Raw genomic sequence first — 57,671 nt, 5'->3', positions numbered from 1 at the left:
GCTATGCAGCTTCCCTCCAACAGCAACCATAATGTTCTGATAACCGATCAAAACCTCGCGCATCGTAGATAAGCTTCTATTCCGAGTGTCTATGTCGTCGACGGCCCCGCTACCAATCTGCTTTGTGACAACGAATTCCGCAACATCGGTCATAGATTTTTCTTCATTTTCATTCAGATTTTTCGCCCATAATTCAGACATCACCAATATCACGGGCTTTCTTTTTCGGTCTCCAGCGTGCAATCTAGCCTGGCGTAAAATGATAGGAGTGAATGTTGGATGGCAGCCATGAACTATTCGCCCTCCATATTTGAAGACGAGACCACTTAAAAGAGCTACGAACTCCAAAATCCCTCTATCCATGGCAGCCTCTGTCCATTCTTTGCGATCGGGAATTGCGCCACTGATGCCAATAACGTATTGCTCCAACGAGACGTTAAGTCGATGTAAGCTCATGTAATCCCCACAGTGGTGAAGCCAGAAGATATGAGCGTCGACAGCTCTTGGTGATGCAAAACAATCATATCTGCATCATAGAATTCATCAAGCTGACGCGCGGACAAAAGTTCGCCGTCATATATGAACAACGAGTAGTTTTTTCGTCCAGTTACGTTGAGAAAATTAATGAATCTTTTTAGTGCGGGAGTGTATATCTGGTCAAAAATCGAACAGTGACTAAGTACAGTAGTGGTGATACGACGCTCCCCTTGTCTGGCTGACGAGAACATCATCAACTCCTGATCGAGGACGTTCCACTTAAAGCCATTTGTTTCAAATTCATTCTTGACGAGAAAAGGGACTCGACATTTTCGTCGGAATATTTCGCAAAGATAGATTTCAATCTGAATAGCGATCTCATTGAGCTCACCATCGCTCAGAGGATCTTTAACAGGAGGCTCGACAAAGGGCAGCCGAATATCTCGTTGTAGCTCGACTAAGGACCGGAAACGCGACCCTTTCTTTGTTTCCGCAGCACGCCGAAAACACACTGGCAATATTGGAATTAACATGGAATCGGCTGTGTCGACCTCGTGTTGAATCCACTCTGAGTCAGGTGCAGAAGGAGTGTCGATAAGCAAAACCAAACTCGCATTGCGCAAATTGACATCGATTTCTTTTTGAACGGGAGTGCCGGGAAGAATGGCCGTGTCCCCATCTACATCCTTCGCCTCATCTAGCCATGGGCGGTAACCTCGCGCTGTTAAATAGGCGTCTAGCTGATTAGCGATATATGTACCATCTGTCGCGCGATAAGAGATGAATATCTTGCTATCGCGTCCTTGTAAGCGCAGCCCCAACATTGCGCCGACTCGATGGACAAGCTTTCCATCGGCCCCTGGCGCATCGACATCGTAGGGTAATGCCTTAATAGCTGCTGCAGCTTCAGGTGGCTTTCGAAAAGCAATATTGGCAGCAACCGGAAGCAATAAGCTCGTATCCGGCCTCTTTTGAATATAGTCTTGAATGAACTTATTTCCGGCGTCAGGAAACGCAGGGCTGTCATATAGAACGACCAAAATGTCATCCCACTCAACATCGCCCGGCCACGCAGTAGCAGTCACTGCTGAGACTAAGACAGTTTGTACATGACCTTGAAACGCCGCCATGAAATCAGTTTCGGCGGCTTGCGCAATTGCTTTGCAATTTTCATCGTACAGGATAACTATCATTTTTTTATATCCGTTTAGTAGTGATGGCGATTTAAGAAAACCGCATCTCGTTACGGCACACACTAACCGCTGCCGAGAATATTGATGCCCTCAGTTACAGTGAATGATTTGAGGCAGATCGAGATACCTCTACATCTATCCCAATTTATGGAATTTGCTTAGTAATGCTGTATGAATCGATGTCATCGCGAATGGCCAGCGCAAGATCAATGTATTTATTCGGATCCGCCGTAAAGTCACTCCATTTAACAGAGTGAATGTATGACGAATTACCGGAATAAACTTTCGAACCACCGGCGTGATTGTTGCAGTCGACATAGTTCGGTGCTTTAACGTTGAACATATTTAAAGCCAGAATCTTAAATAAGAAATTTGTATCCAGACTACGACATTTACAGGCCTTGCAAGACTCATCTTCTATGAAGAAGTCATAATCACCGTGCTCGTCGGGTAAGGTAACAACGAGAATCCCATTCGGCTTAGCCGTTCTACCATCACGCGTTTTTTCTCTAAGGGAATACGATATTTCCCACGGCATCCATTGATCTGCCTCGCTGTCGAAGATGCTCTTCATCCCTCTCGAGACAAGCACAATTGTCAGGCTGCTGTCGTAAATCTTTTCGCGTAAGCTAGACTCAATAGTCGAGTCCTTAAAGGCGCTCAGGTCTGTCCCGTCTTGTTCACCTTTGTTAATGTGGTCTTCTTCGTCCAGAATTTCTTGAAGCTTGTCTACATAGTGACGTGCCGTCGTCGTTCCAACATATCTCAACGATTCAACACGTTCATCTCCATATTTATAAGAGATGAAGATCTTTCTCCCCATTTCACACTCCCATGCACTTCTATCTTGTATTTCTTATTTGAGTAAGCCGCTCTTCATTTTTATTACATTATTTTTGACTTCGAATCCGGCTTACACATTAGCCGAAATCTACAAATCGCGTATCGACTTTAAGTCTTCAAATTTAAAAATAATGGCCGCACTACATTCGTCACGGTAGGATGAATTGGGTGACCATTTTCCTGGAGTAAAGTGGGTTTATTAAGGAATAAAACTTTGCCTTCGAAGACTGTCTAGCATGTCGATAAGCGTCGCTTCCGTGTTCATCGGTTCAGTAAAACCCGCACGCCTAATTTTCCCCATATCCGATAGCAAGTCTTGATCAATATTAAAGACGAAGTCGCCGAAACCAAATCCCTCCACTTACCATTAATGTCGAAGGTTTAAAACGCCACGCGCCTCTCGCTCTCTTCATTCCAGATCCAAGCTTGTCAGAAGAAGATAGAAAACTAAGAATCTGGCTGCTGCACACAATAACAACTGCTGCAAGACACTATACTGAGGCCAGGAAGCTTGTTGGATTGCAGAACTCCACCGATCAATTACGGGATGGTGGGATTGTTCTTCATATTTTAGATGTGTATGAGCAAATAGAAGGATCCGTGATGGCAATTCATCGTGCGTGTATGGCGATACGCCGCCTGCGCGAGAGACAGTTAGAAGCAGCGGAATTTATTGCGGTTCATGAGGCATCATTAGGAAGTCTCATCGCCATACGCAACCAGTACGAACATATGCATACACAAATAGTTGCCAGTCAAACGGGCACTGGACCTATATCCATGACATTTGGCGATTCTGGAAAGAGAATAAAAAATTCCGAAATCTGTCGCTGGATACGGCCTCATTGCATGGACTTATCGAAGGAGCATATAGGTTTATTGAAAAGATGTATCTGAAGTTCAGCCCCAACTCAACTCCCGAAGCTGTCGGCCCGGCAAAACTGTCGGCCACTGCGGTATCCACTGTTATTAATGGGGTTCCGCCCCAAGAAAAATAGAAAAACAATGGTGCTTAAATTTCCGCTCAAACTGCTCGGAAAAGCTTCCGCGTATAGGATCCATCTGTTGCTAGTCCCGGCAACAGACCATGCATACGGAGCCGAAGTGTGACTGCAAATCTCATTCCCCGCCATGAAGCATGGAGGCAAGCCTACCGTGCTAGCAGATATTGCCAACATCTTAATCAGCAAGAATTAAATCAACGCGTTAGAGATGTGTTTCTTAATATGCTTCGCCTCACGCCGGAGGCAAAGATCGGACTTCCTCCTATAACTCCAGCGGATGTTATTTGGATAGAGCTGTGGACCCACGTGCTCGAAGAAATGAAACTTCGGCATGGCCCTTATCCTAATGGCTTCACCCGAGAGATCTTGCATTCTGAGCCTTTTCCCGATTTTGTTGGTGAATTGGGAAGAAAGTCTGCCAGTGTGTTGGCAAAACGAAATCTAAGATCCGGAGATGTTCTAATAAAATTTGGAAAAGCGGAACACATGCGGGCGCTCTACGAGCGGGGCGCCATGAGAGTTCAGCCGGCAAGCTACTACGCTGCCCCCAGCCATAATGGCGCAGTCCGCGACGATGAACAGACGCTGCCATTGTCGCTCTACCTGACCCGTGCAGAGCTCATGAAAGTGGTGCGTAATCCGCAAGACGTACCTGACGATGTCGGGGGACAACGGTTAGACATCGTGCACAAGTCTCAGACAGACTATTGGCTCTATTGCGTTACTACTGCAGTCGAGCCCCGCCTTTTTGTTGATTTTCATGCTGACGCATGCGTGATCATTAAAGACCGAGCGAAATTCGAACAGCTCATCACATCACATAGCGCTAGAAATTTCCCGGCAACTACTTGTTTTCACGGTGATGTGACGTACGTTGATCCACTATCTCCAACATCCGTAATCATTGACGTCCCTATGAGCAAACATTTTCGTTATGGGTACCAAAAAGAGTACCGTTTCATTTGGCGCCCAGCTGGCCCTGCCAATAACTTATCGTATATCGATCTTGAGGTTGGCAGTTTGGAAGGAATCGCAGAGATTGTCGTTGTATAGTGCGATGGTCAGCAGCCAGCTACAGTGTATGAGCGCAACTGTTTTTCAGACGAAAAGGAAACGAACATGTCCGATGGAAGCGTCCCCACAATTCCTGGAAATATGCCCACTCCGCCGATTGAGATACGCAATCTTGGCGAGCCATTGCGTTTTTCCAATGTGGAAGATCTCTGTGGCTTTTCTGGGGGCCCGTCGCGGCCCGATGGAAAGGGCGGGCAAATCGTTGATGTCATTGAGCGAGCCGATTTTTTGTCCAATCAACGATCTTTTCATATCCTGGCAGAAAATTTCGCTGCTGTTGTTAGTCACATGGCTCGACAGGCCGGCGTCGCGGTTGACATAAGGCACGCACACACTGTTTTAATGGTTTTGAAGCCCGATATGAGTGCTGAGCTTTGGGTGGATACTGCCGCTGTTGTTATTGAATGTGAAACCAAGCGTTCCTTGGTTGCTGGATCCGCGGTTTTTGCAAAGGATATTGCAGACATAACCAAGATGGCCTTTCCTTGCGTTTCAATAAATGATGACGATAAAGTTTTATGCATTTTCCGAGAAGCATGGCAATTCGGGCTTGCTTTCGATCTAAATCGCGATAAGAAAAAATTGGATCTCAGTGGGTTCTACACCACACTAGGGTATCTTTATAGATCTATGCGTTATTGGCATCTCTATGAAGCTGTTGGTGACCCTGTACGTTTTAACAGACTAATCGACGCGGGTTGGTTCCCTTTCGTTGAAATCATCAACTCTGAGTTCAAGGACATTTTGAACCACGCGGACTCCGGCCGCGATATGGGGGAAATTGAAGCAAAGGTTATCGCCAATTTCGATGAAGCGCGATTAATACACATGTTTGAGCGCTGGATAAAAAAAACTCATCTCGCAGCAAAATCCGATCTCCTTCGCGAAGCCATCGATTCCTTCGTCAAGGGAAAGCCTATTTCTGTGATCAAAATTCTTCTCACAGAAATTGAAGGCATCATTAATGATGCCTATAGGGCCCAGCACGGAGGCAATGGCGCAAAGCTCAAAGTACTACTAGCATTTGTCGAGGCATCAGCAACACAACGGGCTGGAAGCTCCGATACGCTCTGGTTGACCGCGGAGTTCGGACGCTATCTCACCAAGCAGACGTTTGCCAACTTTGATCCGGCGACCCAAACCGGGAACGCTGGCTCTAGACACGCTGTTGGGCACGGAGCTGCGACACAAAAAAGTTACACCATGACCAAGGCACTGCAAGCACTTTTAACACTAGACCAGCTTGCATTTTTTACGTAACTAACTAAGTGTTGAAATAGGCATTGTTATCTAAGCGATGAGGCTCTTAGTGCGCAGTTTCTTCAAAGAGAAGCGTCTCCTGGACTTTGTACAATCGGCTCCGCACAACGAAGGTTTTGTTCAAAACAGAAATATCCAAACTTCATCGCAGTACGCTCCATTCAAGCGTCGTTTCTGAGTCGATTGATAAATTTTATGGTTCGATCAGCTATATCCTTCGCGCTACCGGCTTTGGACAGCGCCATGAAATCTGTTTTGTAATTTTTGTCGTAGTAGCGCGAAAAATCCGCAGCAATCATATCGTGCAATGTTTTAGCTGCTCCGCCAGTACACCCAATCGGGACAACAAACATTTTATTCTCAATGGCGAGATTAAACTCCTCCAGAACGCCGTCCGCATCGATCAGTTGACCATGATCATCGTACTTATTTCCAAAGACAAAAATCGCTACTCCTGCATTCTTCAAAATATCTTGACGATAAGCTCGCCATCTTTTCTTTCGCTGCACAGGATCTGAAATGGAAATTGGAAATGGCCGTAGTACTAATCGCTCGTCCAGCTCGCGAGTTACCTCTCGCTCTAACTGCTCGAGAACACCGTTTACAACATAAGGTCCGACGCCAACGCCGAAGCCTGAAACAACAGTGAATCCGTTTTTGGCCAGCCCTCCCGAAATATTTTGCACAACTTCCTGGGATTTGTTTTCGGTCCACGGTGCATAAGAAGCTGCGCTGCCAGATATAAACACGCGCCCCATGTTGTATTTTTCTGAAATACGCTTGAGGACACTAGCGTATTCATCATAACTGTCGACCAAGACTCCAATTATTCCATAGCGCTTCAAATCTCTTACTTGCAACTCTTGGCGCGCAACAGCGTAGTGATAATCTTTAATTGTCTTAAAGTCTTTTTTATTTACACGCCGCATCAGGCTATAGTGTTCACGGCGATTCTCGTTCAGCAACACTCGAATTCGACCAAGGATGTACGCCAAATTGGGATCATTAAAACTGAAACCGATGAAAAGAAGTGTCTTCGATACGAGATCACCCTGTAAGGCGAGGGAAAATAAATGACGATCTGACTCATAGGTTTCGTAGTCATTTTTCGTCAACACGGCTTCATCAGGTAAAGATACGTCACCATGCATTTTATAAACTACTGCTGACGCACCTGGTTCTGATACTGCAAGTCCCTTAGCCGTGATTTTTACATCAGGTCGCTTTCCCGCCTCCAGAAGTGCGTTTTCGATCAGCTTGTCGTAGTTTGTAGTCCAGTAAGTACGAATTGGGAGATTTGCGAGGATCCTGTGGTTTTCGGTTCCTTTTGCTTGCTTATTGAACTCTGTAATAAGCGCTTGGTTTATTTTATGTCGCCCACCTCGCTCATTCTCATGAAATTGGGCCAGAGTAATCAGGTCACTTTCCTTCTCGACCTCTAATCCTATATCTTTGGCAATGGGTTTTAGCAGTCCCTTCCAGTCCACCATTCCTGCGGCAATCGAAAATCCTGCACCCGCGAAAACACCTGCATTGTTGTCTCGCAAAGCTTGAACATACGTTTCGACAAATGAGTCAATTTGATTATTTTTTTTCATAGTCATTAAAAAAGATCCTCTTGAAAGGACCCCAAGCCTTGTTCTTATCCAACCCAGTTTGAGAACTGATTAAATCCGTCACCATTTACCCAATCGTAGATGGAATACCATGAGCTTAAATTGAAACCTTTATTGCGGTATTGAGCAGGGACATCAACCGGATAATTTGCGGTCCCGTCGATCTTATCAAACCGAACCCACGTACCGTTATTTTTTTCCCACAAAGTGGCTGTTTTTCCATCCTGCGAATAAGTGACGCCAACATACTCGAGAGGATTTTGGCCTAGTAATTTCGTTTGAGAGTCTTTCCCTTTGATCCCGTTTATATGGACCGCAAACATGTGGTTTCCCTTGCGAAAACTCTTCAATATTTCGTAACGCACCCACGGGCGTTGATAAGTCTCTGTGCCGACCAAAATACATGTGGCAGATGTATTTTCCAAGCCACCATTTATTAAGCGTTTTAAGGCAATGTCGCCCTGCTTTTTAGCGCTTTCCCAAATAGACGCATCATAAAATCCAGCCGCATCGCGATCTGGTTTAGTCATCCAATGATTGCGTACGACATTTGCTCTAAAATCTATGACATCTTGATAGTGAAAGCTAAAAAATACTCTTCGTGCCATGTTCATCCCCCCAATTAATTTTGAATAAATTGCGCATCCGGTTCAAGACATTCAACCACCTATCTGGCACCTCGCAATATGCCACATCTGACTGTTGAATATAGAAATCAAAGCTTTCCCCATCGTCTATCAATAAAAATATTATGTCGAGACGCGTATTTTTTAGCTTCCATTATCAGCAAGATATATGGCGAGTGAGCCAAGTCAGAAACTCAGGCGTTACTCAACGTCAAGTTACGGGGAAAAAATTTCTTGACCACGCGGATTGGGAGAGAGTCCAGCGCCAAGGGGCATCTTCAATCAAACAATGGATCAACACGCAGCTGAAAGGCTCTTCTGTGACTGTCGTTCTCATTGGAAGCGAAACCGCAAGTCGTGAATGGGTTACATACGAAATTGAACAAAGCCAAATTCTCGGCAAAGGACTACTAGGAATTCGAATTCATCAAATAAAAGGGAAAGATGGAAAGACTAGCCGCCGAGGAGAAAATCCCTTTTCGCGCGTGAAGGTAATAAACGAACCAAAATCATTTCTATCTTTTCTTTTCCCCACATATCTTAGCGCTCAAGTTCCTATATACGATTGGGTTGACGATGATGGCTATTCAAATTTTGGCGCATGGGTTGACACCGCGGCCAAAAAGGCCGGCTATTAAGAGTTTTCGTTTGAGAGGCACCATCTGTCCGACTTTAGGCGGACATCGGAGGGAGGCGACACACACGCTTGCGAGACACAAGGTATAGCATTTCCCATTGGCAATGAGGTGAAAATGGACAACGAAAAGATCTACGTGAATCTCCCTGGGGAATCGACACCGTATCAACTAAAAAACCTGTTGCATAAGCACCAGTCCGCGTTGGAAAAGGCTCATGGTAAGCAGCCAAAACTTCGCGCGCATTGTGACTGTCGAAAATTTGGAAATAAGGCGGAGTTAGTAATTCGCTTGCGTGACCAACGTTATCATGTCGCACGGATGCCTAATTCGGGCCATATGCATCATCAAGATTGCACTGCGTTTTCGGAAGATCCATCTCTGAGTGGAGGTGGCGAATATCTTCCAGCAATCAGCATTAAGGATGACGTTACGATCATCAAAGTGAATTTCTCGTTGTCGAAAGCTGAGAATGTTGAGCCTATAGAAAATAATAGTCCGCCCAATCCGCTAACAGGAAGCGTGTCACGTCACGCGATGGGGCTAAATGCTTTGCTCTGCCATATGTGGAATGAAAGCGGTCTCAATATTTGGATCGACGGCTCTATACGCCTACGTTCTCTCGTCTATAGCAAGCTGTCTGAGGTTATTGAAGGCACGAAGCTTGGGAGACGCAGTCTCGCAAAATTGATTCATGTAGAGCCGTCATGGGAGAAAACTTCTTGGCTACCGGTAGCGCCTAAAAGTGGCGCCACATCTAACGACTATTTCCTGGCACTTTTTAAAATTAAGTCAGTAACCACACACGACAAATATTCATATATCAAATCCGACAGCGGTGAGATTTTCCGTGTCAGTCCTGAAGTGCTGGAATCGATCCAGACTAGTTTTAAGTCGGCATGGTCCTATGTCACGAGACCGAGGGGATCTGATCAAGTCCCCGATCAGGATAAGGACGAAAAACCCAAGCTGGCTCAGGTGTTTTGTTTGGCACTATGTGGCTGGGTAGAAGGGGCCGACGGGATGCGTATTGAAATAGGTAAGGCAGCTTTAATATTGACCAATTGGCGATACATTCCGGTTGATTCTTCTTATGAACTAATTGTGGCGGATAAGCTTCTTGTCGAAAAACGCAGCTTCGTAAAACCTTTACGCTATGATGCTGCTGACGATGTAGTTTTCCCCGATTTTAAGCTACTCGATGCTGGGCCAAATCCCGTACCGATGGAAATCTACGGCGTAAAGAACAATCCTAAGTACGACGAAAGAAAAAGAGCGAAGGTTGCTCACTATAAGCAATCGGGAGAGCCCTTCTGGGATTGGACGCCTCCGGAACCAATGCGGCCGTTTAACGAAAAGAAATAAAAACGGTGATCAAAGCCGTTGGTGTCTAGCTTCCGATAAAGATGCAGTAGAGATAAGATCACGATTCTCCATCAAAGCGGCGATGCGTCAGGTGCCACGCATCTACTCGCCGCGCACGCTCTCAGTTTCCTACTGCATCGAGCACCTTATTGATGGCCGTAACAAAGCCTGCTCTGAAGATGGAGTAGCCTGCTTTCGATACTCGTCCTGTCTTTGCATCTACAGTCCAACCCATGGTTTTCAGCAGTTCATCCGAAATCGCATGTTGCAAAGCTTCGACTTCCATGGGGATGAGTGTGCTCAGCGGCAGTACTACCTGCATCCCCGTTGAAGATTGGGACGCTGGAAGTATGGAAGCGGGACGTCGATCAACCACCACATTGGCCTGTATTTTGAGAAGGTTATTCTCTGACTTAAGCTTGCGATTTTCGGCCAAGAAGCTGCCGACTATGGCGCGAACTGCTGCATCGGGAATCATTTCCAGTACATCATCCGCCACCCCGGGCTTCGCGCGAACAGAAGGCTTGCGGGTAGCCCCATCAGCATAGCTTGCCCATGCACTGAGCAAGGTACGATAGTGCATTCCCGTCACATTGCGTATGGCTTGCGGCGACGGTCCACCTCGTCCAGAAGATTTCTTGCCAATGGTGGCTACCGAGAAGTCTTTGTTACCACTTGCGTGTTGTTCGCTGCAGATAGCATGGATGAGCGTCAGGGACTGTCGCGTTCGCGTAGTAGCCTCTTGCTGAAGTGCGGCTAGGACACTCTCGGGCGACGGGCTATTTGGCGTCATAGGGTGTATCTTGTATTGACGCTTTTGTAGGCGAAGACAAATGATGTCGCCCATCCAAGGTTTCGGCCTGCCAAGGTACAGAGCGTATCTGGGCTACTTCACCAGCGGCCATTTCCCGTGCTAGCGCTTCCAAGTCTAAGTCAAATCCCAATTCCTCGAGACGGCGAGACCCTTCGAAGAAGGGCAGCGTATTCTTGATACTCCCAGCTTCGGTGGCGAGGAGTCGGGTCATGTGCGCAACAACCGTCGGCAATTCCTCCTCCGATAGCCGAAAAAAAACTGGCTCTTTGCCATTTCGCGCAAGCATCATGTCGTACGCTTTTCCCGCTTGCAACACTGCCTTGCTCACATCGTGCTCCGGATACACCTTCGACCCTGCAACTGAATTCAGCACCTGCTGGAGTTTGGTGCATTCGTTGATGGCGATATGCACGTCAGGTAACGCGCCAACGGAAACCAACTGGACGCCATTATTACTCTCGTTGTTCTTCGCCAATGTCATGCAGCGGGCTATCAGCCGGTACGTGGCACTGGAGTCTTCTGCATGTCGATTATTCTTTTCAACTTCCGCCTGATAGATTTTGCGCAACGTGTTGAGTTGATCCCGCCCCATGAAAGGGGCGTCGGCTTCCTGACACTCAAACTGCTGGTCTTCCAGAGCAATAATTTGTCCTTCCAATTTAGCGACTCGCTCGCCGACATCTCCCATCTGTAGCTGGATGTGATTCCAATGATTATTCAAACCATCAATAAATGCGGGGCCAGTCAAGAACCAGCGGCAGCGCGGACAGTTTTTTTGAGGATAACCTGGCACCTCACCGTACGAGACCTTGCCTGTGTCATCATTGACATAAACACCTCCCGAATCGCACGCCCATCCGCCTTTTGGGCAGAATCCTTTATCGTCCTTGACAAGGCTAGCCCCGTTTCTCATGACATGCATAACCGCCTGTATAGCCGCAGGATCGTTGTAAGCAACACCGGATTCTATCTGCTGGTAGGTCTTATCTTTGAGCCACCGTCCGTAATTTTCCTGCTCATTCACCATCAGGCGCTTAGTGGCTGCATCCATGGTCTCTGTGCAATAGGTAATGCCGGCCTTCGTGTAATAGAGCGTCATAATGAGCCGAGCATGACCAGCAATGCATTTGGAAAGAATCGCCATCGGCACCCCCCCTTCCAGCGCATAGGCTGTAATCAGGGACACCCGCAAGGAATGCAACGGGTAATAAGTAGTGAACGCGGCCGCATTGGGGTGAAGTTTTGGTACGACGAAGGCCAGCGGGTTGCCAGCTAGATCAAAAACCTGATTCTCGGCACATTGGTTTTCTAGCGTCTTTAGCAACTTGTGCCAGAATCCACGAAGACCGCTCGATGCGCAAATTGGTTTGAACCGATCGTCGCCTTGGGCGGCCGCATCACGAAACAAGAAGCAGGTCGAACCCATCGCCTTGAGACTAGGTTCAGCCTTAAGTTTTCCCATATGTTTCAATTCAAGCTCGGTCCAGGCAATGGGCGCGACAATGGGATTGTATTTAGACTGCCAGTCTCTTAGTTTTTCCAGCCACTTCAACACCTCTGTGTGTTCCCAAGGGATGGTGTAACCCTTGCTCCACTCTTCTTTATCTTGGTCTGCTGTCTTATTCGTGTTGATGTAGAGCCCCGTCATGAAGACATTCTTGATGTCGTCCATCATCCTGCGAAAGACGCCGCGGTGGAATGGATTTTTCTCCGTGCCTTTTGCCAGAGGCCCTGTGTTTTTTCCCCACGTTCCCAGCGCGTATCGATCAGTATCCGCCTCGCCGCTATCGAGCATGCGCACCTGATAGGTTCGCAATGGCAATTGGAGCTTCACGTAGATAGCAACTGCGATTACCGGGCTCCACAGTTCATACACGATCTCACCATAGCCATATTTTTTACGCTCTCGTCCGCTAGATTCGCGCGCGCGCCAAACGCAATCCGGGTCCGTTTTGTCGATCAAGTCGAATGGCACCACGAACCAGCTTGCACGACTTTTTACGCTATCTGCCGCCTGCGCCCATTTCCAGTCGGAAAAACTTTCCGCCTGTGCTGGGCACAGCAGAGTGCGCAATTGTGCTATGAAGTGATACGGCAAGACATTCTTGTTCGACTCATTTGGGTCGCCTGCATGACTAGCAGCGACCCCTGGCAGGTCGGGAATAGGATTCCGGAATGCAGGAGAGATGACGGAAATGCCGTCATCATCTTCAACAGAGTAATATTGCTCCAGAACATAAGCGATGAAACGCGATATGAACACGAATCGCCTAAATATCTCTCTTCTGGTACCGATATGACTGAGACATGATGCATACAGACAAGGCGGACGGTATCCGCATCTCAGGAATTTTGCCGGCTCGGTTTCTAGTTGCTGTCCATGAATATAATCGACCAGAAATGTTTTCAGACTGTCCATCGCTACGCCCTTGCTCTTGCGGAGCGAGCCAAGCCACTCTGTCGCAACGACGCGCCATTGCTCCAAATTGGGGTCAATGATTGTGGCATAGGCTAGCGTGTCATCCGATCTGGTGCCAGCGATCCGTTTTCTTTTCTCTCTTCCAGCCTCGGTTACCATAGTCATCTTCTCTTTTCTTTCGGTTGATTTTTCTGGCCTTTACGCGCAGCAAGGATGAGGGCATCAAGATCGTCCAGCATCGGAAGATACTGCCCGGTCTCAAGTGCCTCGGTCGCTATTTCAAGAGCAGTCGTGACTTCTGCAATAGATGGCTCGATATAGACAGCTTGCGATTCAATGGACTTCTGATGTAGCCCCTGCTGCGTAACAATGGAGCCGACCGCAGCACGACGCGTCCGTTGTCCATATGCGTGCCGGTGGCCATGATCGGTCGTCCCGTTTTGCTTCGCGGGCTCTAGTCCGATTCGTCGTATCGCGCGCGCATGTGCCTCTTGATAGGAATCAATCGTATAAGGCTCTCCTTTTTGCCCCTCCCGAAACGACACAAACAACCAAGGATGCTTGTCGGCGCCAATGCGCGCGCGCATGCGCTGGTACATGTAAAGTTTCCATGCCTGCAAGAACAGCCGACCTGCAATTCCTGCGGGAAACCAATGCACATACATGAAGTTCTGGGAGTTGTCGTCCAGCTTGGGATTCTTCCAGCCGGCTTTGCGATTCCCCTTTGCCCTATTGCGCGGTGGGTAGCCCGGATATCTGGCCTGGAGATAGGCTTCGCGGTTCGCCATAAAGCGGCCGCTCGGACCTTTGAAGTCCCGGGGCGCAGCCCCCTCAATGGGATGGTAGACACGAACGGATGCCTCGTCCGGTCTCAGGGGAAAGGGCACTACGTCGTTCACCCACAGATGAAACGGTTCTGACACGCGCAAACCGCCCCAATGCATGAGAATAGTGATGCAAATGCCACGCCAATCGTACTGCTCAACAATATCAAGACTATTTTGCTTGCCCGGTACAACAAATCCTATAAAAAGCAGATCCATAAATCGGTCATCCGGGAATGCCTTGGTGCCGCCGTGCTGTCCTTGTGGTGTTTTCCGTTGCAGGGTGTCGCGCGCTTGCTTCGCGGTTTGCGCTGCATCCGCGTAACTGTCCAGATGACCAAGAAAGGAACGTTCGCTTTTATTGATGAAAGCAGCCCAGTTCAGGCGTTGCTCGCACGCCGTCGCTTCACGCCAGGGATTGAGGGGCGTCGTACCATATTCTCGATGCATCCAATCAGAGAATTCACTGAGCATGTTCAGAAGCGGTTTGCCCGAGGCAGTACGCTTCGGAAACCAGTACAGATCACTGGCATCCTTCCCATCCTCACCAATTGTTCCAGTGTAGACCCGTTGGGTAAAGGTTTTGAATAGCGCGGCAGGCTTCTCGAAATTGGCGTGGTTGGCTTCCATGTAATCCAACAGCATGCCAACGATTTGGCACATCTTGCTCATCCAAGACGGGCTTCTGGCTTGTGAGTGGACAAGCAGGTAATCCACCAGTGGCATTAGAGCAGTGCAGTGTCCTGCCTCTTCAAGAAGAATCACTGGGATATGCGTCTTGATACCGGTGCTATCGTTGACAATGCTCGCGGTAACGCGGACGTGGCTCATAAAATTACCTTGATTGATGCCATCCGTCGCAAGCACGAAACCCTAAGCGGTCTTGCAGTATTTCGTGCGAGGTATGACGTGGATCGCTGCTCGTTCTGTATTTTCATCGTCGGCAAGAACGTTTGGCCGAAGGAGAATTTTTCGACGCTGTCCTTCACCCGATTGCTCCAATTAGCCAATAGAAAAAATCTAGCGTTATTGTTAGATAGCAGATGATGGAGGCGGGATATTCCGACGCCATTCAGTCGAGCGGTTCTTCTATGTGATGGCACATCATGTACCGTGAGCCAAGGAAGATCGTTGGTACCTTCTCTGTTGCATCCTCCTTCCTTTACGAAGCCCGCGATTTTTTGCTCGCCTAGCGTATATTTGCGTGTCGCCATTTTTTTGACCTTGTTGTATCGTTCGCCCCGAGGCCTAAGCTCGCCCGTGCAGACGAATGACCAGGGATAGCCACGGCTATCCGTCGCCGTGGACTGTTATCAAATGAGATGCTGTTTGGATGATGCGTTGACAGAATTCAGTCAATCGAATCGATTAACAGAATTTTGCGCGCAAGGGGGGCTTGACTTGAGGAAGGGAACGACCAATACTGTAGTTGCGAGCAGCAGCATTGTCATTCTCAATCCAACAAGAAAGCCATTCCTTCATAGGGGTGGTTTTTTTGTTTCTACATGTTTTTCACTCCTTCTATCATCTTGATTGGCATGTAACTAGATGGTTACAACGATTAAGGGTGCGCAATCGCGGGCCATCGACTATCTAAAAATCCTTCGATCTCCCTCTGGAACCGCTCTAAATCGGAAACGTGCAAACTTGAGATTTGATGCGCAATTTTTATTAAGATCAAAGCTCCTTCTGCATCCTCATGCTCCTCGATCGCATTAACAAGCCGAGTGATTCTCCCCATCCGTTTGAGCAATGCAATTTCCTCGTCGGACGCTTCTAAAGCGTCGATGATTCTTTGCATAACGATCGGGCGTGGGGGCGCTCGTCTCCCGCGCTCCAACAGCGCCAGATAGGTGTTGTCGATCTCGGCTTTTTTGGCCAAATCTTTCTGCAGGAGACGGCGACTGTGTCGCAGCTTCATGAGGCACGATCCAAACTTCTCCATGGCAATCCTATTTGACAAATTGACGCAAATATTTAGTAGCTACATGAATACCGCATTCAGACGGTAGAATTCAAGGGGGCTATATGGCAGCTTAACTTTTGAGAAAACGATGTCCAGAAATCGTATTCCCTCTCTGATTTTGCGATCACTTGCCTGTTTGGAAGGCATTAAAGCGTCGACGCATCTAGGCCCAACGAAAATTCAGAAGAAAGTTGCAGAAACTTATCGCGACAGATTCCACTTATCTGCACCGGAAATTGACGTGACTCGCGAATATTTCAGTGGAAAACGCCCAATCCCTTATGACCCGCGTGGGAAAGTGGCTCCGAGTTATCTCATGGCCTTAGAGCTAACCTTTAAGGGTTCATCAGACATTTTTTTTCATCCCTTTTTTAATTTAACTCTGGGACCTTTACCCTCAAACGAGAAAGCAATTAGCAGAAGTCAGTGTTATCCAGAAGTATGGATTGGAGAGCACCGGCGCGTCGGGGAACACGCCATCGCTCACGATGAAGAGAGTAAAAATGAGAAATTGAGAGAAAAGCGAAGTCGACGCGGAACTTGGGAGCCTGGGAAGCCCCTTAGCTGGATACACCTCAATATGTTGCATTTAGACCATCAGACAAGAAATGTGCTGATGGTCAGAAGCGGTCTCGTGTCGGCGTGGTCTCGGGCTTACAGAGACATCAATGACGAATTGCACTGCTTGCAATCAATTCTAAGTTTTGATTCGATTACAGCGATTTTTTGTTTGATGTTGGAAGGAGCGGAGATCGGAGATGCACGGCGATTTGTCGCTGCAAGAGAGTGTTTGATATCCCAGCTTCCTGAGTTGAACAAGATTCCTCACCTAGCAAAGATAAGCTTTGCTTTGGTCGAGCTCGCTATGTGGCATATAGATCAGGCTTATGCGGCCAGCTATGAGCCTATCCAGTCAAAACTGGAGCGCTACCCGTTGACTTGGAAATCAGCGGCTTATAAGTATTGGATGAGTGAATTTCTTGAAAAAAAGCTCAAAAAATAATCCGACACAGACCATTGCTTATCGAAGAAACTATTTGGCCGTCGCAAATGGTCAATGTATGAATTTAGGGGCTTTACGATCCAACTTTATTTCCCCTTAACAAACACCACAACGGACCTTTTCCAAAACTCTTGATCGAGTCTGCTCGTTTCCCTGCCTAGAAAACTATGTCCGGTAATTTTTTGCCCGCTGTCCATAGAGTATTCATTCTGAATACAGTTTAATTATTATTGTTATTAATATTTCCCTTGATATGTAATACCGTCAAACGAAAAAAGGCCCAATCCCCCTTTGAATGGGCCTTTTTTAACAAAAATATTATATTTTTTTTACCCCAAATAACTTGCGAGGGCTTTTTTTCGAACCTTGCCGAACGCACAAGCCTCAGACCGGCACGTCGCCTTCGACCGTGGTGCGGTACAGCGTACGGCGCAGGTGCTGCGGCGTGATGGCGGCGTAATGCTGGGTGCTGCGGTTGTCCCAGAACACCATGTCGTGCGGTTGCCATTGATGGCGGTAGACGTTCTCGGGCCGCGTGATGTGCGCATGCAGCGTCTTGAGCAGCTCATCGCTTTCATCGCGCGGGATGCCGACGATGTGCGAAGTGAAGCCCTCGCTGACGAACAGGATCTTGCGGCCGCTTTCAGGATGCGTGGTGATGACCGGGTGCTCCACCGGCGGCACTTCGTCGATCTGCTTTTGCGTCAGCTCCTGGCGCCACGGCGACAGCTTGCGCAGGCGTTCGTAGCGATAGACGTAGGAGTGCACCGCACGCTTGCCTTCCAGCAGCTTCTTGATCTCGGCCGGCAGCGTGTCGTAGGCGTTGGCGGTGTTGGCGAACAGCGTGTCGCCCTGTTCCGCCGGCAGCTCCTGCGAATGCAGCAGCGCCCCCAGGCTGGGTTTGGGCATGTACGAGAGATCCGAATGCCAGTCGGCGCCGGCGTCGACCAGGCCGATCGGTTTGCCGTCTTCGAGCACGTTGGAGACGATCAGGATTTCCGGATAATTTTCCAGGTGGAAGCGGTTGAGCACATGCACCTGCAGCGGGCCGAAGCGGCGGCTGAAGGCGACGTGCTGGTCGGGCGTGATGCGCTGGTCGCGGAACACCACCACGTTGTGTTCGACCAGCGCTGCGCGGATCTCGGCCAGTTCGCGGTCGGACACCGGCAGGTTGAGGTCGAGGCCGGTGATCTCGGCGCCCAGCGGGCCGCCGAAGGCGCGGATGGTGAAGTCTTGTGCCGCTGCGGCGGAAGGGGTTTGCAATGCGCTTGCGCTGGACATGATGAATCTGGCTCCGTTGCCGGGCGGCGGCGGTCAGTTTGCAACTGGCGACCCCGCTCCGCGTATGGGTAAAACAAGGATTACACCCCTCGCCAGCCGGGCCAGCAAGTAATAAGTTTTCATAACCATATGCGTTTTCTGCGCATCCGGCGGCGCAGAAAAGAAAAAGCCGCTGCAACGGCAGCGGCTTTGATCGTCATCACGGGCGGAAACCGTGGTCAGGCAGTCAGTTTCTTGCGCAACAATTCGGTCAATTGCGCCGGATTGGCTTTGCCCTTGGTGGCTTTCATGGCCTGGCCGATCAGCGCATTGATGGCCTGTTCCTTGCCGGAGCGGAACTCCGCCACCGACTTTTCATTGGCTGCCAGCACCTGGTCGACGATGGCTTCCAGCGCGCCGCTGTCGGAAATCTGCTTGAGGCCCTTGGCCTCGATGATGTCGTCGGCCAGCGTGTCCTTGTCGGACTTGGCTTCCCACATGGCGGCGAAGACTTCCTTGGCGATCTTGTTGGAAATGGTGCCGTCGGCGATGCGCTTCAACAGCAGCGCAAACTGCACCGCGCTGACCGGCGCGGCGGCGATGTCGGTGTCTTCTCGGTTGAGCGTCGAGGCGACGTCGCCCATGAGCCAGTTGGCGGCGGGTTTGGCCTGCTCCTTGCCGGCGGCGGCGACCACTGCTTCGAAGTAGGACGCCATCGCCTTCGACTGCGTCAGCACGGCGGCGTCGTATTCGGTCAGCGCGTAATCGCCGACGAAACGTTCGCGCATCGCGCCCGGCAATTCCGGCATGGTGGCTTTCACGCGTGCGATCCACTCCTGCGCAATCACCAGCGGCGGCAGATCAGGGTCGGGGAAGTAGCGATAATCCTGCGCGTCTTCCTTGCTGCGCATCGAGCGCGTTTCCTTCTTGTCCGGATCGTACAGGCGGGTTTCCTGCACCACGGTGCCGCCGTCTTCGATCAGTTCGACCTGGCGGCGCACTTCGTAGTTGATCGCGTCTTCCATGAAGCGGAACGAGTTGAGATTCTTGATCTCGCAGCGGGTGCCGTATTCCTTCTGGCCGACCGGGCGCACCGAGACGTTGGCGTCGCAGCGGAACGAGCCTTCCTGCATGTTGCCGTCGCAGATGCCCAGCCACATCACCAGCGAATGCAGCGCCTTGGCGTAGGCCACGGCTTCGGCGGCGCTGCGCATGTCGGGTTCGGTGACGATTTCCAGCAGCGGCGTGCCGGCGCGGTTGAGGTCGATGCCGGTCATGCCCTGGTAGTCTTCATGCAGTGACTTGCCGGCGTCTTCTTCGAGATGGGCGCGGGTCAGTTGCAGCGTCTTGATTTCGGCCTTGCCGTCTTTCTCAAGTACGAAGGAAATCTTGCCGCCCTGGACCACCGGGATTTCAAACTGGCTGATCTGGTATCCCTTGGGCAGGTCGGGATAGAAATAATTTTTACGCGCGAACACCGAGCGCGGCGCAATCGTCGCGCCGATCGCCAGGCCGAACTGGATGGCGCGTTCGACCGCGCCCTTGTTCAGCACCGGCAAGACGCCCGGCAAGGCCAGATCGACCGGGCTGGCCTGGGTGTTGGGGGCGGAGCCGAACTGCGTCGACGAGCCGCTGAAAATTTTGGATTCGGTCGAAAGCTGCGTGTGCGTTTCCAGACCGATGACGACTTCCCACTGCATAATATTCCTCGCTGATTCTGTACTGTTTTACTTTGGCAAACGTCGCTCAGGCCGGCGCGCGCAGGTGCCAGTCGGTGACTTGCTGGTATTGGTGGGCGACGTTGAGCAGGCGCGCTTCATCGTAGTAGCTGCCGATGATTTGCAGGCCGACCGGACGCTGGCCGTTCTTTTCGCCCTGACCAAATCCGCACGGGATCGACATGCCCGGCAGGCCTGCCAGGCTCGTCGACAGCGTGAAAATGTCGGCCAGGTAGTTGGCTACCGGGTCGTCGGTCTTGTCGCCCAGGTCCCATGCCACGGTCGGCGAGACCGGTCCCATGATGACGTCGCACTTGCGGTCCGGGCCGGTCAGCGCATTCTGGAAATCCTGCGCGATCAGGCGGCGGATTTTTTGCGCCTGCAGGTAGTACGCGTCGTAGTAACCGTGCGACAGCACATAGGCGCCGACCAGGATGCGGCGCTTCACTTCGTCGCCGAAACCTTCCGCGCGCGTCTTCTGGTACATGTCGGCGAGGTCCTTGTAATCGGCGGCGCGATGGCCGTAGCGCACGCCGTCGAAACGCGACAGGTTCGACGATGCTTCGGCCGGCGCGATCACGTAATACACGGGGATCGACAGCTCGGTTTTCGGCAGCGAAATGTCGACCAGCGTGGCGCCGAGTTTTTCGTATTCCGCGAGCGCGGTGCGTACGGCTTGTTCCACATCCGCAGCCAGGCCGGCGCCGAAGAACTCCTTCGGCACGCCGATGCGAAGACCCTTGATGCTGTCGTTCAGCGAGCGCGTGAAATCTTCCTTCGGGCGTTCGATGCTGGTCGAATCGCGCTGATCGAAACCGCTCATGGCGTTGAGCAGCAGGCCGCAGTCTTCGGCGGTCTTGGCGATCGGGCCGCCCTGGTCGAGCGACGAAGCAAACGCGATCATGCCGTAGCGCGAGACGCTGCCGTAAGTCGGCTTGATGCCGGTCACGCCGCACAGCGCCGACGGCTGGCGGATCGAGCCGCCGGTGTCGGTGCCGGTGGCGGCGGGCGCCAGGCGCGCAGCAATCGCGGCGGCCGAACCGCCGGACGAGCCGCCCGGCACGGCGCGCTTGTCCCACGGATTTTTCACGGCGCCGAAATAGGAATTCTCGTTGCCCGAACCCATCGCGAATTCGTCGCAGTTGAGCTTGCCCAATGTAACAGTACCGGCAGCGTTGAACTGTTCCACCACGGTGGCATCAAACGGGCTTACATAATTTTCCAGCATCTTCGAACCGGCCGTGGTGCGCCATCCCCGCGTCACGAACAAATCCTTGTGCGCGATCGGGATGCCGGTCAGCGGCGTGACATCACCATTGGCGATGCGGAGGTCGGCTTGGGCAGCCTGCTGCAAGGTCAGTTCGCGGTCGACGTGCAGGAAGGCGTTGAGGTCGCTCTGGCCGATGCGGTCGAGGAACAGCGTGGCCAGTTCGGCCGCGGAAATTTTCTTGGTCTGCAAGAGCGTCGACAGCTCTTTGATGGTCTTGGTATGCATGAAAAAAATGTCGTTTCAGGTTCGGTGAGGCTGAGGCGCCGAAGCAGCTTTCGGGCGCAGTGTTTTCGTGCGCAATGTCTGACGCGCGGCGGCGTGATTTATTCGATGACCTTGGGCACCAGGTACAGGCCGTCCTGGGTCGCCGGCGCCGGTTGCTGGTAGGCCTCGCGCTGGTTGGTTTCGGTCACCGCGTCGTCGCGCAGGCGCAGCGACAGGTCGGGGGTCAGCGCCGCAATCGGATGGCTCAACGGCTCGATCCCCGTCGTATCCACGGCCCGCATCTGTTCCACCAGCGAAAAGATGCTGTTGAGTTTTTCCAGAGTTTGGCCGGCTTGTTCATCCGTCAATTCGAGACGGGACAGGTTGGCAATGCGTTTCACATCGGAAAGGGCAAGAGTCATGATAGGAAGGGGCGCGCCGGGCGCAAAAACTAATGTGTTGAAAAATCGGATCGCCATGATGGCAAATGCGCAGGCAAAAGCCCGCAAAAACGCAGAAAAATCTCTTATCAGGCAAGGATGGATGGCTATTTTGCCTGCTGGTTTCTCCCAAATTATAAGGTAGAATGTAGGACTAATGCCTTGCGGGCGCCGTATTTGTGTCGCCGCGGCTTAAAAAGACACCCCCACTTACCAAATGCAACGCGCGCGACTCTGGCGCATCAGGACAATTCATGTTTGGATTTTTACGCAGTTATTTCTCTAACGACCTCGCAATTGACCTCGGAACGGCAAACACACTGATTTACGTACGCGGTCAGGGCATCGTCCTCGACGAACCCTCCGTGGTCGCCATCCGCCAGCAGGGCGGTCCCAACGGCAAGAAGACCATCCAGGCGGTCGGCAAGGAAGCGAAACAGATGCTGGGCAAGGTTCCCGGCAACATCGAGGCGATCCGCCCGATGAAGGACGGCGTGATTGCCGATTTCACCGTCACCGAGCAGATGCTCAAGCAATTCATCCGCATGGTGCACGACTCCAAGCTGTTCCGTCCGTCCCCGCGCATCATCATCTGCGTACCGTGCGGCTCGACCCAGGTGGAACGCCGCGCGATCCGCGAATCGGCGCTCGGCGCCGGCGCTTCGCAGGTCTACCTGATCGAAGAACCGATGGCCGCGGCAATCGGCTCCGGCCTGCCGGTCTCGGACGCCACCGGTTCGATGGTGGTCGACATCGGCGGCGGCACTACGGAAGTCGGCATCATCTCGCTGGGCGGCATGGTGTACAAGGGTTCGGTGCGCGTTGGCGGCGACAAGTTCGACGAAGCCATCGTCAACTATATCCGCCGCAACTACGGCATGCTGATCGGCGAGCAAACCGCCGAAGCGATCAAGAAGGCCATCGGTTCCGCTTTCCCAGGCTCCGAAGTCAAGGAAATGGAAGTCAAGGGCCGCAACCTGTCCGAAGGCATTCCACGCTCGTTCACCATCTCCAGCAACGAAATCCTGGAAGCGCTGACCGATCCGCTCAACAACATCGTGTCCGCCGTCAAGAACGCGCTGGAACAGACGCCGCCGGAACTGGGCGCCGACATCGCCGAAAAGGGCATGATGCTCACCGGTGGCGGTGCGCTGCTGCGCGACCTGGACCGCTTGTTGATGGAAGAAACTGGCCTGCCGGTGATCGTGGCGGAAGACCCGCTGACTTGCGTGGTGCGCGGTTCCGGCATGGCGCTCGATCGCATGGACAAACTGGGTTCGATCTTCTCCAACGAATAATTCTCCGCCACAGGAGTCCGGCCAACCTCGAGGAACCGAAACGCGCCTATGACTGAGCACAAGCAGATTGGGTCGGTGCTGCGAACCAAACGTTCGCACAACGGCCAAATCTCGGCTGCTGCGGCGCGTTGCCTTCCTGACATTGGCCGGAATCTTCCCGGTATCCGCCCGCTGCTCTCCCTTCAGCCCGCCGTGTGCGGGCTGTTGCGGTTTTCGGCTCACCCGGCATCGGTTTCGGCCTGACGACACATGGATATCCCACCACTCTTCAAGCAAGGCGCCTCGGCCCGCGCCCGCGCCGGCTTTTTTGCGCTGATCGCGATCATCATGCTGGTGGTCGATTCGCGCATGCACGCGCTATCGATGGTGCGCCAGGCGGTCGGCACGATGCTGTATCCGTTCCAGGTGGTCGCCATGGTGCCGCGCGACGCCGCCTACAAGGTCGATGATTACTTCAATTCGCTGACTGCGCTGCAAAAGGAAAACGACGCGCTGCGCCGCCAGCAGGCCATGAACGCGCAGCTGATGCAGCAGGAGCGCCAGATGGCGGCCGAAAACATCCAACTGCGCAAGCTGCTGAGCATGCAGCAACGCATGACCAACAAATCGGTGGTCGGTGAAATCCTCTACGATGCGCGCGATCCGTTCACCCGCAAGATCATCCTCAATCGCGGTTCGCAGCAGGGCGTCGCGCCCGGCCAGCCGGTGATCGACGACGTCGGCATCGTCGGCCAGGTCACGCGCGTATTCCCGTTCACATCCGAAGTCACGCTGCTGACCGACAAGGACCAGGCGATTCCGGTGCAGGTCTTGCGCAACGGCCTGCGCAGCGTGGCCTACGGCCGCGGCCAGTCGGGCGTGCTGGACCTGCGCTTCATGGCCGCCAACGCCGACATCCAGAAGGGCGATGCACTGGTTACGTCGGGCATCGACGGCATCTATCCGCCGGGCTTGTCGGTGGCGACGGTGCAGCAGGTCGAGACCAAGTCGACCGACGCCTTCGCACACATCGTCTGTCTCCCTGCTGCCGGTGTCGACCGTCACAAACAATTGCTGATCCTGCTGGTTGAGCAAACCACTGCGCCGCGTCCTGATCCTGAAGGCGCGGGCGAGAAGGTCGACAAACTGCTCAAGCGCCGCCTGCGCGACAGCGCCAAGGAAAGCGACGCGGTGTCGCCCAAGGATGCGCCGAACGAAGAGCGCAAGGGCGTCGCGCCTGTCGCGGGGGCCGCTGCCGCGCCTGCCGCCAAACCAGCCACACCACCGGCGGCCACGCCGGCGCAACCCGCCAAGAGCGCCCGATGAACGATCCGCACTACATCCTGCTGCCGGCCAATCCGCTGTTCATCGCACTGAGCCTGGTGGCCGCCTTCCTGCTCAACCTGCTGCCGTGGGGGCAATGGGTCGGCGTGCCCGATTTCGTGGCGCTGGTGCTGGTGTTCTGGGCTATCCACGAGCCGCGCAAGATCGGCATCAGCATCGCCTTCATGATGGGCTTGCTGATGGACGTCAACGAAGCCACGCTGCTCGGCGAAAACGCACTGGCCTACACGCTGCTGTCCTACTTTTCGATCATGATCCACCGCCGCGTGCTGTGGTTCCCGGTCGGCACCCAGGCGCTGCACATCCTGCCGCTGCTGTTGTTGACGCAGGCGGTGCAATTGCTCGTGCGCCTGATCGTCAGCGGCAAATTCCCGCATTGGTATTACTTCAGCGAAAGCTTCGTCTGCGCCCTGTTGTGGCCGGTGGTGGCGTGGCTGCTGCTGGCGCCGCAGCGACGCGCGATCAATCGTGACGACAACCGTCCGATCTAGAACAGGTCATCACGCGCTCCGACATGACAGAGTTCAAAAACACCGAGCATGAACTGAAGCTCTTCCGGTTGCGCCTGTTCGCAGTCGCGGTGCTGGTGCTGGTGTGTTTCAGCCTGCTGATGGCGCGTTTCGTGTGGTTGCAGATCGTGCGCCACGACGCCTACGCCGCACAGGCCGAAGAAAACCGCATCTCGGTGGTGCCCATCGTGCCCAACCGCGGCCTGATCCTGGACCGCAACGGCGTCGTGCTGGCGCGCAATTACTCCGCTTACACGCTTGAAATCACGCCGTCCAAGATTGCCGGCAGCCTCGACGACCTGGTCGATCAGTTGAGCTCGCTGGTCGACATCCAGCCGAAAGACCGGCGCCGTTTTCGCAAGCTGCTGGAAGAATCCAAGAACTTCGAAAGCCTGCCGATCCGCACGCGCCTGACCGACGAGGAAGTTGCCAGGTTCACCGCCCAGCGTTACCGCTTCCCCGGCGTCGACATCCAGGCGCGCCTGTTCCGCCAATACCCGTACGGCAAAACCGCCGCCCACGTGATCGGCTACATCGGCCGCATCAGCCAGCGCGATGCCGACCGCATCTCCGACTCCGATGACGAAGCCAACTACAACGGCACCGACTACATCGGCAAGGAAGGCCTGGAGAAAAGCTACGAGACCCAGCTGCACGGCACCACCGGCTACGAAGAAGTCGAAATCTCCGCCGGCGGCCGCGCCGTGCGCACCCTCTCGCGCACGCCCGCCAGCCCGGGCCAGAACCTGATCCTGTCGATCGACATCGAGCTGCAAAAAGTGATCGAAGAAGCCTTCGGCGATCGCAAGGGCGCACTGGTGGCGATCGACCCCGCCACCGGCGACATCCTCGCCTACGTCTCGCAGCCATCGTTCGATCCCAACGTGTTCGTCGAAGGCATCGACCAGCAAACCTGGGACGAGCTGAACAATTCACCGGATCGTCCACTCATCAACCGTCCGCTGTCCGGCACTTATCCGCCCGGTTCGACCTACAAGCCGTTCATGGCGCTGGCCGCATTGGAACTGGGCAAGCGCAAGCCGACCGACTCCATCCGCGACCCGGGTTTCTTCTGGCTCGGCAACCATAAATTCCGCGACGACAAGGAAGGCGGCCACGGCGTGGTCGACATGTACCGCTCGATCGTGGTCTCTTGCGATACCTATTACTACATGCTGGCAAACGACCTCGGCGTCGACGCCATCCATGATTTCATGAAGCCGTTCGGCTTCGGCCAGGTCACCGGCATCGATCTCGAACATGAACGCAAGGGCCTGCTGCCGTCCACCACATGGAAGCGCAACGCCTACCGCAAGCCGGAGCAGCGCAAGTGGTACGCCGGCGAAACCATCTCGCTGGGCATCGGGCAAGGCTACAACGCGTTCACGCCGATCCAGATGGCGCACGCCACCGCGACGCTGGCCAACAACGGCATCGTCATGAAGCCGCATCTGGTCAAGATGATCGAGGACGGCGTCACCCATGGCCGCACCGTCACCGTGCCGAAGGAAAGCTATCGCATTCCGCTGAAGCAGGAAAACATCGACGTCATCAAGCAGGCCATGGTCGGCGTCAACAAGGAAGGCACCGGCGCGCGCGTGTTCGCCGGCGCGGAATACACCTCGGCCGGCAAGAGCGGCACCGCGCAGGTGGTGTCGATCAAGAAGAACGAGAAGTACGACGCCAAGCGCCTGGCCACGCATCTGCTGGACAATGCCTTGTTCACGGCGTTCGCTCCGGCCGACAAGCCGCGCATCGCGCTGTCGGTCATTGTCGAGAACGGCGGCTGGGGCGCTGAAGCCGCCGCACCTCTGGCACGCAAGGCGATCGACTTCTACCTGCTCGGCAAGCGTCCCGGCGACAAGGCCAAGGCCGCCGCCAAGGACGCCGAAGCCGCCACACCACCAGCAACAGACGCGGTCGGCAACGATCTCAGGGATTGAACAAATGAGCTTGCACCGCCCCCCGCTCTGGCAACGCATCAAACCGCATCTGGCGGTATTCGACGGCGCGCTGTCGCTGATCATTTTCCTGATCATGTCGGTCGGCATCGTCACGCTGTATTCGGCCGGCATGAATTTCCCCGGCCGCGTCGAAGACCAGTTGCGCAATATTCTGGTCGCCTTCATTGTCATGTGGATTGCGGCCAATATCTCGCCGCAGACGCTGTTGCGGTTTGCGGTGCCGATTTACACCGTCGGCGTGGCGTTGCTGATTGCGGTGGCGGTGTTCGGCATCGTCAAGAAAGGCTCGCGCCGCTGGCTCAACATCGGCATGGTGGTGCAGCCGTCGGAAGTCATGAAAATCGCCATGCCGCTGATGCTGGCCTGGTACTTTCAGAAACGCGAAGGAATGATCCGCTGGCCGGTGTTCCTGATTGCCGGCCTGCTGCTGGCGGTCCCGGTCGGCCTCATCATCCGCCAGCCCGATCTCGGCACCGGGGTGCTGGTGCTGGCAGCCGGCTTCTACGTGATCTTCTTCGCCGGCCTGTCGTGGAAAGTGCTGACCGGCCTGGCCATCGCCGGCGCCGCCAGCCTGCCGGTGATCTGGTCGGTGCTGCACGATTACCAGCGCCAGCGCGTGATGATGCTGATCGACCCGACCTCGGATCCGCTCGGCAAGGGCTTCCACATCATCCAGTCGACCATCGCCATCGGTTCCGGCGGCGTCACCGGCAAGGGTTGGCTGATGGGCACGCAGACCCATCTGGAATTCATCCCCGAGCGCACCACCGACTTCATCTTCTCGGTCTTCTCGGAAGAGTTCGGCCTGATCGGCAACACCATCCTGGTGGTGCTCTATCTGCTGTTGATCGGCCGCGGGCTGATGATCACCGCCAACGCGCCGACGCTGTTCACGCGTTTGCTGGGCGGTTCCATCACGATGATTTTTTTCACCTACGCCTTCGTCAACATGGGCATGGTCAGCGGCATCCTGCCGGTGGTCGGCGTGCCGCTGCCGTTCATGAGCTACGGCGGCACCGCGCTGGTCACGCTGGGACTGGGCGCGGGCATCCTGATGAGTATCCAGCGCCATCGCAAACTGGTGCAAACCTGATAACGCCGCAGTCTTCGCGGACTGCATGATTTTGTAATGACGGGCGTGCGTCGCCGATACTCTGGTATCGTTGCGCTCGATCTCCTACAACAACTGATGCTCAGGGAACATTGAAATGCGGGATTTTCTTGTCTCGACGCCGCGCGTGATGCGTTGGTTGTCCTTATTGGCGCCGCTGGCGCTGGCGGCATGCAGCAGTGCGCCGCCGCTCAATCCGTCGCCGTCGGCGTCCGCTTCCACGCCGGCAGCGCGCAGCGCCAACGGCAAGCCTTTACCGGCGCTGCCTGCAGCGGGCTCCGGTCGTGGCGGCTATTACAAGGACGACGGTCCGGGCGACCAGCCGCCGGATGGGCTGCTCGACACGCCTGACGCCGAACCGCGCGTCGAGCCGTATTCGAAATCGGCGCTGCGTCCCTATACCGTCTTCGGCAAGACTTACACCCCGATCAGCGACAACCGTCCGTTCAAGCAGCGCGGCATCGGCAGCTGGTACGGCAAGAAATTCCACGGCCAGAAGACGTCATCCGGCGAGCTGTACGACATGTACAAGATGTCAGCCGCGCACCCGACCTTGCCGATTCCGTCGTACGCGCGCGTCACCAACCTGAAGACCGGCGCGCAGGTGATCGTGCGCATCAACGATCGCGGACCGTTCCACTCGACGCGCATCATCGACTTGTCCTATACCGCCGCGCTCAAACTCGGTTACTTGTCTTCCGGCAGCAGCGAGCTGGAAGTCGAACGCCTGCTGCCCGAAGACATCGCACGCATGGCTGAGAACAAGCGCAACGGCATTCCGAACACCGTGGCCGCAGCGCCGGCGGCGGAACCGGTCTCGGTCGGCAGCGTTGCACCGCAGGGGCAGATCGTGCCGGTGGCGATGACGACTGCGCCGGCGGTCATTGCATCTTCTTCTGCGCCAACCTCGGCAGCGCCGGCCGGTGCAGCGCTGGCCAACGGTTTCTATCTGCAGTTCGGCGCGTATGCGCAGGAAACCAATGCCCTCGCCGCACGCGACAAGCTGATGCAAAGCCTCAACGGCGCCGTTGAAAAAATGGAAGCAGTCGTCGTCAACGGCTTGTACCGTTTGTACGCCGGTCCTTACGCGACCCGTCCGGCGGCCATGGACGCCGCCCAGATCGTGCGTCAGCGCAGCAGCGTGACGCCGTTCGTGGTCGAGCGCTGATCCGATTCACTCTACTTCACGGGAACAGACGCATGCATCCTTATTTGTTGCTGGGCATCGCCATCGTGGCCGAAGTCATCGCCACCTCCGCCCTGCGCGCGGCCGAAGGCTTTACACGCCTGCTGCCGTCGATCATGGTGGTGATCGGCTATGCAGTGGCTTTCCTGTGTCTGTCGCTGACGTTGAAATCGATCCCGGTCGGCATCGTGTACGCGATCTGGTCGGGGCTGGGGATCGTGCTGATTTCGGTCGTGGCGTATTTCCTGTACGGCCAATCGCTGGACCTGCCCGCCATCATCGGCATGGCATTGATCCTGGTCGGCGTGGTCGTGCTCAACCTGTTTTCAAAATCGACGGTGCACTGATGCATTGACGAAATGCTTCAACCCGCATCCTTGATCTGCAAAGCGCGCTCATAGAGCGCGTTTTTCTTTTGGCCGGTGATTTGCGCGGCCAGTCCCGCCGCCTGCTTGAGCGGCAATTCTTCCAGCAGGATGCGCAGCACGCGTTCGGCTTCTGCGTCGTTGTCGTCGCCGGCCGCCGGCGCACCTTCCACCAGCACCACGAATTCGCCGCGCTGGCGGTTGGCGTCCTCGGCCAGCCAGGACGGCGCTTCTGCCAGTGGGCAACGGTGCACGGTTTCAAACAGCTTGGTCAGTTCACGCCCGAGGACGACGTGACGCTCGGGGCCGAACGCCAGCAGCAGCGCGTCAATGGTTTCGACGATGCGATGCGGCGCTTCGTAGAACACCAGCGTGGCGGCATCGCCCGCCAGCTTTTGCAGCGCATGTTCGCGCTGTTTTGATTTATTCGGCAGGAAGCCGATGAAGCGGAACGCGTCGTTGACCAGTCCGCTCGCAGACAGCGCCGTCACCGCCGCCGACGGGCCCGGCAGCGGCACCACCCGCAATCCCGCTGCACGCACTGCCTCGACGATGCGCGCGCCCGGATCCGACACCGCCGGGGTGCCGGCATCCGACACCAGGGCGATGCGCTGGCCCTGCTGCAGGCGCGCGATGATCTTCTCGGCGGCTTCGCGTTCATTGTGTTCGTGCGCCGCGATCAGCGTCTGGCTGATGCCGTAGCGCGTGAGCAGATGGCTGGTGTTGCGGGTGTCTTCGCAGGCGACTGCGTCGGCGATGGCCAGGACGTGCAAAGCGCGCAACGTCACGTCGCAAACATTTCCGATGGGCGTGGCCAGCACATATAATGCCGACTCGGGATACGTCTGCTGCGCGGCCTCGCTCAGGACTGACGACGCGGCTGCCGCGCTGGAGTTGGGGTGACTCATTGGAGAAGATAATGTTGGGAAAATGGGCGAAAGTCATCTTGCAGACTGTCATGCTGAGCGGATTGTGCGCTTCCGTGCAGGCAAATACAACCGTTGCGGAGAATGCCCCGCCTGAACCGGCGCCGCTCGCCCAAAGCGACAACGCGCCGCCGCCCAAACGCATGGCGCTGCTGCTGCCGCTGCGTTCCAGCGTGTTCGGCGCCGCCGCCGATGCGGTGCGCACCGGTTTCCTGACCGCCTCCGAACGTACCCGCGACAATTTCGTCATCACCATCATCGAAACCGGCGACTCCGTGCAGGATGTGCTGAGCGCGTACAACGACGCTGCCGCCAAATACGACATCATCGTCGGACCGCTGGCGCGCAGCGCCGTGACCGCACTGGCGCAATCGAACAATATCGTCAAGCCGACCATCGCGCTGGCGCAGCCGGATCTTCCCGACGGCGCCGAGCAGCGCCTGCCGCGCCAACTGCTGCTGATGGGTTTGTCGATCGAAGACGAAGCACGCCAGGTCGCTGCCTGGACCGAACGCGTCAAGACGCCCGGCAAGATCTTTTCGGTCGCCACCAATGTCGCCTGGCAGCGCCGTGCCGCCAAAGCCTTCACCCAGCAGGCCCGGCAGATCGGCCTGACGGTCGACAACCTCGAACTGAGCGTGCCCAACAACGCGCTCAGCGCCAGCGGCCTGGCGCAACTGAGCCAGCGCATCCAGGCGGAAAGGCCGGCGCTGCTGTTCGTCGCGCTCGACGCCGCCCAGACCATCCAGCTGCGCAGCGCCATCGGCAGCGAGATTCCGCTCTATGGAACCTCGCAACTGAATCCGCTGACGCTGGCGACGGCGACGGCAGCGTTGGATGCGGCCGCGAAAGCGGCGGCCGCCAACACGGCGCCGCCTGTCAACGACAGCCGTCTGCCCGAGCTCGACGGCGTGCATCTGGTCGACATGCCGTGGCAATTGCAGGCCGACCACGCCGCCGTGGCCGCCTATCCACGCTCGGTCGCCAATACCGACGGCAAGCCCAACGCCGACCTCGAGCGCCTGTACGCGCTTGGCATCGACGCCTTTCGCGTCGCCAGCGAAATCGCGGCGCAGCGTTCCGGCTTCGACATCGACGGCGTGACCGGCCAGATCAACGCCAATATCGGTGCCGGCGCCACGTACTTCCAACGCAAGGAAACCCAGGCCGTCTACCAGGACGGCGTCGCGGTTCCGGTGGCCAACCAGCGCTGAACGCGCATGGCCTTGTTCGACCGGCTGCGCGGCAAGGCCGACACCGACCCGCGCACCAGCAAGCAAGTCAGCGGCGACGCCGCCGAGGATGCCGCCCTGGCCTTCCTGCGCGGCGAAGGATTGCGCCAGGTCGAACGCAACTTCCGCTGCAAGGGCGGCGAAATCGATCTCATCATGCAGGACGGCGACACGCTGGTGTTCGTCGAAGTGCGCAAGCGCAGCAAGGACAGCTTCGGCGGGGCGCTGGCCAGCGTCACGCAGGCCAAGCAGCGCCGCCTGATCGTCGCTGCCCAGATCTTCCTGCAGCGCTACCGCATGCCGCCGGCCTGCCGCTTCGATGTGATCGGCTACGACGGCGACCGCATGAACTGGCTGAAAAATGCCGTGGAAGCAACTTCGTAAACTTGTTGCCACGCTTCTTTACCGCTTGCATAAGCGGGGCCGCCCCCCAACTACACTATAATTGGCGAGCTTATCGGCACAATCTGCCGCTGCCTACCAGTTTCAGGCCGGCAATCCGGGCGAACGCACCAGACAATGTCGTTCTTCATGCATCGTTAAACCTACTCGCACCATGACCAATCAACGTATCCTTTCGCATTTTCAGGAAAGTGCCGAACTCAAGATCCACGCCGGCGCCGTGCTGGCGCAGCCGATCGAGCAGGCAATTGAACTTATGTTCACCGCGCTGTCGAATGGCAACAAGATTCTTGCCTGCGGCAACGGCGGTTCGGCAGCGGACTGCCAACATTTCGCCGCCGAACTGGTGGGCCGTTTTGAACGTGAGCGCCTGCCGCTGCCGGCGCTGGCATTGACGACGGACACCTCGATCCTGACCGCGGTCGGCAACGACTACAGCTACCTGGAAATCTTCTCGAAGCAGGTCCAGGCCTTCGGCCAGGCCGGCGACGTGTTGCTGGCGTTCTCGACCTCGGGCAATTCCGGCAATGTGCTGGCAGCCATCGATATCGCCCAGGAGCGCGACATGCGCGTGGTGGCGCTGACCGGTAAAGGCGGTGGCGCCATCGGCAAGAAACTGACCGACGCCGATGTGCATATCTGTGTGCCGCATGACCGTACCGCGCGCATCCAGGAAGTGCATCTGGTGACTTTGCATTGTATTTGCGACGGTATCGATGTCGCGCTCTTTGGAGGTGATGTGCATGAATGATGTCAAGGCTGGCTGGACCACGTTGTCGAAGTTGCGCCGTCCGCTGGCGGCCGCCGCCGTGTGCGGCATGCTGGCGATCGGCTTGCAGGGCTGCTTCGGCGTACTGGCCGGCGGTTTGCTGGCCGGCACCTTTGCCGCGACTGATCGCCGCACGCTGGGCGCGCAGACCGAGGACAAATCCATCGTGATCAAGGGCGAAGCCAACATCCCCGGCGTGGTGCCGCAAGGCTCCCACGTCAACGTCACCAGCTTCAACCGCAAGGTTCTGCTGAGCGGCGAAGTGCCTGACGAAGCATCCAAGGCCGCCGCCGAACGCGAGATCAAGAGCCTGCCGGGCGTCGAAGGCGTGTTCAACGAACTGGCCGTTTCAGGCTCGTCCAACTTCTCGTCGCGTTCCGGCGACGCCCTCGTGACCAGCAAAGTGCTGGCCAGCCTGGTCGATGCCAAGGATCTGTATTCCAGCGCGTTCAAGGTCACCACCGAACGCGGCATCGTCTACATCATGGGTCGCGTGACCGAACGCGAAGGCAAGCGCGCGGCGGATATCGCTGCCGGCGTGAGCGGCGTGCAAAAGGTTGTGACGCTGTACGAATACATTTCGGAAGAAGAACTCAAGCAGTATTCCCGCCAGGCACCGCCGGATCCGGCCAAGTAAGCCGGAGCCTGCCGCAGGGCAAGTCGCTGCAGCAGGCCGGAGCCGCCGCGTTCATGATTGTTCATGGTCCGGCGGTTTTTTCATGGCGCCTGAACTCATTCCGAAATGAGTTCTATAATGAGCGGATCGACTGACGCTTCCGGATGGTCTGGCACTGTTTGATGTTGTCGCCTTGTCATCCGGCAATACCGCTACGGAAAGAACATGGAAGCCAAAAACGCCACCTCGCCCGCTGCAACGCCGCGCCGCCGCCTCGGCCTCAAGCTGGGCGGACTGGCCGTCGTCGCAGCCGTGGCCTTGTTCGGCTATAGCTCGCTGTCGGCGCGCAATACCGCCCCGGACGTCACCTTCGTCAAACTGGACGGCCAGAAGGTCGCGCTCAAGGACTTGCGCGGCAAGGTCGTGATGGTCAACTTCTGGGCCACCAGCTGCACCACCTGCATCGGTGAAATGCCGCAGATGATCTCGACCTACAACAAGTACAAGGACCAGGGCCTGGACTTCGTTGCCGTCGCGATGAGCTACGATCCGCCGAACTACGTCCTCAATTACACCGAAACCCGCAAGCTGCCCTTCAAGGTCGCGCTCGATTCGCAAGACACGCTGGCCAAGGCCTTCGGCGACGTCAAGCTGACGCCGACCACCTTCGTCATCGGCAAGGACGGCAGCATCCTCAAGCGCTACGTCGGCGAGCCGCAGTTCGCCGAATTGCACCAGTTGCTGGAAAAGGCGCTGGCCGCCTGAAGCGGATATCTGATTCCGCAATGAAAAACGCCGGCTGCATGCCGGCGTTTTTCATGGGGCTTCCTGATCTGAGTTCAGCGCTGAATTCAGTACTGAATCCAAAACTGAATCCAGAGCGGAGCATCATCGTCAGAACTGTTCCCAGTCTCCTTCGGACGCCTTGGCAGGGACTGATGCCGGTGCCTGCTTCAGCTTGGGCGCATCGGCTTTCGCCACGCGCGCCCGCGTCGCTGCAGCCGGCTTGCGCTGCGGCGTGATGTCGAGCGTGCGCAGCGCCGGCTTGACCGCCACGGCGGTGTTGTCCAGCTTGAACACGCTGACCACCCGGGTCAGCGTGCTGGCCTGATCCTGCAGCGATTGCGCGGCGGCGGCGGCCTGCTCGACCAGCGCGGCGTTCTGCTGCGTGGTCTCGTCCATCTGCGTGATCGCGCGATTGACCTGCTCGATGCCGTCGCTCTGTTCCTGGCTGGCCGAACTGATCTCGCCGACGATATCGGTCACGCGTCTGACGCTGGCGACCACTTCGGTCATGGTGGCGCCGGCCTGTTCCACCAGCTTGCTGCCGGAACCCACTTTTTCCACCGAATCGTCGATCAGCGCCTTGATCTCCTTGGCCGCCGCCGCCGAGCGTTGCGCCAGGCTGCGCACTTCGGAGGCCACCACCGCAAAGCCGCGGCCCTGTTCTCCGGCGCGCGCGGCTTCCACCGCGGCATTCAAGGCGAGGATGTTGGTCTGGAAAGCGATGCCGTCGATCACGCTGATGATGTCGACGATTTTCTTCGACGATTCGTTGATCGCCCCCATGGTGTCGACCACCCGGCCGACCACGCTGCCCCCTTGTACCGCCACTTCGGATGCAGACACGGCGAGTTGATTGGCCTGGCGCGCGTTGTCGGCGTTCTGCTTCACGGTCGAGGTCAGTTCCTCCATCGCGGAAGCGGTTTCCTCCAGCGCGCCGGCCTGGCTTTCGGTGCGCGCCGAGAGGTCGAGATTGCCGGTGGCGATTTCACTCGAGGCGGTGGCGATGGTGTCGGTGCCGCTGCGCACTTCGCCGACGATATTGAGCAGGTTGTCGTTCATGGTCTTGAGCGCCTGCAGCAGTTTGCTGGTTTCATCCTTGCCGCTGCCGTCGATGTGCGAGGTCAGGTCGCCCGAGGCCACCGTCTCGGCGATGCTCACCGCCTCATTGAGCGGACGCGTGATGCTCAGCGTCAGCAGCCAGCCAAGAAGGCCGCCAAGGATCAATTCGATCATGCCCAGGCTCAGCAGCAAGGTGCGCCCCGATTGATAACTGTCGTTGATATGCTGCGCGGCCTGATTGATGATCTCGGTCTGGTAGTTGGCGTACTTCAGCACGCTGCCGGAGTACTCGTCCATCATCTTGACCAGTTTGGTGTTGGTCAGCTGCTTGGCTTCCTCTGCGTTGCCGGCGGTCTTCATCTTGAAAATATCTTCGCGCGTCGTGCGATAGACGGCGCGCAGCTTGCCGACTTCGTCGAACAGCTGCTTCTCTTCCGGTGAAGAAATCGCCGCTTCCACCCGTTTCTGGGTATCGCTGACCTTCTTCGATTCTGCATCGATCTGGGTCTGGAAGTACTTCTGGAATTCGGCATCGTCGCTGCGCATCACGGCGAAGGTGCGCACGCCGTTTTCCTTGATGGCGGCGTGCCAGCGCGAAGCGTCGCGTTCTTTCTGCAAGGCATTTTTCACCATGTCGTCGGTGGCGTCGCCGATGCCTTGCAGGCGCCAGACGCCGATGCCCACCATGACCGCCATCAACATCAGCATGGCGATAAAACCGATACCGAGTCGCACACCTATCTTGTAGTTCTTCATGGCCGTCTCCTTTTCCCGTACTGCGTTTTCATTTCCGCGCCGGTAGGCGCGAGCGTTGAATTATTGTTTTCGGTCCAGCGTATCACAGCGATTGGGCTTCAAACCGCAGGTGAGCGGTGCTTTGTCCGGCCTTTTGTCAACGCTGCGGTCAGCTGTACGTGAGGACGGGCGAAATTAACGCGATATGACCGGAATGCCGTCATGCAATAGTGACAACGTGCCGCTATAATCCAATGCTTCGGAAGTGCACCACGGCAATGCGCATGGCGCCGCATCACTCACTTCGCGATCACTTTCACGATCACATGACAATAAAACCGGACGTGGCTGCGCATGCCGCGGAATTAGAAAAACTGACGCAGTCGCTGGTGCGTGAACGCGACGCCCGCCTGCAGGCCGACATCGCCACCGAAAGCCGCCTGCGCCAGCTGCAAGTGCTCGAAGCCGTCACTGCGGCTGCCAACGATGCCGACACGCTCGACCAGGCGCTGCAATTCGCCATCGATGAGATCTGCCGCTACACCGGCTGGCCGCTCGGTCACTGCTTCCACGTGCGCAAGGGCGCCAAGCCATCCGTCCTGGTTTCCAGCGGCATCTGGCATGGCGCCAACCGGCCCGAATTTTTCGCCTTCCGCTGCATGTCCGGCGACCCGCAATTCCTGGCCGAGCAAGACCTGCCCGGACGCGTGCTGAAGGAAGCCGCGCCGGTCTGGATCGTCAATCTCGGCGCTGATCGCGATGCGCTGCGCGCCGACATCGCACGCTCGGCCGGCATCCGCGCGGCGATCGCTTTTCCGGTGATGAGCGGCGGCGATGTGGTGGCGGTGCTGGAATTCTTCTCGGTGCGCATCCTGCCGCTGGACGACAACTTGCTGCGCCTGATGAACCTGATGCGTCAGATCGGCACGCGCCTCGGGCGCGTCGCCGGGCGCGCACTGGCGCTGCGGCGGTTGGCGCACGACGCTTCGCATGATGCGCTGACCGGCCTGCCCAACCGCAGCCTGTTCCTGCAACAGCTGGAGCAGGCGCTGCAACGCCAGTGGGAAGACGACAACGCGCGCTTCGCCGTGCTGTTCATCGACATCGACCGCTTCAAGATCGTCAACGACAGCCTCGGCCACCTGGCCGGCGACCGCATGATCATCCAGGTCGCTGCGCGCCTCAGGAACGCCCTGCGTCCGGATCATCCCGGCTTGTCTGTCTCCTCGGCAGAGGAGGGCGCCAAGGGTATCAGCCCGAGCTACACGCTGGCGCGCATGGGCGGCGATGAGTTCACGGTGCTGCTGAGCGACATCGACGACGTCGGCGCAGCGGTGCGCATCGCCGAGCGCATCCAGGCGGCGATGGCGTTGCCGTTCCTGATCCGCGACCAGGAAATTTACGCCAGCGCCAGCACAGGCATCGTGTTCAGCGACGTCGGCCATACGCTCGCCGATGAAGTCTTGCGCGATGCGGACCTCGCCGTGCACCGCGCCAAGGCCATGGGCAAGAGTCGCTACGAAGTGTTCGACCGCAGCATGCGCAAGGGCGAGGTCAGCCGCCTCGCCATCGAGACCGCGCTGCGCCACGCCCTCAAGAACAATGAATTCGTACTGCACTACCAGCCCATCATTGAATTGCAGGGCGGCATCATCGTCGGCGTCGAGGCGTTGGTGCGTTGGCAGCGCGGGCCGGATGAGCTGGTCTATCCGGGCGACTTCATCGACGTCGCCGAAGACTCCGGCCTGATCCTCCACATCGGCATGTGGGTGCTGCGCGAAGCCTGCCGCCAGATGCACCAATGGCACCGGCAATTCCCGCGCGCCAAGCCGCTCACCATCAGCGTCAATATTTCACCGCGCCAGTTCGTGCAGCCCAACCTGGTGGACCAGATCAAGCAGATCGTCGCCGAGACCGGCATCGATCCCAATACCTTGCGCCTGGAGATCACCGAAAGCGTGACCATGGGCGACGTCGAGCGCACCATCCGCATCCTGTCGCAGTTGCGCGAGATCGGCGTGCGCTTCAGCGTCGACGATTTCGGCACCGGCTATTCATCGCTCAGCTACCTGCACCGTTTTCCGCTGGACGTGTTGAAGATCGACCGTTCCTTCGTCATGCGCATGAATGAGGACCACGAGCGTTTGCAGATCGTGCAGACCATCATGACGCTGGCGCGCAATCTCGGCATCGAGGTGGTGGCGGAAGGTACCGAGACCGAGATGCAGGTCGACCACCTGCGCAACATCGGTTGCGATTTCGGTCAGGGATTTTTCTTTTCGCGCGCGCTGGCGCCGGAGACGGTCACGGACTTGCTCTACGTGCCACACCATGTGCTCAAGACCGCTTTCGTCAATTCGCTGCAGACCACGCCGCACTGATCAGCGAACCGGTCAGACCCTGCGCAGGCGCAGGGCGCCCGCCGGTAGCAGCACGCAGACGGCGGCGCCGAAGATCAGCGCGAAGCCCAGCAGGTCGGGCATGCTGGGGCGTTCACCGAGCAGCAGCACCGCGCTGCTGACGCCGACCACCGGCACCAGCAAAGTGCCCAACGCGGCGACGCCAGCTGGCAACCTGGCAATGATTTCGAACCACAGGATGTAGGCCGCCGCCATACCGAAAAAGATGTGATAAGCCAACGCGACCATCACCGTCAACTGTAGCGCACCCAGGTGTGGCCAGCCCTCGAACGACAGCAAGCCGGCCAGCGCCACCAGCGCGCCGATCAGCAATTGCCAGGCGGCGATCGCCAGCGGTTCCGCATTGACCCTGGCCCATTTCGTATAGACGGTTCCGGCCGCCCAGGTCAGTGCCGCGGCCAGTGCGTAGAGGATGCCGTGCGGCAAATTCAGCAGGCCGCCGCCGATCAACGGTGCGATCAATACGGCGAGGCCGCCGGCGCCGAACGCCAGGCCGATGCCGCGCACGCGGTCGAGTTTCTCGCCGAGCGCGATGCGCGCAAACAGCGTCGCCCACAGCGGCATGGAATAGGTGATGATCGCCACGCGCGAGGTCGCCGCACCGAGCTGGGCGAAGGTCAGCAGTATATTGAACAGCGCGATATTGAGCAGGCCGGTCATGACGATGTGCGGACGATCGCGCCGGTCGATGTACAGGCTGCGGCCGCGTGCGAACGCCAGCAGGAACAGCGTGCACGCCGCAGCGCCGAGCCCGATGCTGCGCAAGGTCCATGGCGAAACCCCGCCCAGCGATACCTTGACCGCGGGCCAGTTGAGTCCCCAGAGCACGCCGAGGACGAGCAGCAACAATTTGGCCTTGGCGTTGTCCTTGCGGCCCTGCGCGCTCGTCGATGGCATCGTCGTAATACTCAACGTCAGACCGTCAGACCGGCGACGGTGTGGTCGCGTCCAGCGGATAGACCGGACGGCGTACCTTGCGGATCGGGAACAGATCGAAGTTGGAGCTGGTCGGGCCGCCGCTGTCGGAGTCGCATTCTTCCAGGCCCTTGCTGATCGGCACGAACACCGGACGGCAATACATGCGCGATTTCAGGATCACGTAATCCATCGTTGCCGGGTCCAGGCCCAGGCTGGTGAACACGCCCAGGTCATACGGTTCGACGCGTTCTTCGGTGATCACGATCTTGGCAGCGCCGGTATCTAACAGCACGCTGTTGCCCATGTTGATGGTGGATCCGGTATAGATCGGGCCGGACACGCGGAACACGCCGTCGGTGATCGCCAGCACCTTGCCGGTCAGTTGCAGCGGCGTCTTGACGATGCCCTGCTGCGTCAGCGCCACCTTGTTGCCGACCGCCAGCGTGACGGTAGCGCCGACGCCGGCTTTCAACAATTGCGCGACCGCTTCCGGATCGCTGATCGGACCGGCGGCGATGCCGCGCATGCCTTCGGCCAGTGCCGCTTCCAGCACGTCCATGGTGTTGCAGGTGCCGCCCGACATGACGTTGTCGCTATGGTCCAGCAACAGCACCGGGCCTTTGCCGGCGCCTGCCGCCATTTCGCGCGCATGCGCCAGCGACTGGCGCAGCGGCTGGCTGTCGTAGACGAAGTCGTCGCGCTCGGCCCAGATCTGTTTCGCGATCGCATCGGCGACGTTCTGCGCCAGCGCGATATCGTTGTCGGTCACCACCACTACCGACATGCCGGCATCGCGGAAGTCGGACAGCGGGAATCCTGCCAGCACCGATACCGCCAATACGCCCGCCTGTTTCTCGGCCTGCCTGGCCTGTTCGACTGCGCGCAGCATGGCCGAGGCCGAGGTATTGCTGGTCAGCGTCGCCGACAGCAGTGGTATTTGCCGCCAGCCGGTGACTGGATGCGATTTCTTCTGCAGCAGCTCCACCAGCAGGCGCCCGGCATGTTCACCGGTTTCATACATGTCGATGTGCGGATAGGTCTTGAAGCTGACGATGATGTCGGCGTTGTCGACCATCTTTTGCGTGACGTTGCCGTGCAGGTCGAGCGCCACGCACAGCGGTACATGCGGTGCGACTTTGCGGATGCGTTCGAGCAGCGCGCCTTCGCCGTCATCGGCGTTTTCCGCCACCATCGCGCCGTGCAGGTCGAGCATGATGGCGTCGCAGCCGCCCTCGATTGCCCGCACGATGGCGTCGGTCATCAGCATATAAGCATCGGCGGCCACCGTCGCGCTCGGGTTGGCCGTTGCGGACAATGGCGTCACGATAGTGGCAGCGATGCCGTCAGCGATGTCGAGGAAGGCGCCCATCGCGGTGCGTGCGCCTTTCTGGTCCTGGTAGGCAGCACCGTCCCATTGCGGCAGGAAGGCCTCCAGCGGCGTCGGGATCGGGGAGAAGGTGTTGGTCTCGTGATTCAGGCGTGCGATGACAATTTTCAACGGCATGACTATTCCTTGCTGGTTCTATATTCAGGCGACGACTTTTGCGCTGGCGAGCATGGCGTGCAGCAGCACGTTGGCGCCGGCTTCCAGATGTTCCGGTTTGGCGTCTTCGATCTCGTTGTGGCTGACGCCGTCCTTGCACGGCACGAAAATCATCCCGGCCGGCGCCAGGCGCGCGGCGTAGATCGCGTCGTGGCCGGCGCCCGATACCACATCCATCGTCGCGTAACCGAGCATCGCCGACGCATTGCGCACTTCGCCCACGCAGTCGGGATGGAAAGGGCAGGGCGGGAAATAGGACACGCGTTCCAGCTCGATCTTCAGTCCGGTCTTCTGACGCGTTTGCTCCAGACAGGCCAGCAAGTCTTCGTGCATCTGATTCAATGTCTCGTCGCTGACGTTGCGCAGATCAATGGAGAATTTCACCTGGCCAGGAATCACGTTGCGGCTGTTCGGCATCACCTGCACCTGGCCGACGGTGCCGCGACCGTAGGGTGGATAGCGGTTCGCAATGGCCACGACTTCCTGCATGATATAGGTCGACACTTGCAGCGCATCCTTGCGGATTTCCATCGGCGTCGGACCGGCGTGCGATTCAAAACCGGTGACCGTGCAGTCGTACCACGACAGGCCGAGCACGGCCGGCACCACGCCGATGACGGTGTCGGCGTTTTCCAGCACCGGGCCTTGTTCGATGTGCGCTTCGTAATACGCGCCGATCGGATGGTCGCCGCACTTCTGCTCGCCGATATAGCCGATGCGCGTCAGTTCATCCTTGACGTTCTTGCCGTCGACATCGGTTGCGCCGTAAGCATGCTCCAGCGTGAACGCGCCGCAGAACACACCGGAACCCATCATCACCGGCACGAAGCGCGAACCTTCTTCGTTGGTCCACACCGCAACTTCGATCGGCGCTTCGGTCTGGATGTTGTGCTGGTTCAGCGTACGGATGACTTCCATGCCGGCCAGCACGCCGTAGTTGCCGTCGAACTTGCCGCCGGTGGGTTGCGTGTCGATGTGCGAGCCGGTGACCACCGGCGGCAGATCGTTGTTGCGGCCGGCGCGGCGCATGAAGATGTTGCCGATCTGGTCGACGACCACGCTCATGCCCTCCTGTTTCGCCCAGCTGCTGACGAGGTCGCGGCCCTGCTTGTCGAGATCGGTCAGCGCCAGGCGGCAGACGCCGCCCTTCGGCGTCGCACCGATGGCGCCGAGATCCATCAGCGAGTTCCACAGGCGTTTGCCGTCGATGCGTAAATTGGTGATGCTGGTTTTCATGTCCATGAATGGCTCCGTCAAATTCTGTTTGTACGATATCCGGCTAGTAACTCAGGCGGCAACTCATGCAGCCAGATTCACGCCCAGATAGCGATCTTTCGCGCTGTCGTCGGCAAGGAATTCCGCATTGGTCGCGGTGTAGGCAATGCGCCCCTGCTCCACAATGTAATGCCGATCCGCCAACTGTGTGCAGACCTCCAGATTCTGCTCGACCAGGATGATCGACATGCCGGTCGCCTTAATCAGTTTGATCTGCGCCACGATCTCGTCGACGATCACCGGCGCCAGTCCTTCGACCGGTTCGTCCAGCATCAGCACCTTGGGATGCGTCATCAGCGCGCGCGCAATCGCCAGCATCTGCTGCTCGCCGCCCGACAACTGGCCGCCGCCGTTCTTGCGGCGCTCCTTCAGGCGCGGGAAGATCTTGTACACGTCTTCCAGGCCCCAGGCCGAATCCTTGCGCGCCGCCATGGTCAGGTTTTCTTCCACCGTCAGCAGCTTGAAGATGCCGCGATGTTCCGGCACCAGGCACACGCCGCGTGCGGCAATCTTGTAGGCAGGCAGGCCGGCGACGTTATTGCCTTCGAACATGACCTTGCCCTGGCGCGGTTGCACCACGCCGACGACGCTTTTCAAGGTGGTGCTTTTGCCGGCGCCGTTGCGGCCCAGCAGCGTCACCACTTCGCCGGCCGCGACCTGCAACGACACGCCTTGCAGCACATGGCTCTTGCCGTAATAACCGTGAATGTCTTGTACATTGAGGATCATGCCTTGCCTCCGGTGATCATGCTGCCCAGATAAGCGCGGCGCACGCGTTCGTCGTTGCGGATTTCATCCGGTTTGCCTTGCGCCAGGATCTGTCCCTGCTGCATCACCGTGATGCTGTCGGAGATGTCCATCACGATATCCATGTTGTGTTCGATCAGCACCACGGTGTAGTTGTCGCGCAGGCTGTGGATCAGCTTCTTCATGTCGGCGATGTCATCGATGCCCATACCCGAAGTCGGTTCGTCGAGGAAGATCACCTTCGGCTGGCCCGCCATCGCCATGCCGACTTCCAGGCGGCGTTGCTGGCCGTGCGAGAGTTCGGAGGAGAGGCGGTCAGCGACGCCTTGCAGATTCAGACGCACCACCAGCTGCTCGGCGATAGCGCAGGCCTGGCGCAGCAATTCGGGCCGCTTCCACGGATTGAGCGCTTGCGCGGGGCGTGTGCCCTGGGCGGCCAATCGCAGGTTCTCATGCACGCTCAGGTTGGGGAACAGGCTGGTCACTTGGAACGAACGCGCCAGGCCCTTGCGCACGCGCTTGTAGCCGGGCAGGTGCGAGACTTCTTCGCCTTCGACCAGGATGCTGCCTTCGGTGATCGGCGTGGTGCCGGTCAGCGTATGGAACAGCGTCGTCTTGCCGGCGCCGTTGGGCCCGATCACCGAATGCACCGTGCCGGGCAGGATATCCAGCGTGATGTTGTTGACGGCGGTGAACTTGCCGTAGCGCTTGGTCACGTTCACCGCTTTGAGGATGGGCGTACTCATCAATGACTCTCCTTGGCGACGTCGGCGCTCGGTTTTTCACCCGGGCGCAAGCGTCGCAGCAGCGATTGCGCAAGACCGTACAAGCCCTTGTGCATGTACAGGCTCACGCCGATCAGCAGGAAGCCGAGCAGCATCAGCCAGCGGGGCCACAGCGTCGACAACCAGTTGCCGACCAATACGTAGAACGAAGCGCCCAGCACCGAGGCAAACAGGTTGCCGGTGCCGCCGATCACGGTCATGATCAGGATCGATTCGCTGGTGTGGTATTCAATATTCGACAACGGTGCGACCCCGGTCATCATCGCGTGCAGGCCGCCCGCGAGGCCGGTCACGGCGCCCGAGATGACGAAGGCCGCCAGCTTCAGCAAGGTCACGTCGTAACCCACCGCCGAAGCGCGCGCTTCGTTGTCGCGCACCGCCAGCAAGGTGCGGCCCAGCACAGAGTCGACCACGCGTTGCAGCAGCCAGAACACCACCACGAACAGGATCGCGACGAAGCTGTAGTACTGCCACGACGTGGTCGTCGGCAACAGCGTATGACCGAGAACGGACAGGTTCGGACGCGGAATGTCGAGCAGGCCGTTGTCGCCGCCGGTGATGTCCTTCATCGTGTAGGCGAGGAAGTAGAACATCTGCGCAAACGCCAGCGTCAGCATGACGAAATAGGTGCCGCGCTGGCGGATCGAGAACCAGCCGACCAGCAGCGCAATCAGTCCGCCGATGACGGCGGCGATCGCCAGCGAAATCAGCAACGGCGCTTTCAGGTGCAACAGCGCGAGGCCGGTGGCGTAGCTGCCGATACCGAAGAAAATCCCCTGGCCGAACGACATCAGGCCGGTATAGCCGAGCAGCAGATTGCAACCGAGCGCAGCCAATGCATAGATCAGCACTTCGGTCGCCAGCGTGCCGGAGCCGACGCACAGCGGCAGCAGCAACACGACGGCGATGGCCAGCAGCGTAAAACGGAAATGAGCAATATGTTTCATGGCCGTCTCCTTAGCTGGCGCGGCCAAGCAGGCCGTTGGGACGCAGCAGCATGACCGCCGCCATCGCCACGTAAATCATCAGATGCGCGCCTTCCGACCACACCGTGCTCATCACGCTTTGCACGATGCCGACCAAGATGCCGCCCACCAGCGCGCCGGAGAAACTGCCAAGACCGCCGATCACCACCACGACGAAAGCGATGCCCAGCGCTTCCACGCCCATGAACGGCTCGACGCCGCGAATCGGCGCCGCCAGCGCTCCTGCAAGGCCAGCGGTGAAGGCGCCCAGTGCAAACACCAGACTGAAAATGCGATCGATATTGAGGCCCAGCAGCGACACCATTTCGGTTGATTCGCTACCGGCGCGCACGATGGAGCCGAGGCGCGTGCCTTCCAGGATCCACCACAGCAGCAGCGCCATCACGGCGGTGAAAGCGATCACGAACAGACGGTATTTCGGATACACGAAACCGCCGGCCATGACCACGCCTTGCAAGATATCCGGCGGTGAAATATTGTTGCCCAGCGGACCCCAATAAGAGATCACGGCTTCCTGCAACACCAGCGCCAGGCCGACCGTGAAGAGAATATGGAAATGATGCGGCAAGGCATAAATGTGGCGCAGGACGAAGCGCTCGACCAGGAATGCAAACAAGCCGACCACGACAGGAGCGATCAACAAGGACCACCAGAAATTGACGCCCATTTCACCAAGCTGGAAGCAGAAATAAGCACCCAGCAGGAAGAACGCGCCATGCGAAAAATTGACGAAACGCAGTAGCCCGAACACGATGGACAAGCCCACCGCCAAAAGGAAATACAGCATGCCGATGCCGATGCCGTTGGCAATTTGCAGCAGATAGATATTCATGAAACCTCGAAACGCTTGTGCAAGCAGCTTGCAGTAATGTGCGGAATTGGCGCCGTGCGAGAGAGGTGCACGGCGCCGTGCAGAAACGAATTACACCAACAGAATCAACCCAGTTTGCACATGGTTTTATCGAGCGCGAGGAAGGATTTTCCGGACGAGATGATGTCCGCGTAGTCATTCTTGTTGCGCATCTTCGACTTGGCCTTGCCCTTGAGCAGGTAGTAGTTCTTGATGACCTGGTGATCGCCCTTGCGGATTTCCTCGGTGCCGGTCAGGCCTTCGTATTTCATGCCCTCCATCGCCGCGATGACCGCTTTCGGATCGGTGCTGTTGGCCTTGATGATGGCGTCGAGCACGATCTTGGTACAGATATAGGAACCGGCCAGGCTGTAGTTCGGGTCGATCTTCAGCGCGTCGTTGACCGTCTTGACGAATTCCTTGTTGAACGGCGCATCGATGGCGTGCCAGTACTGCGCGCCGAAATACACGCCGTCGCAAATGTCCGCGCCCAGGGTTTCGAACTGTTCCAGTCCCGAGGCCCAGGCCATCAAAATCGTACAGTTGTTCTTCATGCCGAAGCTGACCGCCTGGCGCAACGTGTCCGACGATTGCGAGCCGAAGTTCAGCAGCAGCAGGACGTCCGGCTTGGCCGCCATGGCGTTGGTGAGGTAGCCGCTGAATTCCTTCTCGGCCAGCGAGTGGTAACTGTTGCCGACGTGCTCGATGCCCTTTTCCTTGAAGATCGCCTTGGCCGCGCTCAGCAGGCCGTCGCCGAACACGTACTGCGGCGTGATGGTGTACCAGCGTTTGGCGTTCGGCATTTTTTCCAGCAGCGGACGCACGGTTTGTTCGATCGCGCCGAAGGTCGGCACCGACCAACGGAAGGTGGCGCGGTTGCAATCGCTGCCGGTGATTTCATCGGCGCCTGCGGTGGTGATGAAGATGCTGCCGCCTTTTTCCGCTTCCTTGCCCATCGCCAGCGCTTCGCCGGAGAGGATGCCGCCGGCGAAAAAGCGCGTGCCCTTTTCCATCGTTTCCTGCACCTTGCGTACGGCGGTCGCCGGTTTTCCTTCGGTGTCCAACGTGGTGTAGCTCAGGTTCTTGCCGAGCACCTTGCCGTATTTTTGCAGCACCAGCTTCATGCCCATGTCGGCGTACTTGCCGTTGGCGGCGAAAGGGCCGGACATCGGCACCGGGCAACCGAACTGGATCGCATCGGCTTGCGCGAAGACATCGGTATAGGACAGTACGCCAGGTGCGGCAAGGGCGGACAGCTTGAGAAAATCACGACGTTTCATCATATTCACATCTCCAAAAAATGACTGCGCATTGAAAGGGTTGATCGGCAATTGAGTCGGGGTATTGTGACGCAAGTTCCATGCCCGTGACGATAAAAAATCATGGCGCCGCCAGAGGGAAAAATGCGCGGAAAAGCACAGCAAAAAACTATTGCAGGGATATGAGGAAATGCACCGCGTTTACCTCGGTAAAAGCGGCGTGAAGATGACGGTTTTGCGACCTTGTGCGCACGCGAATGTGCGAACGTCGCAATGCATGATGACGTTGGATCATGTTTGCTCCTCCTGGATTAATGTCTCTGTTCGTTTTTATATTTTTACTGCCGCGAATGCTTGCATGATCGTGTCTTCTTGCACGTCTGCATTTTGTTTTTTCGCGTTACTGCATGCTACGTGAATTACTTCCCCGAGGGATTTTTCTTTTGATGAATTTAATCTTTCCTTTCTGCAGATGACGGTGCATTTCCAGTATCGTCCTGCACCATCAAATTCGTCTTTCGCACCAATACTTCACATGAAAAAACCGGTTCCGAAAACGGCGACGGCATGAGGTTCGCTCATGCCGTTTTGTCTATGGAGAAATCGCCGTTTTCATTTTTCTTTCAGGATCATTTCATCTGCGGGAACGCGAACTCGGCGCCGGCGCTGGCGGTGTTCGGCCAACGCTGCATCACGGCTTTCGCGCGGGTGTAAAAGCGCACGCCTTCGGGACCGTAGACATGATGGTCGCCGAACAGGCTGCGCTTCCATCCGCCGAAACTGCTGAACGCCATCGGCACCGGCAGCGGCACGTTGACGCCGACCATGCCGACTTCGATCTGGCGCACGAACTCGCGCGCCACGCCGCCGTCGCGTGTGAAGACGGCGACGCCGTTGCCGTATTCGTGGTTGTTGATCAGCTCGACTGCGGTGGCGACATCCGGCGCGCGCACCACACAGAGAACCGGTCCGAAAATTTCCTCCTTGTAGATGGTCATCTCCGGCGTGACGTGATCGAACAAGGTGCCGCCGACGAAGAAACCGTTTTCACGACCCGGCACCTTGAAGCCGCGACCGTCGACCACCAGCGTCGCGCCTTCTTCGACGCCCTTGCCGATCAGGCCTTCGATGCGGGCTTTTGCCGCGGCGGTGACGACCGGACCCATCTCGGCATCTTTTTCCATGCCGTCATTGATCTTCAGATTGCGTGTGCGTTCAGCCAATGCAGAAACCAACTTGTCGCCGGCGTCGCCCACTGCAACGGCAACCGAGATCGCCATGCAGCGTTCGCCGGCCGAACCGTAGGCTGCGCCGATCAGCGCATCGACCGCGACTTGAATGTCGGCGTCCGGCATGACCACCATGTGATTCTTGGCGCCGCCCAATGCCTGGACGCGCTTGCCCTTGGCGCTGCCGCGCGCGTAGATGTACTCGGCGATCGGGGTCGAGCCGACGAAGCTGATGGCTTTGACTTTCGGATGATCGAGCAATGCATCGACGGTGACCTTGTCGCCCTGGATCACGCTGAACACGCCGTCCGGCAAACCGGCTTGCTGCAGCAATTCGGCGATCAGCAACGACGCCGACGGATCGCGTTCGGACGGTTTGAGGATGAAGCAGTTGCCGCAGGCCAGCGCGATCGGGAACATCCACATCGGCACCATCGCCGGGAAGTTGAACGGCGTGATGCCGGCCACCACGCCGAGAGGCTGGCGCATCGACCAGGCGTCGATGCCGCGTGCGATCTGGTCGGTGTATTCGCCCTTGAGCATTTGCGGAATGCCGACCGCGTATTCGACCACTTCGATACCGCGCGCGACTTCGCCTTGCGCGTCGGAGAAGGTCTTGCCGTGCTCGCGGGTGAGGATGGCGGCGAAGTCGTCGGCGTGCTGCTGGATCAGGTTCAGGAACTTGAACAGCACGCGCGCGCGCGTCAGCGGCGGCGTATTGGACCAGGCGGGGAAAGCGGCGACGGCGGTGGCGACGGCATCATTGACTTCTTCCGCCGTGCCCAGCGCAACGCGTGCTACCGCCACGCCCAGTGCAGGGTTGAAGACATCGGCGTAGCGGTCGCTGTTGGTGTCGACGCGGCGGCCGCCGATGAAGTGGGTAATCTTTTCCATGCTGACTTGTTTCCTTGTTTCTTAATCTAATGTTTTCAGGATTGCGGCGAGCTTGCCGAACAGTTCGTCGATGTGTTTCTTCTCGATGATCAGCGGCGGCGACAAGGCGATGATGTCGCCGGTCACACGGATCAGGATGCCGTCGTTGAAGGCGCGGCGGAAGGCGTCGTAGGCGCGTGCGCCGACCTTGCCCGGAATCGACGACAGCTCGATGCCGACGATCATGCCGATGGTGCGGATGTCGATCACGTGCGGCAGGCCGCGCAGCGCGTGGGCAGCCTCCTGGAAATAATCGGCGACGCCGTTGGCGTGTTCGAGGATGCCGTCCTGTTCGAAGATGTCGAGCGAAGCCAGGCCGGCGGCGCAGGCCAGCGGATGGCCGGAGTAGGTATAGCCGTGGAACAGTTCGATGCCGTCGGGGCCGTTCATGAAGGCGTCGTGGATGTGCGGCTTGACGAACACGGCGCCCATCGGCACCACGCCGTTGGTGAGGCCCTTGGCGGTGGTGAAGATGTCCGGCTCGACGCCGAAGTAGTCCGATGCGAACGGCGTGCCGAGGCGACCGAAGCCGGTGATCACTTCGTCGAAAATCAGCAGGATGCCGTGCTTGGTGCAGATGTCGCGCAGGCGTTGCAGGTAACCCTTGGGCGGGATCAGCACGCCGGTGGAGCCGGCCACCGGCTCGACGATCACGGCGGCGATGTTGGAGGCGTCGTGCAGCGTGACCAGGCGTTCCAGTTCATCGGCCAGGTGGGTGCCGTATTCCGGCTCGCCCTTGGTGAAGGCGTTCTTTTCGAGGTTGTGGGTGTGCGGCAGGTGATCCACGCCTTGCAGCAGCGCCGAATTGAAGGTCTTGCGATTGCCGCCGATGCCGCCGACCGACATGCCGCCGAAGCCGACGCCGTGGTAGCCGCGCTCGCGGCCGATCAGGCGGGTGCGGGTGGCGTCGCCGCGGGAGCGATGATAGGCCAGGGCGATTTTCAGGGCGGTGTCGACTGCTTCCGAGCCGGAGCCGGTGTAGAACACTTGCGAATAACGGCCGCCGGTGTATTGCTTCAGGCGCTCGGCCAGTTCAAACGCCATTGGATGGCCGAGCTGGAAGGACGGCGCGTAGTCGAGTGTCGCCACGGCCTTTTGCACGGCCGACACGATCTTCGGCTGGGCGTGGCCGAGCGGTACGCACCACAGGCCGGCGGTGCCGTCGAGGATGGCGTTGCCGGCGTCGTCGCGATAGTACATGCCTTCCGCCGACACCAGCATGCGCGGGTTGGCTTTGAAGTTGCGGTTGGCGGTATAGGGCATCCAATAGGCGGACAGATCGGAAGCGGAAAGTGGTTTGTTCATTTCAGGCGCACCTCGGGCGGTTGACGATGCTCGATTATTGCGAGACGCGGCCGGGATTGTTAGATACACTTTGGAATTAACCGAAGAACTGTATTGTTTATTTCAACAATCTGTATTGATGACACTTGCCCGCCTGACAAGGTCTTGAGAACGTCGGCAGCGGGCGGCAACGAGGACAACATGGCGAAGGCCCAGCGTGAAGCGGTTTACCTGACATTGGAGCGCAGCGGCGCCAAGGGCGGCTCCAGAAGCGGCAGCAACCGACTGGTCGAACAAGTGGTGAACGGATTGGCGCAATTGATCGAACAGGGCGCGCTGCGTTCCGGCGAACGCCTGCCCTCGGTGCGGCAGTTTGCCGAGTCGCACGCCATCGGCGCCTCGACCGTGGTGGAGGCTTATGAGCAACTGGTGGCGCGCGGCCTGCTGATCGTGCGGCGCGGCGCCGGCTTCTTCATCGCGCCCAAGGGCGCCAACCCGCCGCCGGCGATGGCGTTCACGCCGCCCGATCCGGTCATCGATTCAGCCTGGCTGTTGTCGGAAATGTTCGCCGACGAGCGGGTGCCGATCAAGGCCGGCTGCGGCTGGCTGCCCGGCAAGTGGCTGGACGATGAAGGTCTGCACCAGGCCGAGCGCCGCATCATCCGCTCGCCCGGCGCCCAACAGGTCGGCTATGGCCATCCTTACGGTTACGCGCCGCTGCGCCAGATCATTTGCCAGTTCCTGGCCAACTGGTCGCTGGAAGTCTCGCTCGACCAGGTGCTCACCTCGCACGGCGCGACGCAGGGGCTGGACCTGATCATCCGCACCATGGTCAAGCGCGGCGAGACGGTGTTCGTCGACGATCCCGGTTATTGCAACCTGATCGCCATGCTCAGGATGGCCGACCTCAACGTGATCGGCATTCCGCGCACGCCCACCGGCGTCGACACCGAGATGCTGGAGACGCTGGCGCGCACGCACAAGCCGAAACTGTTCTTCACCACCAGCGTGCTGCATAACCCGACCGGCACGTCGTACACGCCGGCCTGCGCGATGCGTGTGTTGCAAGCGGCCGAGCGCCATGGCTTCTGGGTGGTGGAGGACGACATCTTCCGCGAGCTGGGCCAGCCCACCGATCCGATGCTGGCGGCGCTGGATGGTTTGCAGCGCGTGATCTACGTCGGCAGTTATTCGAAGACCATCGCGCCCTCGCTGCGTCTCGGCTTCATCGCCTGCCAGCGCGACCTGGCGCGCCAGCTGGTGCATACCAAGATGGTGCTGAGCCTGACCAATTCCGAAATCAACGAACGCCTGGTGCACAGCGTGCTGACCGAAGGCCATCATCGCCGCCATGTCGAGAACCTGGCGGCGTCGCTGCTCAATGCGCAGTCGCGCGTCAACGGCAAGCTCAGCGAGAGCGGCCTGACGCCGTTTACCACGCCGCGCGGCGGCATGTTTTCCTGGGCCCGTCTGGACGGTTGCGATCTGAGTGCGCGCGAGATCGCCGACCGTGCGCGGCAAAAGGGCATCTGGCTGGCGCCGGGAGAATTTTTCCATCTCACGCCGCCGGACGAGCCGTGGTTCCGTTTCAACGTGGCGTATGCGGATGCCGCCGAGTTGTATGAATTTTTCCGCACGCTTTGATGTCGTAGCAACTCCTCCTTCCATCATCTGATGATCTCTTGAAGAAAATGACGCAAAAATTCAACCCTGACTATGCAAGTTCGGCCGGCATTCGCGCCGTGGTGTTCGATTTCGGCGGCGTGCTGTTCGACTGGAATCCGCTGCACCTGTACCAAGACCTGATTCCCGATGCCGCCGAGCGTGAACACTTCCTCACCCATGTCTGCTCGCCCGACTGGAACATCCGCCAGGATGGCGGCCGCACGCTGAAGGAGGGCACCGAATTGCTGCTGGCTGAACATCCGCAGCACGCGCCGATGATCCGTGCCTTCTACGATCGCTGGACGGAAATGCTGCGCGGACCGCTGCATGACGGCGTCGAATTGCTGCGCACCTTGCACGACAAGGATGTGCCGCTGTTCGGTCTTACCAACTGGTCGTCGGAGACGTTTCCGTATGCGCTGGCGAACTATGATTTCCTGCAGATCTTCCGCGACATCGTGGTGTCCGGCACCGAGCAATGCATCAAGCCGGACGACGTGATTTACCAGATCGCGCTGACGCGCTACGGCAAGCATCTGCCCAACCTGAAGCCGTCGGAACTGGTCTTTCTCGACGATTCGGCGAAGAACGTCGAAGCGGCGCGCCGGCTCGGCTGGCACGCGATTCATCATGTCGATTGCGCCGAGACGGTGAAGCAGTTGCGCGAACTTGGCTTGCCGGTCTAAGCCGATTCAACGATGCGTGCAAGCGGCGAGATGCGCGCGCCACGCATCGGCTTTGCCCAGCCAGCGGCCGGTATCGAGTACTTCGAAGCGGCCTTCCTGCTCCAGCACAAAGGTCGGGAACCCGTGGCCGCCGACTTGCGCCAGGAAACGGCGGCTGGCGGCAATGTGCGGCTGCAGTTCTTCCTTGCTGATGCGTGCATGCGCTTGCGCGAATGCCTCGCCATCCAATCCCACCTCCACCGCCAGCGCACGCAGTACGTCCGTGTCGGCGATGCGTTGTCCTTCAATGTAATGGGCCTTCTGCAAACGTGACAGCAGATCCAATCCACGTCCGGCGATGTCGTCCGCCGCCAGGATTGCCGCAATCGGCGGCGCCGAATCGAACACCGCCGTTTCATCCAGCAGCAAGCCGTTGAAGTAGTCGTCGCCGAATGGTTGCCCGCTCAGTTCCGCGATGCGGTGATCGTGCGGCATGACGTAGTTGCGCAAGGCCGGGCTGACCTGCTTGCGGTTGGCGCCGGTCATCATGCCGCCGCCGTGGCCGATCACGGGCATGACCCGGCGTGCAGCTTCCGCCAGCGGCGCGGCGCCGTAGCACCAGCCGCACAGCGGGTCATAGATGTAATGCAGGGTCGTGGAGCTCATGGTCTTTCTTTCTCTTTGCGCGATCGACAGTCTGGCGTGAAACGCCGGCGCAGGTGCGCCGGCTCTGGCTATCGATCTCGCTGCTTCAATGAGTGGATACCCGATCGGGTGTTGATGCCGTCTTGCCGAACCGTGTTACCACTTGATTTCGCCTTTGGCGACCTTGGCGCTCAGTTCCAGCACCGATAAATTGGTCGGCGCCGGGTAGCGTGCTTTCATTGCAGCGATCAGCGCGGTGGAGTCGACCGCCTTTGCAGTTTCTGCATCGAATGCCTTGATGTAGTCGCGGGTGTATTTCACGGAGGCGATGGTCATTGGCGCACCGGCGGCGTAGTGGCCAGGGATGACAATCCTCGGCTTCAGCTTTTCGATACGGGCCAATGTGCCGAGCCAATCCTTGTGCGATTGCGCACCTTGCGTGTCGGCCATCCAGATGTGCTCGCTGCCGTTCACCACCACGCCGCCGACCACGGCTCCGATGGAAGGAATCCAGACGAAGCTGCGCTCGGGCTGCGGGCCGTCAAGACCGATTACTTGCAGCTTCTTGCCTTCCAGCGTCAGCGTGTTGCCGTCGAGTACGTCGGGCACGATGGTTTGCGTCGGCGCATCGGCGCCCAGTTTGGGGCCCCAGAAGGCCAGCTTCTGAGCGACGGTTTCCTTGATGTGGGCCACGGTCTGCGGCGTCGCCAGGATCTTCACGTCAGGGTAGGCGGCCTTGATGGTGTCGAGGCCGAAGTAGTAGTCCGGGTCGCCGTGGCTGATATAGACCGCTACCAGTTTCTTGCCGCTGGCGCGGATTTTTTCCACGACCTGCTCTGCCTGCGTGCGGCCGAATTGGGCGTCGACAAGAATCGCGTCTTGCTTGCCGGTGACCAGCACCGAGCTGACCGGGAACAGCGCCTTGTCGCCGGGGTTGTAGGCATCCAGTTTGAGGACGCTGTCGGACGCTGCAGCAGCGCCGGCGGCAAGAATGCCGACAGCCGCGGCCAGTGCCAGCAGCGGACGGGAAATTGTGTGGAAGCTCGAATGCATGTTCATCTCTCCAAAACGGTTTAAACACAGGGAAAAGTGCGACGGATGAAGATTAATGATTTATTTGTTTTGGAAAAACAGCATAATGAAACATAGTTTGTTTCTAAAACCGGACATATCTAGGATATCAAGAGAGAGGGCGGTGAGACCGGCATGGACAGATTGACCGCAATGCAGGTGTTTGTGAGCGTCGTCGACAGCGGTAGCCAGTCGGCGGCGGCCTTGCAACTGGATATGTCGCGGCCGGTGATTTCACGCTATCTGGCGGAGCTGGAAGAATGGGTGGGCGCGCGCTTGTTGCACCGGACCACGCGACGCCTGAGCCTGACGCCGGCCGGCAACGAGATTCTTGAACGCTGCCGACAGATGCTGTCATCCGCGAGCGACTTGCAACATGCGGTCAACCAGCCGCAGCAGGCGCCCAAGGGCTTGTTGCGCATCACCACGACGACCTCCTTCGGCCCGCAACTCGCGCGTGCCGTGACTGCCTACTGCAAGCGCTATCCCGGCGTGGCGGTCGATCTGGTGATGCTGGATCGCACCGTCAATCTGGTGGAAGAGCGCATCGACCTGGCGATCCGCATAACCACGCGCCTTGATCCCAACCTGATCGCGCGCAGACTGTCAGTGTGCCGTTCAACGATTTGCGCGTCGCCCGACTATCTGCGCGAACACGGCACGCCAAAAAAGGTCGCGGACCTGGCGCTGCACAATTGCCTGACGCATTCCTACGTTGGGAAAAGCCTGTGGGAGTTCGATCACAAGGGCAAGCACAGCTCGGTTGCGGTCAGCGGCAATATCAGCGCCAACGAGGCGATGGTCTTGCTGTCCGCCACGCTGGCCGGCGCCGGCATTGCCCATCTGCCATCCTATGCGGCTGCGCCATATGTGGCGTCCGGCAAGCTGGTGGCGCTGCTGCCGCAACACGAACCGACGGTGCTCGACATCTACGGCGTGTATGCCTCGCGCAAGCACATGCCTGCGACTCTGCGCACCATGCTGGATTTTTTGGCGGGGCGGTTTGCCGACGAGCCGGAATGGGGAGAGGGCTAGCCGGTTTCAGGGAGTGATGCTGAGCAGCTTGTGCACGAGTTCGGAAGACGTCGCCGCGCCGAATTTGCGCATCAGCCGGGCGCGGTGCATTTCCACGGTACGCGGGCTGAGTTCAACCTGGCGTGCGATCAGCTTGCTGGTCTTGCCTTCCACCAGCAGCGCGGCGATCTCGCGTTCGCGTGGCGTCAGTCCGGGAGCAAGCGGACGTTTGGCGCTGACGTCTTCAAAAGTCCAGATACCGGCCGCATGCGGATCGCCCTGCACCAGCGAGGCGCCGGTGACGTGGCACCAGAACATTTCATCGCTGGCGCGCTTCATGATGCGTTCGTCCGAATAGAACCCCTTTTCGTTGAGGATCGGCACCAGGCGCACGCCGGTGCGTTCGAATTCGTCCGCAGTCGGATACAGCACCATGAAGGACTGGCCCGACAGTTCACCCGGCGCATAGCCGAACATCTTCGCCAGCGCCAGATTGCTTTGCTGGATCACACGATTGTGCGACACGCACATGCCGATCGGGGCGTGCATGAATACTTGTTCGAAGTCGACGGAATGCGAGTTGCTCATTGTCCAGGGAAAGTTCTTGTATCGTAAAAATACTGGTCAGGATTCCGAATTCTAAGGCCTGGCGGGGATTCTAGGTATTTTTACCGTATTGTTGCTGCCCTATCAGCGTCCTATGATGCCTGCTGACATTTTGAACCTATAAGAATCGAAAGGAGACACGTGAATAAAGTCTATTCCGACGCGTCCAGCGCGTTATCCGACATCGTCAAGGACGGCCAGACGATTGCCGTCGGCGGCTTCGGCCTGTGCGGCATTCCTGAAGCGCTGATTGCGGCCTTGCGCGACTCCGGCGTGCAGAACCTCACGGCGATTTCGAACAACGCCGGGGTCGATGGTTTCGGTCTCGGCCAGCTGCTGACCACGCGCCAGATCAAGAAAATGATCGCTTCCTACGTCGGCGAAAACAAGGAGTTCGAACGCCAGTACCTGGCCGGCGAACTGGAACTCGAATTCACCCCGCAAGGCACGCTGGCGGAAAAGCTGCGCGCCGGCGGCGCCGGCATCCCGGCGTTCTTCACCAAGACCGGTGTCGGCACCTTGGTCGCCGAAGGCAAGGAAATCCGCGAGTTCGACGGCGCCAAGTACGTCATGGAACGCTCGCTGGTGGCCGACGTCTCGCTGGTCAAGGCGCACAAGGCTGACCGTGCCGGCAACCTGGTCTTCAACAAGACCGCGCGCAACTTCAACCCCAACGTCGCCATGGCCGGCAAGATCACCGTGGTCGAAGTCGAGGAACTGGTTGAAGTCGGCGAGCTCGACCCGGACCAGATCCATACCGCCGGCATTTTCGTGCACCGCATCGTGGTCAACGCCACGTCGGAAAAGCGCATCGAACAACGCACGGTTTCGGCTGCGGCGAAATAAGGAGATCATGAAATGGCATGGACCAGAGACGAAATGGCTGCGCGCGCAGCCAAGGAATTGCAGGACGGTTTTTACGTCAACCTCGGCATCGGCTTGCCGACCCTGGTGGCGAATCACGTTCCCAAGGATATTGAAGTCTGGCTGCAGTCGGAAAACGGCCTGCTCGGCATCGGCCCGTTCCCGACCGAAGACAAGGTCGACGCCGACCTGATCAACGCCGGCAAGCAAACCGTGACGACCATTCCCGGCTCGTCCTTCTTCGCGTCGGCCGACTCCTTCGGCATGATCCGCGGCGGCAAGATCAACATCGCGATCCTGGGTGCGATGCAGGTGTCGCAACAAGGCGACCTGGCCAACTGGATGATCCCGGGCAAGATGGTCAAGGGCATGGGCGGCGCGATGGACCTGGTGGCCGGTGTCGGTCGCGTGGTGGTGCTGATGGAGCACGTGGCCAAGGGCAAGGATGGCAGCATCTCGCAAAAGATCCTGAAGCAATGCAACCTGCCGCTGACCGGCGTGGGCGTGGTCAATCGCATCATCACCGATCTCGGCGTGATCGACGTGACGCCGCAAGGTCTGAAGCTGATCGAGCTGGCCACCGGCGTGAGCAAGGAAGACGTGATCGCGAATACCGAAGC

At 57.6% G+C, this 57,671-nt stretch carries 52 protein-coding genes (1 of these 52 running past the window's edge); 24 read left to right on the top strand and 28 right to left on the bottom strand.

All coding sequences use genetic code 11. The annotated features are described in order from the left end of the window. From DXT88_RS19765 to DXT88_RS19755, 3 genes are all read right to left on the bottom strand, one after another. Positions 1-456, bottom strand: the 5' portion of a protein-coding gene (locus DXT88_RS19765; RefSeq protein ID WP_265215711.1) for a hypothetical protein. It extends 276 nt beyond the left edge of the window; the window shows 456 of its 732 coding nt (coding positions 1-456); the start codon lies at positions 454-456; its stop codon lies beyond the left edge, outside the window. Beyond that, the gene (locus DXT88_RS19760; protein WP_265215710.1) at positions 453-1,670 is read right to left on the bottom strand and encodes a toll/interleukin-1 receptor domain-containing protein; all 1,218 of its coding nucleotides are present in this window, start codon (positions 1,668-1,670) and stop codon (positions 453-455) included. Before DXT88_RS19760 ends, DXT88_RS19765 begins: the two co-directional genes overlap by 4 nt. 145 nt (positions 1,671-1,815) lie before the next feature. Then, positions 1,816-2,493 (bottom strand): TIR domain-containing protein, encoded by a 678-nt coding sequence (locus DXT88_RS19755; protein WP_265215709.1) that lies wholly within the window; start codon positions 2,491-2,493, stop codon positions 1,816-1,818. A 446-nt stretch (positions 2,494-2,939) separates the two neighbouring features. On the opposite strand from DXT88_RS19755, the gene DXT88_RS19750 reads away from it, so the two are divergent. From DXT88_RS19750 to DXT88_RS19740, 3 genes are all read left to right on the top strand, one after another. Further along, the gene (locus DXT88_RS19750; protein ID WP_265215708.1) at positions 2,940-3,410 is read left to right on the top strand and encodes a hypothetical protein; all 471 of its coding nucleotides are present in this window, start codon (positions 2,940-2,942) and stop codon (positions 3,408-3,410) included. 209 nt (positions 3,411-3,619) lie between these two features. Further along, complete coding sequence (locus DXT88_RS19745; protein WP_265215707.1) at positions 3,620-4,570, top strand: hypothetical protein; 951 nt, start codon at positions 3,620-3,622, stop codon at positions 4,568-4,570. Between the two features lie 66 nt (positions 4,571-4,636). Continuing rightward, positions 4,637-5,851 (top strand): hypothetical protein, encoded by a 1,215-nt coding sequence (locus DXT88_RS19740; protein WP_265215706.1) that lies wholly within the window; start codon positions 4,637-4,639, stop codon positions 5,849-5,851. Positions 5,852-6,012: 161 nt separating this feature from the next. Here DXT88_RS19740 and DXT88_RS19735 read toward each other — a convergent pair whose 3' ends face one another. Together DXT88_RS19735 and DXT88_RS19730 are read right to left on the bottom strand one after the other, a co-directional pair. Further along, on the bottom strand, positions 6,013-7,455 hold the full coding sequence (locus tag DXT88_RS19735) for an SIR2 family protein (RefSeq protein ID WP_265215705.1): 1,443 nt from the start codon (positions 7,453-7,455) through the stop codon (positions 6,013-6,015). A 38-nt stretch (positions 7,456-7,493) separates the two neighbouring features. Beyond that, complete coding sequence (locus DXT88_RS19730; protein WP_265215704.1) at positions 7,494-8,075, bottom strand: TIR domain-containing protein; 582 nt, start codon at positions 8,073-8,075, stop codon at positions 7,494-7,496. Between the two features lie 143 nt (positions 8,076-8,218). Between DXT88_RS19730 and DXT88_RS19725 the strand changes: the two genes are divergently transcribed. Next, a complete protein-coding gene (locus DXT88_RS19725) occupies positions 8,219-8,731 on the top strand; it encodes a TIR domain-containing protein (RefSeq protein WP_265215703.1) in 513 nt (170 codons plus the stop codon). A gap of 114 nt (positions 8,732-8,845) precedes the next feature. Beyond that, a complete protein-coding gene (locus DXT88_RS19720; RefSeq protein ID WP_265215702.1) occupies positions 8,846-10,093 on the top strand; it encodes a DUF1173 domain-containing protein in 1,248 nt (415 codons plus the stop codon). A 121-nt stretch (positions 10,094-10,214) separates the two neighbouring features. Here DXT88_RS19720 and gmtX read toward each other — a convergent pair whose 3' ends face one another. The 4 genes from gmtX to DXT88_RS19700 form a co-directional block, all read right to left on the bottom strand. Further along, entirely contained in the window at positions 10,215-10,886 is a 672-nt protein-coding gene (gene gmtX / locus DXT88_RS19715; RefSeq protein WP_265215701.1) for a gamma-mobile-trio protein GmtX, read from the bottom strand. Next, complete coding sequence (gmtZ, locus tag DXT88_RS19710; RefSeq protein WP_265215700.1) at positions 10,873-13,491, bottom strand: gamma-mobile-trio integrase GmtZ; 2,619 nt, start codon at positions 13,489-13,491, stop codon at positions 10,873-10,875. Before gmtZ ends, gmtX begins: the two co-directional genes overlap by 14 nt. Then, entirely contained in the window at positions 13,488-14,981 is a 1,494-nt protein-coding gene (gene gmtY / locus DXT88_RS19705; protein ID WP_265215699.1) for a gamma-mobile-trio recombinase GmtY, read from the bottom strand. The genes gmtZ and gmtY overlap by 4 nt, the downstream gene beginning before the upstream one ends. A gap of 730 nt (positions 14,982-15,711) precedes the next feature. Further along, positions 15,712-16,095, bottom strand: a complete 384-nt coding sequence (locus tag DXT88_RS19700) for a helix-turn-helix domain-containing protein (protein ID WP_265215698.1) — start codon at positions 16,093-16,095, stop codon at positions 15,712-15,714. A gap of 109 nt (positions 16,096-16,204) precedes the next feature. Between DXT88_RS19700 and DXT88_RS19695 the strand changes: the two genes are divergently transcribed. Beyond that, positions 16,205-17,119 carry a hypothetical protein gene (locus tag DXT88_RS19695; RefSeq protein WP_265215697.1) on the top strand — a complete coding sequence of 305 codons (915 nt, stop codon included), beginning with the start codon at positions 16,205-16,207 and terminating at the stop codon, positions 17,117-17,119. Positions 17,120-17,503: 384 nt separating this feature from the next. On the opposite strand, the gene DXT88_RS19690 is transcribed toward DXT88_RS19695, so the two are convergent. The 4 genes from DXT88_RS19690 to gatC all read right to left on the bottom strand — a co-directional run bounded on the left by DXT88_RS19690 (position 17,504) and on the right by gatC (position 21,993). Further along, positions 17,504-18,400 (bottom strand): TauD/TfdA dioxygenase family protein, encoded by an 897-nt coding sequence (locus DXT88_RS19690; protein ID WP_016833779.1) that lies wholly within the window; start codon positions 18,398-18,400, stop codon positions 17,504-17,506. Between the two features lie 218 nt (positions 18,401-18,618). Next, positions 18,619-20,079, bottom strand: coding sequence for an Asp-tRNA(Asn)/Glu-tRNA(Gln) amidotransferase subunit GatB (gatB, locus tag DXT88_RS19685; RefSeq protein ID WP_265215696.1), 1,461 nt, complete (start codon positions 20,077-20,079; stop codon positions 18,619-18,621). A gap of 46 nt (positions 20,080-20,125) precedes the next feature. Beyond that, positions 20,126-21,592 (bottom strand): Asp-tRNA(Asn)/Glu-tRNA(Gln) amidotransferase subunit GatA, encoded by a 1,467-nt coding sequence (gene gatA / locus DXT88_RS19680; RefSeq protein ID WP_265215695.1) that lies wholly within the window; start codon positions 21,590-21,592, stop codon positions 20,126-20,128. Positions 21,593-21,690: 98 nt separating this feature from the next. Continuing rightward, the gene (gatC, locus tag DXT88_RS19675) at positions 21,691-21,993 is read right to left on the bottom strand and encodes an Asp-tRNA(Asn)/Glu-tRNA(Gln) amidotransferase subunit GatC (RefSeq protein ID WP_029363334.1); all 303 of its coding nucleotides are present in this window, start codon (positions 21,991-21,993) and stop codon (positions 21,691-21,693) included. 272 nt (positions 21,994-22,265) lie between these two features. Here gatC and DXT88_RS19670 point away from each other — a divergent pair, with 272 nt between their 5' ends. The 7 genes from DXT88_RS19670 (at position 22,266) to DXT88_RS19640 (ending at position 29,749) form a co-directional block, all read left to right on the top strand. Further along, complete coding sequence (locus tag DXT88_RS19670; protein WP_050463753.1) at positions 22,266-23,309, top strand: rod shape-determining protein; 1,044 nt, start codon at positions 22,266-22,268, stop codon at positions 23,307-23,309. A 249-nt stretch (positions 23,310-23,558) separates the two neighbouring features. Continuing rightward, complete coding sequence (gene mreC / locus DXT88_RS19665) at positions 23,559-24,614, top strand: rod shape-determining protein MreC (protein WP_265215694.1); 1,056 nt, start codon at positions 23,559-23,561, stop codon at positions 24,612-24,614. After that, on the top strand, positions 24,611-25,123 hold the full coding sequence (gene mreD, locus DXT88_RS19660; protein ID WP_016832004.1) for a rod shape-determining protein MreD: 513 nt from the start codon (positions 24,611-24,613) through the stop codon (positions 25,121-25,123). The genes mreC and mreD overlap by 4 nt, the downstream gene beginning before the upstream one ends. 23 nt (positions 25,124-25,146) lie before the next feature. Beyond that, positions 25,147-27,084: a penicillin-binding protein 2 gene (gene mrdA / locus DXT88_RS19655; RefSeq protein WP_016832005.1), complete on the top strand. Its 1,938-nt coding sequence runs from the start codon at positions 25,147-25,149 to the stop codon at positions 27,082-27,084. A 4-nt stretch (positions 27,085-27,088) separates the two neighbouring features. Next, positions 27,089-28,198 (top strand): rod shape-determining protein RodA, encoded by a 1,110-nt coding sequence (gene rodA / locus DXT88_RS19650; RefSeq protein WP_265215693.1) that lies wholly within the window; start codon positions 27,089-27,091, stop codon positions 28,196-28,198. Positions 28,199-28,313: 115 nt separating this feature from the next. After that, complete coding sequence (locus DXT88_RS19645) at positions 28,314-29,384, top strand: septal ring lytic transglycosylase RlpA family protein (protein WP_265215692.1); 1,071 nt, start codon at positions 28,314-28,316, stop codon at positions 29,382-29,384. Between the two features lie 32 nt (positions 29,385-29,416). Next, positions 29,417-29,749: an SMR family transporter gene (locus tag DXT88_RS19640; protein ID WP_016833797.1), complete on the top strand. Its 333-nt coding sequence runs from the start codon at positions 29,417-29,419 to the stop codon at positions 29,747-29,749. A 17-nt stretch (positions 29,750-29,766) separates the two neighbouring features. Here DXT88_RS19640 and rsmI read toward each other — a convergent pair whose 3' ends face one another. Then, positions 29,767-30,675 carry a 16S rRNA (cytidine(1402)-2'-O)-methyltransferase gene (gene rsmI, locus DXT88_RS19635; RefSeq protein ID WP_265215691.1) on the bottom strand — a complete coding sequence of 303 codons (909 nt, stop codon included), beginning with the start codon at positions 30,673-30,675 and terminating at the stop codon, positions 29,767-29,769. A gap of 11 nt (positions 30,676-30,686) precedes the next feature. On the opposite strand from rsmI, the gene DXT88_RS19630 reads away from it, so the two are divergent. The 5 genes from DXT88_RS19630 (at position 30,687) to DXT88_RS19610 (ending at position 34,477) form a co-directional block, all read left to right on the top strand. Then, positions 30,687-31,907: a penicillin-binding protein activator gene (locus DXT88_RS19630; RefSeq protein ID WP_265215690.1), complete on the top strand. Its 1,221-nt coding sequence runs from the start codon at positions 30,687-30,689 to the stop codon at positions 31,905-31,907. Positions 31,908-31,913: 6 nt separating this feature from the next. Then, the gene (locus DXT88_RS19625; protein ID WP_265215689.1) at positions 31,914-32,309 is read left to right on the top strand and encodes a YraN family protein; all 396 of its coding nucleotides are present in this window, start codon (positions 31,914-31,916) and stop codon (positions 32,307-32,309) included. 172 nt (positions 32,310-32,481) lie between these two features. Further along, positions 32,482-33,078, top strand: coding sequence for a phosphoheptose isomerase (locus DXT88_RS19620; RefSeq protein ID WP_016833801.1), 597 nt, complete (start codon positions 32,482-32,484; stop codon positions 33,076-33,078). Then, complete coding sequence (locus DXT88_RS19615; protein ID WP_016833802.1) at positions 33,071-33,733, top strand: BON domain-containing protein; 663 nt, start codon at positions 33,071-33,073, stop codon at positions 33,731-33,733. The genes DXT88_RS19620 and DXT88_RS19615 overlap by 8 nt, the downstream gene beginning before the upstream one ends. 204 nt (positions 33,734-33,937) lie before the next feature. Beyond that, positions 33,938-34,477, top strand: coding sequence for a peroxiredoxin family protein (locus tag DXT88_RS19610; RefSeq protein WP_016833803.1), 540 nt, complete (start codon positions 33,938-33,940; stop codon positions 34,475-34,477). 129 nt (positions 34,478-34,606) lie between these two features. On the opposite strand, the gene DXT88_RS19605 is transcribed toward DXT88_RS19610, so the two are convergent. After that, positions 34,607-36,313, bottom strand: coding sequence for a methyl-accepting chemotaxis protein (locus DXT88_RS19605; RefSeq protein ID WP_265215688.1), 1,707 nt, complete (start codon positions 36,311-36,313; stop codon positions 34,607-34,609). Positions 36,314-36,618: 305 nt separating this feature from the next. Between DXT88_RS19605 and DXT88_RS19600 the strand changes: the two genes are divergently transcribed. Next, complete coding sequence (locus DXT88_RS19600; RefSeq protein ID WP_265215687.1) at positions 36,619-38,673, top strand: putative bifunctional diguanylate cyclase/phosphodiesterase; 2,055 nt, start codon at positions 36,619-36,621, stop codon at positions 38,671-38,673. 12 nt (positions 38,674-38,685) lie between these two features. On the opposite strand, the gene DXT88_RS19595 is transcribed toward DXT88_RS19600, so the two are convergent. The 10 genes from DXT88_RS19595 to DXT88_RS19550 form a co-directional block, all read right to left on the bottom strand. Next, positions 38,686-39,609: a DMT family transporter gene (locus DXT88_RS19595; RefSeq protein ID WP_265215686.1), complete on the bottom strand. Its 924-nt coding sequence runs from the start codon at positions 39,607-39,609 to the stop codon at positions 38,686-38,688. Positions 39,610-39,634: 25 nt separating this feature from the next. After that, positions 39,635-41,134, bottom strand: a complete 1,500-nt coding sequence (locus DXT88_RS19590) for a M81 family metallopeptidase (protein ID WP_265215685.1) — start codon at positions 41,132-41,134, stop codon at positions 39,635-39,637. Between the two features lie 24 nt (positions 41,135-41,158). After that, positions 41,159-42,415: a Zn-dependent hydrolase gene (locus DXT88_RS19585; protein WP_265215684.1), complete on the bottom strand. Its 1,257-nt coding sequence runs from the start codon at positions 42,413-42,415 to the stop codon at positions 41,159-41,161. A 57-nt stretch (positions 42,416-42,472) separates the two neighbouring features. Beyond that, positions 42,473-43,177, bottom strand: coding sequence for an ABC transporter ATP-binding protein (locus DXT88_RS19580; protein WP_265215683.1), 705 nt, complete (start codon positions 43,175-43,177; stop codon positions 42,473-42,475). Then, positions 43,174-43,941: an ABC transporter ATP-binding protein gene (locus tag DXT88_RS19575; RefSeq protein ID WP_265215682.1), complete on the bottom strand. Its 768-nt coding sequence runs from the start codon at positions 43,939-43,941 to the stop codon at positions 43,174-43,176. The genes DXT88_RS19580 and DXT88_RS19575 overlap by 4 nt, the downstream gene beginning before the upstream one ends. Then, entirely contained in the window at positions 43,941-44,927 is a 987-nt protein-coding gene (locus DXT88_RS19570; RefSeq protein WP_265215681.1) for a branched-chain amino acid ABC transporter permease, read from the bottom strand. Before DXT88_RS19570 ends, DXT88_RS19575 begins: the two co-directional genes overlap by 1 nt. A gap of 10 nt (positions 44,928-44,937) precedes the next feature. Continuing rightward, positions 44,938-45,798, bottom strand: a complete 861-nt coding sequence (locus tag DXT88_RS19565; RefSeq protein ID WP_016833812.1) for a branched-chain amino acid ABC transporter permease — start codon at positions 45,796-45,798, stop codon at positions 44,938-44,940. 104 nt (positions 45,799-45,902) lie between these two features. Then, positions 45,903-47,096, bottom strand: a complete 1,194-nt coding sequence (locus DXT88_RS19560; RefSeq protein WP_265215818.1) for an ABC transporter substrate-binding protein — start codon at positions 47,094-47,096, stop codon at positions 45,903-45,905. Positions 47,097-47,704: 608 nt separating this feature from the next. Next, on the bottom strand, positions 47,705-49,198 hold the full coding sequence (locus tag DXT88_RS19555) for a CoA-acylating methylmalonate-semialdehyde dehydrogenase (RefSeq protein WP_265215680.1): 1,494 nt from the start codon (positions 49,196-49,198) through the stop codon (positions 47,705-47,707). Between the two features lie 21 nt (positions 49,199-49,219). Further along, the gene (locus DXT88_RS19550; RefSeq protein WP_265215679.1) at positions 49,220-50,542 is read right to left on the bottom strand and encodes an aspartate aminotransferase family protein; all 1,323 of its coding nucleotides are present in this window, start codon (positions 50,540-50,542) and stop codon (positions 49,220-49,222) included. 180 nt (positions 50,543-50,722) lie between these two features. Between DXT88_RS19550 and DXT88_RS19545 the strand changes: the two genes are divergently transcribed. Further along, positions 50,723-52,165, top strand: a complete 1,443-nt coding sequence (locus DXT88_RS19545) for an aminotransferase-like domain-containing protein (RefSeq protein ID WP_265215678.1) — start codon at positions 50,723-50,725, stop codon at positions 52,163-52,165. Between the two features lie 47 nt (positions 52,166-52,212). After that, positions 52,213-52,872, top strand: a complete 660-nt coding sequence (locus DXT88_RS19540; protein ID WP_016833817.1) for an HAD family hydrolase — start codon at positions 52,213-52,215, stop codon at positions 52,870-52,872. Positions 52,873-52,878: 6 nt separating this feature from the next. Here the strand turns inward: DXT88_RS19540 and DXT88_RS19535 are convergent, their stop codons facing one another. Together DXT88_RS19535 and DXT88_RS19530 are read right to left on the bottom strand one after the other, a co-directional pair. Continuing rightward, positions 52,879-53,517 carry a DsbA family protein gene (locus tag DXT88_RS19535; protein ID WP_265215677.1) on the bottom strand — a complete coding sequence of 213 codons (639 nt, stop codon included), beginning with the start codon at positions 53,515-53,517 and terminating at the stop codon, positions 52,879-52,881. Positions 53,518-53,652: 135 nt separating this feature from the next. Further along, a complete protein-coding gene (locus DXT88_RS19530; protein ID WP_265215676.1) occupies positions 53,653-54,549 on the bottom strand; it encodes an MBL fold metallo-hydrolase in 897 nt (298 codons plus the stop codon). 153 nt (positions 54,550-54,702) lie between these two features. On the opposite strand from DXT88_RS19530, the gene DXT88_RS19525 reads away from it, so the two are divergent. Continuing rightward, complete coding sequence (locus tag DXT88_RS19525) at positions 54,703-55,602, top strand: LysR family transcriptional regulator (protein WP_265215675.1); 900 nt, start codon at positions 54,703-54,705, stop codon at positions 55,600-55,602. Positions 55,603-55,608: 6 nt separating this feature from the next. Here DXT88_RS19525 and DXT88_RS19520 read toward each other — a convergent pair whose 3' ends face one another. Continuing rightward, positions 55,609-56,169: a PAS and helix-turn-helix domain-containing protein gene (locus DXT88_RS19520; protein ID WP_016833823.1), complete on the bottom strand. Its 561-nt coding sequence runs from the start codon at positions 56,167-56,169 to the stop codon at positions 55,609-55,611. 159 nt (positions 56,170-56,328) lie between these two features. On the opposite strand from DXT88_RS19520, the gene DXT88_RS19515 reads away from it, so the two are divergent. Both DXT88_RS19515 and DXT88_RS19510 read left to right on the top strand, forming a co-directional pair. Continuing rightward, positions 56,329-57,033 carry a CoA transferase subunit A gene (locus tag DXT88_RS19515; RefSeq protein ID WP_265215674.1) on the top strand — a complete coding sequence of 235 codons (705 nt, stop codon included), beginning with the start codon at positions 56,329-56,331 and terminating at the stop codon, positions 57,031-57,033. A 12-nt stretch (positions 57,034-57,045) separates the two neighbouring features. Beyond that, positions 57,046-57,671: 3-oxoacid CoA-transferase subunit B (locus tag DXT88_RS19510; protein WP_265215673.1), on the top strand; the 626-nt coding region annotated here is incomplete at its 3' end.

The sequence above is a fragment of the Herbaspirillum lusitanum genome (assembly GCF_026127345.1).
GTDB lineage: Bacteria > Pseudomonadota > Gammaproteobacteria > Burkholderiales > Burkholderiaceae_D > Herbaspirillum > Herbaspirillum lusitanum.
The sequence above is the reverse complement of the archived record's forward strand: the minus strand, read 5'-3'. Positions and strand labels throughout refer to the sequence as shown.

Excerpts from the sequence above, each read along its gene's own strand:
- DXT88_RS19760 (WP_265215710.1), bottom strand. The coding sequence starts at position 1,670 with ATGATAGTTATCCTGTACGATGAAAATTGCAAAGCAATTGCGCAAGCC.
- DXT88_RS19755 (WP_265215709.1), bottom strand. The coding sequence starts at position 2,493 with ATGGGGAGAAAGATCTTCATCTCTTATAAATATGGAGATGAACGTGTT.
- DXT88_RS19740 (WP_265215706.1), top strand. The coding sequence starts at position 4,637 with ATGTCCGATGGAAGCGTCCCCACAATTCCTGGAAATATGCCCACTCCG.
- DXT88_RS19735 (WP_265215705.1), bottom strand. The coding sequence starts at position 7,455 with ATGACTATGAAAAAAAATAATCAAATTGACTCATTTGTCGAAACGTAT.
- DXT88_RS19730 (WP_265215704.1), bottom strand. The coding sequence starts at position 8,075 with ATGGCACGAAGAGTATTTTTTAGCTTTCACTATCAAGATGTCATAGAT.
- DXT88_RS19725 (WP_265215703.1), top strand. The coding sequence starts at position 8,219 with ATGTCGAGACGCGTATTTTTTAGCTTCCATTATCAGCAAGATATATGG.
- DXT88_RS19720 (WP_265215702.1), top strand. The coding sequence starts at position 8,846 with ATGGACAACGAAAAGATCTACGTGAATCTCCCTGGGGAATCGACACCG.
- gmtX (WP_265215701.1), bottom strand. The coding sequence starts at position 10,886 with ATGACGCCAAATAGCCCGTCGCCCGAGAGTGTCCTAGCCGCACTTCAG.
- gmtZ (WP_265215700.1), bottom strand. The coding sequence starts at position 13,491 with ATGACTATGGTAACCGAGGCTGGAAGAGAGAAAAGAAAACGGATCGCT.
- gmtY (WP_265215699.1), bottom strand. The coding sequence starts at position 14,981 with ATGAGCCACGTCCGCGTTACCGCGAGCATTGTCAACGATAGCACCGGT.
- DXT88_RS19700 (WP_265215698.1), bottom strand. The coding sequence starts at position 16,095 with ATGGAGAAGTTTGGATCGTGCCTCATGAAGCTGCGACACAGTCGCCGT.
- DXT88_RS19695 (WP_265215697.1), top strand. The coding sequence starts at position 16,205 with ATGTCCAGAAATCGTATTCCCTCTCTGATTTTGCGATCACTTGCCTGT.
- DXT88_RS19690 (WP_016833779.1), bottom strand. The coding sequence starts at position 18,400 with ATGTCCAGCGCAAGCGCATTGCAAACCCCTTCCGCCGCAGCGGCACAA.
- gatB (WP_265215696.1), bottom strand. The coding sequence starts at position 20,079 with ATGCAGTGGGAAGTCGTCATCGGTCTGGAAACGCACACGCAGCTTTCG.
- gatA (WP_265215695.1), bottom strand. The coding sequence starts at position 21,592 with ATGCATACCAAGACCATCAAAGAGCTGTCGACGCTCTTGCAGACCAAG.
- gatC (WP_029363334.1), bottom strand. The coding sequence starts at position 21,993 with ATGACTCTTGCCCTTTCCGATGTGAAACGCATTGCCAACCTGTCCCGT.
- DXT88_RS19670 (WP_050463753.1), top strand. The coding sequence starts at position 22,266 with ATGTTTGGATTTTTACGCAGTTATTTCTCTAACGACCTCGCAATTGAC.
- mreC (WP_265215694.1), top strand. The coding sequence starts at position 23,559 with ATGGATATCCCACCACTCTTCAAGCAAGGCGCCTCGGCCCGCGCCCGC.
- mreD (WP_016832004.1), top strand. The coding sequence starts at position 24,611 with ATGAACGATCCGCACTACATCCTGCTGCCGGCCAATCCGCTGTTCATC.
- mrdA (WP_016832005.1), top strand. The coding sequence starts at position 25,147 with ATGACAGAGTTCAAAAACACCGAGCATGAACTGAAGCTCTTCCGGTTG.
- rodA (WP_265215693.1), top strand. The coding sequence starts at position 27,089 with ATGAGCTTGCACCGCCCCCCGCTCTGGCAACGCATCAAACCGCATCTG.
- DXT88_RS19645 (WP_265215692.1), top strand. The coding sequence starts at position 28,314 with ATGCGGGATTTTCTTGTCTCGACGCCGCGCGTGATGCGTTGGTTGTCC.
- DXT88_RS19640 (WP_016833797.1), top strand. The coding sequence starts at position 29,417 with ATGCATCCTTATTTGTTGCTGGGCATCGCCATCGTGGCCGAAGTCATC.
- rsmI (WP_265215691.1), bottom strand. The coding sequence starts at position 30,675 with ATGAGTCACCCCAACTCCAGCGCGGCAGCCGCGTCGTCAGTCCTGAGC.
- DXT88_RS19630 (WP_265215690.1), top strand. The coding sequence starts at position 30,687 with ATGTTGGGAAAATGGGCGAAAGTCATCTTGCAGACTGTCATGCTGAGC.
- DXT88_RS19625 (WP_265215689.1), top strand. The coding sequence starts at position 31,914 with ATGGCCTTGTTCGACCGGCTGCGCGGCAAGGCCGACACCGACCCGCGC.
- DXT88_RS19620 (WP_016833801.1), top strand. The coding sequence starts at position 32,482 with ATGACCAATCAACGTATCCTTTCGCATTTTCAGGAAAGTGCCGAACTC.
- DXT88_RS19615 (WP_016833802.1), top strand. The coding sequence starts at position 33,071 with ATGAATGATGTCAAGGCTGGCTGGACCACGTTGTCGAAGTTGCGCCGT.
- DXT88_RS19610 (WP_016833803.1), top strand. The coding sequence starts at position 33,938 with ATGGAAGCCAAAAACGCCACCTCGCCCGCTGCAACGCCGCGCCGCCGC.
- DXT88_RS19605 (WP_265215688.1), bottom strand. The coding sequence starts at position 36,313 with ATGAAGAACTACAAGATAGGTGTGCGACTCGGTATCGGTTTTATCGCC.
- DXT88_RS19600 (WP_265215687.1), top strand. The coding sequence starts at position 36,619 with ATGACAATAAAACCGGACGTGGCTGCGCATGCCGCGGAATTAGAAAAA.
- DXT88_RS19595 (WP_265215686.1), bottom strand. The coding sequence starts at position 39,609 with ATGCCATCGACGAGCGCGCAGGGCCGCAAGGACAACGCCAAGGCCAAA.
- DXT88_RS19590 (WP_265215685.1), bottom strand. The coding sequence starts at position 41,134 with ATGCCGTTGAAAATTGTCATCGCACGCCTGAATCACGAGACCAACACC.
- DXT88_RS19585 (WP_265215684.1), bottom strand. The coding sequence starts at position 42,415 with ATGGACATGAAAACCAGCATCACCAATTTACGCATCGACGGCAAACGC.
- DXT88_RS19580 (WP_265215683.1), bottom strand. The coding sequence starts at position 43,177 with ATGATCCTCAATGTACAAGACATTCACGGTTATTACGGCAAGAGCCAT.
- DXT88_RS19575 (WP_265215682.1), bottom strand. The coding sequence starts at position 43,941 with ATGAGTACGCCCATCCTCAAAGCGGTGAACGTGACCAAGCGCTACGGC.
- DXT88_RS19570 (WP_265215681.1), bottom strand. The coding sequence starts at position 44,927 with ATGAAACATATTGCTCATTTCCGTTTTACGCTGCTGGCCATCGCCGTC.
- DXT88_RS19565 (WP_016833812.1), bottom strand. The coding sequence starts at position 45,798 with ATGAATATCTATCTGCTGCAAATTGCCAACGGCATCGGCATCGGCATG.
- DXT88_RS19560 (WP_265215818.1), bottom strand. The coding sequence starts at position 47,096 with ATGAAACGTCGTGATTTTCTCAAGCTGTCCGCCCTTGCCGCACCTGGC.
- DXT88_RS19555 (WP_265215680.1), bottom strand. The coding sequence starts at position 49,198 with ATGGAAAAGATTACCCACTTCATCGGCGGCCGCCGCGTCGACACCAAC.
- DXT88_RS19550 (WP_265215679.1), bottom strand. The coding sequence starts at position 50,542 with ATGAACAAACCACTTTCCGCTTCCGATCTGTCCGCCTATTGGATGCCC.
- DXT88_RS19545 (WP_265215678.1), top strand. The coding sequence starts at position 50,723 with ATGGCGAAGGCCCAGCGTGAAGCGGTTTACCTGACATTGGAGCGCAGC.
- DXT88_RS19540 (WP_016833817.1), top strand. The coding sequence starts at position 52,213 with ATGACGCAAAAATTCAACCCTGACTATGCAAGTTCGGCCGGCATTCGC.
- DXT88_RS19535 (WP_265215677.1), bottom strand. The coding sequence starts at position 53,517 with ATGAGCTCCACGACCCTGCATTACATCTATGACCCGCTGTGCGGCTGG.
- DXT88_RS19530 (WP_265215676.1), bottom strand. The coding sequence starts at position 54,549 with ATGCATTCGAGCTTCCACACAATTTCCCGTCCGCTGCTGGCACTGGCC.
- DXT88_RS19525 (WP_265215675.1), top strand. The coding sequence starts at position 54,703 with ATGGACAGATTGACCGCAATGCAGGTGTTTGTGAGCGTCGTCGACAGC.
- DXT88_RS19520 (WP_016833823.1), bottom strand. The coding sequence starts at position 56,169 with ATGAGCAACTCGCATTCCGTCGACTTCGAACAAGTATTCATGCACGCC.